Source organism: Shimia sp. R11_0, from assembly GCF_017744035.1.
GTDB lineage: Bacteria > Pseudomonadota > Alphaproteobacteria > Rhodobacterales > Rhodobacteraceae > Shimia > Shimia marina.
The window spans coordinates 346,029-403,056 of record NZ_JAGHQY010000001.1 but is presented as its reverse complement, the minus strand read 5'-3'; the positions used below and the strand labels follow the sequence as shown (position 1 = coordinate 403,056).

Below are 57,028 nucleotides of genomic sequence, written 5' to 3'. Positions count from 1 at the left end.
ATGGTGGTGATTCCCCTGAGCTTTAACTCACAGGACTTTTTCACCTTCACGAAAGAAATGCTGAGCTTCGATCCGGCAGGATATTCGCTCAAACATTATCGGGATTTCTTCGGCAATCCCGACTGGCAGGACGCCTTGTGGAACTCGGTAAAGATCGCCCCTGCCGCGACGCTTTTGTCGGTGTCGCTGGGCACATTGGCCGCCATCGGCCTCAGCCAGCCACATGTGCCTTTCCGCCGCGCCATCATGGCAACGCTGATTTCTCCGATGATCGTGCCTTTGATCATTTCTGCGGCGGGCATGTATTTCTTCTACTCCCGCATGGGCCTTGCTGGCACCTATTGGGGCGTGGTGCTGGCGCATGCCGCACTTGGCATCCCGTTTGTGATCATCACCGTTACGGCAACGCTTGTGGGCTTTGATCGCTCGCTGACCCGTGCGGCCGCCAGCATGGGCGCAGATCCGGTCACCACTTTCTTCCGGGTGCAGATGCCGCTCATCCTACCGGGGGTGATTTCCGGCGCGCTCTTTGCCTTCATCACCTCTTTTGACGAAGTTGTGGTGGTGATTTTTGTGGGTTCTGCCAAGCAACAGACCCTGCCTTGGCAGATGTTCACAGGCCTGCGAGAGCAGATCAGCCCAACGATTCTGGCGGTTGCCACAATCCTCGTGGCAATCTCTATCTTGCTGCTGGCAACCGTGGAAATGCTCCGCCGACGTTCGGAAAAGTTGAGAGGCATGTCCCCAACCTAACCTGCGTTAGGCATTTTACAGCACATTCTGATAAATATGGACAAAGTCGGGGTTTCCCGGCTTTGTCTGTTTTTGGCCCTGTGCCATGTGAAAAGAAAACGATGGAGGCACGATATGCAGCGACGTCACTTTCTAACTGGTACGGCCAGTCTTTTGGCCACACCACAGGTCCTGCGGGCCGCACAGAGCTCCCAAGCCCCCTTTGAACTGATGGAGCATCTGCGTCCCAAGGAGGTGCGGGTGAAGAAGAAATATGGCTTCCAACCCGGCCAGCTTGTGGTCGTGCTCGCCTCGTATCACCTTTACCACATGCAAGATGAGCGCAACGCTGTGCGCTATGGCGTGGCAATTGGTCAGGAAGGCCTGAACTTTGAAGGCAGGGCCACCATTGATCGCAAGGTGGAATGGCCAAGCTGGCGCCCCACGCAAGAGATGATCGAACGCAATCCTGCTTATGCAAAATACGCCGATGGCATGCCCGGCGGCCCCAACAACCCGCTTGGGTCCCGCGCCATGTATCTCTATCAGGACGGTCGCGACACGCTGTTCCGTATCCACGGCACCACCGCACCACAATCCATCGGCACGCCCAGTTCAAACGGCTGCATTCGCATGGTCAACGACCATATCGAAGCGCTCTATGAACAGGTTCCCCTCGGCACCGAAGTGATTGTGATGAGCGGGCGCGCCTAACGCGTTTCGGATTTTGCCTCATTCATCTCGCGACACGAATCTCCCGAGAATGCCTTAGGCATGACAGGGTATTCGTGTCTCAAGTGAAGCCCAAAACGCTATAAGCGGCGCGCCCGGCCTCGGGCAAAGCTAGCGCAGAGATTTCAGAAGCGTCAGAGACGCATAGCCATCTGGCGTGGCTCCCACAGACCTCTGATAGGCCCGCACCGCCTCGATGGTGATCGGGCCAATCTTGCCGTCAACACCCTGTGTGTCAAACCCAGCACGTGTCAGACGACGTTGCAGCTCTTTGCGCTCTTTGAATGTCAAAGCCCGATCGCCACGCGGCCATTTGCCCTGAAACTCGGACCCACCTTTGATGCGGTCGCTGAGATGACCCACACCAATCACATAGGCATCGGCCGCATTGTACCGTTCGATGGCGGCAAAGTTCTTAAAGATCATAAAGGCCACGCCCCGCCCGCCCGCTGGCAGCAGAATTGACGCCTTGCCATGATTGGGCACCTTGCGCCCCTGCATGTCTCGCACCCCAAGACGCGCCCACTCACTTGGGGACTTCTGGATTTTGCGACTGGCCAAAGCGTAATTGAAGCCTTTGGGAAGCTGGACCTCTACGCCCCAGGGCTGCCCTGTCACCCACCCAGAGCGCTTAAGATAAGCGGCTGTGGAGGCCAGCGCATCAGTGGGGTCGTCTGACCAGATGTCACGCTTTCCATCGCCGGTGAAATCCACCGCAAACGCCAGGTAAGACGTGGGAATAAACTGCGTATGTCCCATGGCACCGGCCCAGCTGCCGGTCATATTCTGTGGGCGCACATCCCCGCTTTGAATGATCTTCAGCGCCGCTGTCAGCTGCTGTTCAAAGAATTTACCCCGCCGCCCATCATATGACAGTGTTGCGAGCGCTTCGATGATAGGGGTGGTGCCTTTGTAAGTGCCATAGTTGCTCTCAAGCCCCCAGACAGCCACCACAACCTCTTTGTCCACACCATAATGCGCTTCGATCCGCTCCAGCGTCTTACGATGCTTTTTCAGTGCGGCCTTGCCGTTTTTCACCCGAGTGTCAGACGCAGCACTGTCCAGATACTCCCAGATGGTTTTGGTAAACTCGCTCTGATTGCGGTCTCTTTGAATCACATCGGTGTTGTACTCAACACCGCGAAACGCCCGATCAAAGACCGCCGCACTGATGCCAGCCTTCAGTGCGCGGCTGCGATAGCCATCAATCCAGCGCTGAAACCCTTTGTTTGCCGCCGCCACGGGCTGTGCTTCGGGGGCTTTGATCTCTGGATCTATTGGGCGCAACACGGGACGCTGCGAGGCAACCGGCGCCGCTGTTTTTTGAACATAGGGGATGGTGCCCCCTGATGAGACCACCGTGACGGTCGCCGGCCGCAAAACCGGCCGTAATGATTGCGCTGGTGCTGCCACCGCAGCCACCGCAGTGGTTCCTAAAACTAAACCTACCAAAATACCTTGTACCCACATGGCACTGCTCCTTGCCTGTTTCGGAAACTGTAGCCCGAAGCAAAGACCGGCAAAAGCACTCATCCACTCAGGCGCGGGGATTTGCCGACGTCTGACCTTCCTGCTTCAAACGCGCGCTATACTCCCGCAACATTGGGATCCGCCGGGGGCGGAAGAACTGATCTGTGAGGGTCAGATTGCGCATCCGGTCCAAGCGAAACGCGCGGTAATCCTGCCGCAAATGACAGAACGCCAGCAAGCAATGGGTGAACTGCAGAAAAACGATCGACAGCGGATCGACGGAGCGCGTCGTGCGCTTGCCCGCAGCATCCTCGTAATCAAACCCCACCCTGCGCTCCTCCCATGCCGCCTGTCGCAAGACACCCGCATCAATGGTGATCTCTGGCGGCTCATAAAACCGTTTGGCGCTGAGCACCGCATGTTTGAGACGATGTGCCTGCCCTTCTGGTAAACGCGATTTCAGCTTTGTTAGAGCCGATTTTGCCGCCTGCGCAAGCGATGGATCGCCAACTTCCATAACCTCTTTCAACCCCACCACAAGCGCCTCGATCTCTTCTGGACCAAAGCCAAGCGGCGGCAGTGTCGCGTCTTCAATCAACGTAAAGCCAAACCCGGCCTCGCCGTCAATCACCGCGCCAAGCGCGCGCAGGCTGTCGATATCGCGATAAATCGTGCGCTCTGACACGCCAGTTTCCCGCGCCAGAACCTGCGCCGTGGCAGGTGGCGGCAAATCGCGCAGGGCTTGCATCAACTGGAACAGGCGATCGGTACGGCTCATGATGTCAAGATAATGCACCATGCTGACAAAAACTGACAAGAGGACCGATTACTCCGTCACCATCATTTGACCAAGGAGAAACCCATGCATCTCGTAATGTTCCCCGGCGACGCCACCATGCCGACCTATTCCCCCTTCTGTCTGAAGGCGCTGTGTCTTCTGGAAATGGCGGGCGAAGACTGGCAGCCAGAATACACCACCGATGTTACCGTGGGGCCGCTGGGCAAACTGCCCTTTCTGCGGTTTGAAGACCGTCTGATCCCGGACAGTTCCAACATCGAAGACTTTCTCGCGGCGCGGGGTGCCGATTTCTATCCCGGCCTGTCAGAAGCTGACATCAATCACGCCCATGCGCTGAAAACCATGGTCGAAAACAGCCTTGTTCTGGGCATGGTGCATGACCGCTGGATGCATCCAGATGTCTGGGCCATCATGCGGGAAGCCTTTTTTGCCGAAGCGCCAAGTGAGCTGCGCGACACGCTCGCCGCTCAGGCCCAAGACAGCGTGCGCACCGCCCTCATGGCACAGGGGATCGCGCGTTTCTCGCCTCAAGATCGGCAGGCCCGTTTTGACAAGGATTTGGCTGCAATAGAGACACAATTGGGCGATCAAGAGTTTCTCTTTGGCCCGACACCCAGCGCGGCGGATGCCACAATTGCGCCTGTGCTGGACATGATCCAACGGCTGCCCGCCGAAACAGATCTGCGTCGCGCCGTGGCCGCCAAGCCCACATTCACACCCTATGTCGCACGGGTGCGGGCCGCGATCTACCCGGATATGACACGCCACATGGCGGCGCTCACTTCCGCCGCCGAGTGACTTTGCGTTTGGTCTTGGCCGCCTTGTGCTTTGCCTTGGCGGCCTTGCGCCGCACCGGGCCGCCACGCCCGCGCCCCTTACCGCCACGGCCCGCGCGTTTGACAAGCTCTCCATCCAGCGAGATCAGTTCCAGCGCAATGCCCCCTGTCACAGGCGCCGCTTCGGTCAGCCGCGCGGTCACGCGCTGCCCCAAACCGATGACAATCCCTGTATCAGAGCCTGTCAGCGTGTTGGTTTCCGCGTCAAAATGGAAATATTCCCGCCCCAGCTCACGCATGGGGATCAACCCGTCCGCACCGGTTTCATCCAGCTTCACAAAGACACCAAACCGGGCAATGCCGCTGACCCGTCCGGTAAACTCATTGCCGATGCGCTCTGACATATAGGCCGCCAGATAGCGATCGGTGGTATCGCGCTCTGCCAGCATGGAGCGCCGCTCCGTGTCTGAAATGTGCTGCGCGGTGTTTTCCAGCTTTTCAACCGTCTCCGGACTCAAGCCATCACTCCCCCAGCCATGGGCCGTGATCAGGGCGCGGTGTACAATCAGATCCGCATAGCGCCGGATTGGCGATGTGAAATGCGCATAGGCCCGCAGCGCCAGACCAAAATGGCCAAAGTTCTGCGGCGCATAGTAGGCCTGCGTCATGGAGCGCAGAGTGGACAGGTTGATCAGCTCCGCCTGTTCCGTGCCTGCGGCCGCATCCAGCAGCTGGTTGAGATGGCGGGTTTGCAGCACCTGCCCCTTGGCCAGGGTCAACCCCGCCGCCTGCGCCGTATCACGCAGGGCATTGAGCTTCTCCGGGCTGGGCTCTTCATGCACGCGGAACAGCAGTGGGGATTTCTTGGCAATCAATGTTTCTGCGGCACAGACATTGGCCAGCACCATAAACTCTTCGATTAGCTTATGGGCATCAAAGCGATCACGGAAATTGACCGACAGCACATCGCCCTTGTCGGACAGCTCAATCTTACGCTCTGGCAGGTCCAGCGCCAGCGGCTGACGTTCCGCCTTGGCCTTACTCAGCGCCGCATAGGCCGCATAAAGCGGCGTGATGATCTCTTCCATCAGAGGCGCACAGCGCGCGTTGGGCTGCCCATCCTGCGCCTGCTGCACTTCGCCGTAGTTGAGCGAGGCCACAGAGCGGATCATGGCACGTGTGAAACGGTGACCGATCTTCTTGCCATGGGCATCAATCTGAATGCGTAGGGCCAGCACAGCTCGTGGCACGCCTTCGTGCAAAGAGCAAAGATCGCCAGAGAGCCGATCTGGCAGCATGGGCACAACGCGATCCGGGAAATAGCTTGAGTTGCCCCGTTTGCGCGCCTCGCGATCCAGCGCAGTGTCCGGTGTCACATACTGTGCCACATCAGCAATCGCGACCCAGAGCACATGCCCATCCGGGTTTTTGGGATCATCATCCGCATGGGCCCAACAGGCATCATCGTGATCGCGCGCATCCGCGGGATCAATGGTGACAAACGGCATGTCACGGAGATCTTCCCGCGCGCCCAGAGGCGCAGGTTTGGCTTGATCAGACTCTGATACAACCTCATCGGGGAAAGTATCGGGGATGCCATGTTGGTGAATGGCGATCAGCGACACGGCCTTAGGCGCAGTCGGATCCCCAATACGCGCCACCACACGGGCGCGCGGCAAACCGAGCCGCCCCTTAGGCCCGGATTGCTCGGCCTCAACCAATTCGCCATCCTTGGCGCCTGCGCTCTGTTCAGAGGCCACAGACCATTCTTTACCATCGCCCTTATCAATGGGAAGAATACGCCCGCCTTCGGCCGTCTTGCGGAACAGGCCCAAAACGCGGCGGGGATTGGTGCCAATGCGCCGGATCAGACGCGCTTCATAAACGATCTCGCCCTCGTCCAGCTTTGTCAAACGTCCCAGAATGCGATCCCCGGCCCCCAAGGCCGGATCAGAGGCGCGGGGAAGGACAAGAATTTTGGGCTCTTCCCCCTCGCCATGCCACTCCAATGGGCGCGCAAAAAGATCGCCATCCGCATCCGGCGGCAGGATCTGCAACACGGTCACAGGCGGCAGGCTTTCCGGATCGCGGTAGGTTTTGCGGCGTTTCTGAAGATGTCCCTCCGCCTCCAGCTCTTTGAGCAGGCGTTTGAGATCAATCCGCGCAGCACCTTTAATGCCAAAAGCTTTGGCGATGTCACGTTTGGAAGTGAGGGTCGGGTTCTCGGAAATCCACTCAAGGACTTCTTCTTTGGAAGGCATGGGCATAATCCGGCCCTAACACGGGTTGTGCATAAGGTCACGCGGGAATGGAAGGGGCCAGCCCCTTCTTGGGCCGATAGCCCAATTCATCCCCGGGATATTTCTGGTCAAATGAAGATCAGAGCCGGGCAAGATCGGCGACAGTGTCCACATCTGCCAATGTGGCGATGGTGGCAATTTTCGCATCTTTCAGCGAAGCGCGGCTGTCTGCAAGCGCGTGTTCTGTGGACCAGCGCACATTTTCAAACAGGCCTGCCTTGGGCGCATGTTTCAGCCCCACAAGCCAATAGCCGCCATCCGGGGCCGGGCCAAAAACCGCATCATGGTCGCCCAGCGCGGAAAACGCCTGCGCAATATGAGGCGGCATGATGCCGGGGATATCCGCCCCGATCACACATGTCGGGCCCGACAAGGTTTTAAACTGGCGCGCCATGCGTACGCCCAGATCGCCCTGTCCCTGTGGCACACGCGGCAGATGCGCGGGCCATACCCGCGAGGTCAGCCCCTTGTGATCTGGTGCCACCGCCAGAATGAGCCGCCAGCGCGGATCCTCCAGACGCCGCAGAAGCTGCGCGGATTGATGGCGAAACCACCAGGCTGCTGCTGTCATACCGAGGTCACGCCCCAGGCGGGTTTTCACACGTCCGGGCCGGGGCTCTTTGATCATCACCACAAGATTGGGGCGTGTTTTAGCTGAAATAGTCACTGAGAATCCGGCTGTAGATGGCTTTGAGCTGATGAATTTGCTCCACAGGCACCTGTTCATCCACCTGATGCATGGTTTTGCCCACAAGGCCAAATTCCACCACTGGGCAGTGGTGCTGCACAAAACGAGCGTCTGACGTGCCCCCGGAGGTTGAGAGCTCTGGGCGGCGGCCGGTTTCGGCCTCAACCGCCCTGCCCACCAGATCAGACAGCGCGCCGGGTGGGGTAATGAAACTTTCCCCGGAAATCGTGACTTTCATATCCACCGAAACGCCAGTTTGGGCCGCAATAGTCTCTACTTTTTCTTGCATCCAAGCCGTCAGGGATGCCCCGGAATGGGCGTCATTGAAGCGAATGTTCAGCGTCGCGCGACACTCTGCGGGGATCACATTGGTGGCGGGGTTGCCGGTGTCCATTGTGACCACGGCCAATGTAGAGGCGTCAAAATGATCGGTGCCTGTGTCAAGCTCATGGCTGGCAAGCTGATCCATCAGGCGCGCCATCACCGGCACCGGGTTCTTGGCGCGATGTGGATAGGCCGAATGCCCCTGAACACCCGTAAAAGTGAAGTAGGCGGTCATGGAGCCGCGTCGCCCGATCTTCATCATCTCCCCCATCTCATTGGGGCAGGTTGGCTCCCCCACAAGACAGACCGACATCTGCTCCTGCGCGCCTTCCATATAATCGAGAAGCGCCGTGGTGCCATCAATGGCATCACCTTCTTCATCGCCGGTGATGGTGAGGATAATGGCACCGTCTGGCGGTGTGTTAGAGACAAAATCAATCGCTGCGGCCGCAAAAGCCGCCACGCCGGATTTCATATCCGTGGCCCCACGACCATACATGATACCGTCTTTGATTTCGGCCCCAAACGGGTCCACACTCCAGGCGGCCGCGTCTCCGACAGGCACCACATCGGTGTGTCCATTGAAGCCAAAAGACCGCGCATGCCCCTTATCGCCCCAACGGGCAAAAAGATTGGAGACCGCGCCCCGATCCACCCGTGTGCAATCAAACCCCGCCTCCGAGAGATACCTTTCAAGTAAGGTCAAAGCGCCGCCCTCTTCCGGCGTCACAGATGGGCATTGAATCAACTCTGCAGTCAATGAAGCGGCGTCTGTCTGGCGCATGGATATCCTCTGTCTCTCGCGGTGTTTGTTGTGGGTTGTGGCACAAGCCCGCTTGGCCCGAAAGCCACAATTCGGACACAAAGCGGTGCGCTGCCCTTAACAAATGCCAAAAACTGAGGTTTACTCAAGCCAATAACAAACGACCGAGGCAGGTCACCAGCAGTACGGCTTCTCAAAGCCAAGGATCCCCTCAAAGCGCAGCAGGACATGCGCGGGAATCTATAAGAACGCGCCCCTGTTTGGGCGTGGTCGGTTGCGTGGCGTGCCTCTGGCAGAGGGAGGCGCGCGACATGCCCAGATTGCCAGTGAACACAAACGCGTCCGCAATGCAGATGGCGGAAACGATTTTTGGGGATGACGTTACCATCCTGAATGCCAGTATCAATGTTCAGAACTCATCGTCAGGTATCTACACAAATGGCGATACAATTTCTCCGGGCGTCACCCCCAGCGACGAAGGCGTGATTCTGTCCACTGGTCGTGCCACAAATTTCACCAACAGCAGTGGGGCATTCAACCAGCGCACCAATCGGTCATCCAACACCAACGGTGAAGATGACAATCCGGAGTTCAATGCGCTGGCCGGTGCGCGCACCTTTGACGCCTCTTATCTGGATGTGTCTTTTGAGGCGTCTGAGGCCGGTCAGATGACCATGCAGTTTGTCTTTGCCTCTGAGGAATATCCAGAGTTCACAAACTCCGTCTATCAGGATTTTGTCGCAGTTTCGATCAACGGGAGCTATGTGCCGCTGGCGATTGGCGATGGCGATGTCGATCCGCGCAACATCAATGCGGGTACAAACGAGAGCCTCTTTGTCAACAATACCGGCGGCATCTACAACACCGAGATGGACGGTTTCACACAGACCATGACCCTGACCTTCAACATCAATGAAGGGGTCAATGATCTGAGGATCGTGATCGCGGATGTATCTGACAATCGCTATGACAGTTCCCTGCTGATTGCAGGCGGGTCCGTACAGACATCTCTGGTCGCCAATACAGATACCATAAATCTGGGCCTAAACGGCACACGCACGGTCAATATCTTGGCCAATGATGTGAATAACACCGGCAACAGCCTTACGATCACCCATATTCTGGGCCAACCCGTGAGCGCCGGGTCCACCGTGACCCTGCCCAGCGGCCAACAGATCACCGTGAATGGCAATGGCACCCTCACCTTGGTGGGGGACAATGATACAGAGGTGGTCAACTTCACCTATACGGTGGATGACGGCAACGGCACCACGGATGTGGGGTTTGTCACCGTCAATCAGGCCCCCTGCTTCACCGCAGGCACCTTTATTCGCACCCCCAATGGCGAAGTCCCGGTGGAGTGCCTTGAAATTGGCGATCTGGTAGAGACACTGGACAATGGTCCGCAGCCCATCCGCTGGATCGGCCGCCGTGAAGTGCCCGCAGAAGGCAAACTGGCGCCCATACATATTGCCGCCAATACCTTTGGAGAACATCGTGCGCTGGCGCTGTCGCCACTACACCGGGTGCTGGTACAAAATGCCTGGGCAGAGCTGTTGTTTGGCGAAGAGCAGGTGCTTGTGGCCGCCAGGGATTTGGTGAACGACACCACCGTCACCCGTGTTGCTGGCGGCACCGTGGAATACGTACATATTCTCTTTGACGAGCATCAGATCGTGTTCTCAGAGAAGCTGGCCACTGAGAGTTTCCTGCCCGGCCCTCAAACGAAAGCCAGCTTTGAACCTGAGATCGTAGAGGAAATCGCGTCCATTTTCCCGGAAATGGATATGCACACCGGCACCGGCTATGGGCCAATGGCCCGCCGTGGTCTGCGCGCCTATGAAGTGGCCGCCCTCAGCAACTGGGCCGCAGAATGAGTTGGATCGGATTGACAGATGGGCAAAACAGTTGGTTTGCCCCTGACGGTCTTGCGCAGCTGTGCAACGACCAGACCGCAGAACAGCTGCCTGCGCCCCACATGGCTTCCAATGTACCTCTGCCACAAGGCAGTCTCGTGGCGGAAACCCATGTGTCACCTTATGATCGGCCGCAGACCTTGCTGGGTGTCACCTCGCCCGATGGCACAGGTTTCCGGCTGACGTTGCAGGCGGTGCCGGGGGGTGGCGTTGTGCTGGTGATCCACAAGGATGACAAGACCTGCCACGCAGCCGTCAATCTGGATACAGGCGGGCGGGCGGATGTCCTGCGCGTGACCTATTCATGGGAAACCTCCCATGGGCTTGGTCGGTTGACGGTGGAACAACCCGGCACCTTCCGCGTCATACAGCGCACCCTTGAAGACCCTGTGGCCCTGAGCCTGCAAGACATGGAGATCTGCATTCAAACCGAGGGCGCGCGCGTCATGTCCAGTGACATGTCCTTTCTGGCCACCTCAAACCGCATCGAACCCATCGGGCCCATGCCAAGCCTTGCGGCAGACGTTCCCATCATGACCGCAGATGGCTATCGTCTGGCGGGGCGTTTGCAGCGCGGTGACGTGGTACAGACCGCCTCCGGGGCGCTGGTTCCGATCTTGGCAAAGGTCATCCGCACCGTGCCCGCTGCCGGTCAATTCACTCCCATCCGCCTGCGTGCGCCCTATTTCGGATTGTCACAGGATATTGTCACAAGCCCGGTACAGCGGCTGGTCATCGGCGGAAGTCGTGTAGAATATATGTTTGGCGCAGAGCATGTCTTGGTGCCCGCAGGCCATCTTTTGCATGGCAAGGCCGCCACCCGCGGCAGCCATTTGCCGCTCACCACCTATTGCCAGTTCTTACTGCCAGATCACGAAGCCATTCTGGCTGCCGGCACCTTTGTGGAAAGTCTCAACATAGGACGTCTGCGTCGACGGCGTGACATCCTGCGCGCCAGTATGATGTGGCAGTTTCCAAGCGCGCGTCTCCCTGAACATGCGCGCGCGGCCTATCCTGAATTGCGAGAATTTGACGCGCTCACCTTGGCGGCTCAACGCGCTGCATGATCAATGTTCGGTTTGTTCACTTTCGCTTTCTTCCCCATGGAAGAAAGGCGTCATCTGGGCGACAACCACAGAATTTTCATCCAACGCCCGCTGCATCAGCGCCCGTTCCTGACCATCAATTTCATGCCCCTGGGCTTCACGCTCTTCAATGGTACCATATCCGGTCACGTCCAGCGGGTTGAGGTCTGCCTGCTTGAGAATGGCCACGGTCTCGCGCACGGCTTCTGCTTCATCCACGCCACTGGCATAAATCATCAAAGCACCCCCCGTGGCCTCCTCCGGCAGACCATCGCCATCCTTGCGCCCAACCTGCACCAACAGCGTGTAGACCTGTTGGCGGTTCTTCTTTTTCTTCTCTGTGGTCATGTTCACGCCTTTCCTGATGACTCTGCCCTTAACGCGCGCCGGGGTTGCCGGTCAACTCCTGGCCCAATGCGGACCCTGAGCAAGCTCCATTCCATCAAGTTTTAAATACTATTCCGCCCTCCTCCAAAGCGGTCAGTCACCTTTTTGAAAGAGTTCCATCTCAATCTTTGCGAGTACATTGCGTCGCATTGCACGCTTTAAGAGTTGCACTTTCCCAAAAGCCAGCCGTCGGCTTGCTGAGCAGCGCTTAGAAAACAGATGAGGACGCAAGGCCCCAAAGTATCAGGGGCACCAACTATTTTATAGATCACCACGGAGAGCACTATGCCGACTGCGTCCGAACTCCCTATTGATACAAATGCAACCGATATGGAAATGGCCGAAGCAATTTTCGGCACTGGGATAGAAATCAAGTCTGCGAGTTACACTGGGCATAGCCAATCATCTGGCATTTACTCCGATGGCGATGATGTCGCATCCGCACTGACGCCGTCAGATACCGGCGTGATCCTGTCCACTGGACGCGCCGCATCTGTCACTAACAGCTCTGGTGACGCGAATATTTCTCACAGTACAACCGGGCGTATGTACACCAAAGGTGACAAAGACCTGAGCGAGCTCGGTGGTGGCAAAAGCTATGACGCCGCAGTTCTGGAAGCCAGCTTCGTACCCGAGGGCAACACGCTGACCATGCAGGTGGTGTTTTCTTCCGAAGAATATCTCGAATGGGTCGATACCGGGTTCAACGACGCGGTCGGCATTTGGGTCAACGGCGAACCCGCTACGCTCACTGTGGGTGACGGCGATATCACAATCGACAACATCAACACTGAGGACAACAGCAACCTCTATATCGACAACCCCGCTTCTGGCGAAGTGGCCAATACCGAAATGGATGGGTTGACCATCACGCTCACCCTCAAAGCACCGGTCAAGGCAGGAGAGGTGAACACGATCAAGATCGGCATTGCCGACATCGGCGACCGCAGCTACGATTCAAATCTGTTGATCGCCGGAAATTCGGTGCAATCCGCCTTGATTGCCACAGATGATGCCGTGGACATTGCCAGTGGTGCGACACGCACTGTGGATGTGCTCTCAAATGATTCGGGTCCAGACGGGGCCACCCTGACAATCACCCACATCAACGGTCAGGAAGTCAGCGCAGGCGACAGCGTCACACTGGCCACTGGCGAGGTGGTGACCCTCAATCCGGATGGCACGCTCTCCATCACCACCGACGACGATCTGGGCACCAACGTCTTCACCTATCAAGTTGAAGATTCAGAGGGCAACACCGACACCGGCTTTGTAAAAGTAACGACCACAACGGCGCCCTGCTTTGTGGCTGGCACAAAAATTGTCACCCAATCGGGGCTCGTGCAGGTCGAAGAACTCAAACCGGGTATGAAAGTGCTGACTCGTGACAACGGGTTTCAATCCTTGGTATGGCTCGGAACCAGTACGCGCATAGCAATGGGCAAAGACGCGCCCATTCACTTCGCCAAGGGCGCACTTGGCACACATGACGCAGTTGAATTTTCTCCCAATCACCGCATTCTTTTGAAATCTTCACGCGCTGCGATGCTATTTGGCGAGTCCGAAGTGCTGGTGAAGGCGAAGGACCTGGTGAACGGCGCTTCCATCACTATTCGCGAGGATTGCGCGCCAGTGACCTATGTGCACCTGCTGTTTGAACGCCATGAAATCGTGCGCGCCAATGGTTTGGACAGCGAAAGCTATCATCCGGGGCAGGAAACTCTGGACAGTTTTGATCTCGAAACCCGCGATGAAATCCTGCGATTGATGCCAAACACCGACGCGCTCATGGGATACGGCTATGGTCCGTCTGCCCGTATTTCGCTGCGCGCTTTTGAGGCACAAGCGCTCATAACCGCCGCATAGCATCAAAGTGGGGGGGATTGCGTGGCTTTTGCGCCATGCACCTGAAAGTCTGGCATTCCGGCGGTTGACCCAATGCAAAAAGGCGCGCAAGGGAAAGCCGGAACAATCCCGGTACTGTCCATGCGCTTCCTTGCCGCCGCTTTTTTCACGCTTCTGACATGTTTCCAACTGACGGTGCCCGCCTGGGCGCAATCAGGCGAAACACTTGTCTTTGCGACAGTGGATCGTCCCCCCTTCGCAATTCTCGAAGAGTCAGGACCAGCCGGTTTCAGCATCGACCTCATGCGCGCCATCGGAGACGATCTGGGCATGAACATCCGTTTTGCCACCCAAGACAGTTTCGCCGATATGCTGGAGGTGGTGCAAAGCGGGACGGTCGATGGGGCGATTGCCAATATCTCCATCACCGCCTCTCGCGAAACCATCATGGATTTCAGCCAGCCGATCTTTGAAAGCGGTATTCAGATCCTGATGCCCGCCGAAGCAGGCACGCTGGCCCGTGTTGGCGGCCTGCTCACGCGGGAAATCCTCACCGCCATCTTGGTGGCCATGGGGCTGCTGTTTGGTGGCGGTATGATCATGTGGGTCTTTGAAAGACACCATCAGACCTATTTTGACCGCCCCGCCAAAGACGCGCTTTTTCCCTCGTTCTGGTGGGCCCTCAATCTGGTGGTGAACGGCGGCTTTGAAGAGCGCATGCCACAATCCCGTCCGGGGCGGTTTTTCGCGGTGCTTCTGGTGATTTCAAGCCTCTTTGTGGTATCGGTCTTTGTGGCCACCATCACCGCAGCCGTGACCGTCGAAGTGCTGCATGACTCCGTCGATTCCATCAATGATTTGGATGGGCGCAATGTCGGCTCTGTCGAAGGCTCAACCAGTGCGCGCTTCCTTGACACCCGTGACATTCGGTTCCGCGCCTACACCACACCGCAAGACATGCTCGCAGCCTTTCAAGAGGGCACCATCGACTCTGCCGTGTTTGACGGCCCCATCCTCGCCTATTTTGTGCGCAACGAAGCGCGCAATTCTGCCCGGCTGATTGAGCGCGTCTATCGCCCGGAAAACTACGGCATCGCCCTCCCCACCGGCAGCGCCCTACGTGAAGCGATTGATCAATCGCTGCTCAAACTGCGCGAAGATGGCACCTATGATACCCTGTTGGAAAAGTGGTTTGGGGCCACCTTCCGCCGATAGCCGCCCACCACATAGCAAAAGCCCGCCTGACACAGCAGACGGGCTTTCACTTTCATTCCTCACGCCGAGGTTTAGTCGCGCAGCAACTCGTTGATGCCTGTCTTGGAGCGGGTTTTCTCGTCCACGCGCTTCACAATCACCGCGCAATAGAGGCTGACACCGTTCTTGGACGGCATGGAACCCGCAACAACCACCGAGTACGGCGGCACTTCGCCATACATCACTTCACCGGTTTCCCGATCCACAATCTTGGTGGACTGACCGATGAATACGCCCATGCCCAGTACGGAGCCTTCACGCACGATACAGCCTTCCACGACCTCAGAACGCGCGCCAATGAAACAGTTGTCTTCAATGATGGTTGGTCCAGCCTGCATCGGCTCCAGCACGCCACCAATGCCAACGCCGCCGGACAGGTGCACGTTTTTGCCGATCTGCGCACAAGAGCCAACTGTGGCCCATGTGTCGACCATAGTGCCTTCAGCAACATAGGCCCCCAGGTTTACAAAAGACGGCATCAGCACCACACCCGGCGCGATAAAGGCGGATTTGCGCACAACACAGTTCGGCACGGCACGGAAACCCGCCGCCTGCCACTGGTTTTCACCCCAGCCTTTGAACTTGCTGTCCACCTTGTCCCACCAGCCGGAGCCCTGTGGGCCACCGTCCTGCAGCTCCATATCCTTGATGCGGAAGCCGAGCAGAACCGCTTTCTTGGCCCATTGGTTCACATGCCAGTCGCCGCTTTCCAGCTTTTCCGCTACGCGCAGGCTGCCGCTGTCTAGAGCGTTCAGCGTGTCTTCAATTGCTTCGCGGGTTTCGCCGGTGGTGGCAGATGTGATCGTATCGCGCGCATCCCATGCGGCTTCGATGGCTTGTTCCAGTTGGGCATTCGACATGTTGGTAAGGCTCCGGATGACTTGGATTTGAGCTGTTCTAACGAGATCAGGCGCAGGCGTCACGCCTTCTTTGCGACGCTTATTGGAAAGGGTCCGGCGCAATATTGGCGCCACAGACCAAGACAGCCACTTTTTCGCCCGGCGCAGGCACATAGGCGCCCGACATCAAGGCCGCAAGCGCCGTCGCCCCTGCGGGCTCCACCAACTGGCGGTGACCACGCCAAAGCGCCTCTTGGGCGCGGGTGATCGCCGCATCTGTCACCAAAACAGACTCCGCACCAGAGGACACGGCAAGGTCAAAACAGATCTGTCCAATCTTGCGCGCACCAAGCGCATTGGCGGCCACACCAGAGACGTCCACATCCACAGGCGCGCCCGCAGACAAGGCCGCATTCAGCGCACAGGAGGTTTCCGGCTCTACCGCCACAATGCGGCGACGGCCATCAAACCAGGCCATCGCCCCGCCAATCAGCCCGCCGCCACCCACGGCAATCAGCACCGTATCTGCATCCAAGCCCTGCGCGTCCCATTCCAGCGCAACGGTGCCCTGTCCTGCAACCGTGCCCAAAGCATCATAGGCGTGGATCTGCATCGCACCGGTGTCTTGCTCATAGGCCAAAGCCTGCTCCAGAGCCTCCGCATAGGCCCCCGGCACCACCACCAGATCCGCCCCGGCATCACGGATCAGCGCTACTTTGGCAGGTCCCGCCATCTCCGGCACATAAATCCGCGCCTTGTGTCCCAGCTTATGCGCCGCATAGGCCACCGCCGCACCATGATTGCCGCCAGAGGCCGCCACCAGTCCGGCTTCCGGAACCTTGGATGACAACAGCGTATTAAACGCACCACGGGCCTTGAACGTGCCGGTGTGCTGCATCTGCTCCAGCTTCATTTGCACCGGATAAGACAGGGCAAATCCCTCTGTGATGGTCACAACAGGCGTGCGCAACACATGCCCTTTGATGCGCTCAGCAGCCGCTGTAATTTCCGCGCTCCAATCCATTTTCACATCCCTGTCACTGGTTTTGTCCGCGCGAACCCTATAGGCCTGAGACACACGCGCAAGAAGGATCACACCATGAAAGACGATCGCCGTCATCCGCTCTCTGATGCGCATTCAGACCGCGAATCCGCCGCCCATGTCCCCGACACTCCGCAAACCCGTGCGCCCTCCTACCGGCTGGCCTTTGCGGATGAGGATTTTCTCTGTCGTCCGGAGCTGCGCCCTGTGCGCCTGCAACTGGAGCTCCTGAAACCGGAGCTGGCGCTGGATGCCCACGGCATTGAAAGCACCGTTGTGCTGTTTGGGGGCGCCCGCATCCCCGAGCCGGCCAAGAAAGACAGCGCCCGCACGCAGACCCTGGCCGAGCTGTCGCGCTTTTATGACGAAGCCCGCAAATTTGCCAAGATCATGACCGAAACCGGCGATGGCAATGAGAATGTGATCGTCACCGGGGGTGGCCCCGGCGTGATGGAAGCAGGCAACCGTGGCGCGGTTGAAGCCGGGGGGCGCTCCATTGGCCTCAACATCGTTCTGCCCCATGAGCAGGCCCCAAATGAATATGTCACGCCGGATCTCTGCTTCAATTTCCACTATTTCGCCATTCGGAAAATGCACTTCCTGATGCGCGCCAATGCGATCTGCGTATTCCCCGGTGGCTTTGGCACATTGGATGAACTGTTTGAAGCGCTGACGCTCATTCAGACCGGGCGCATGCAACGCGTGCCCTTCCTGCTGTTTGGGCGCGCCTTCTGGGAAAAGATCATCAACTGGGACGCTCTGTCTGATGCCGGCACCATTTCCGAAGATGATCTGGAACTGTTCCGCTTCGTGGAAACCGCCGAAGAGGCCGTGGACGCGCTCAACAACTGGCAGGATTTTTCCCGCCGTGAGGCCCTGCCGGGGCGCTGATCCCCAAAAATCATAGCCTATAGACTGGCAAAACGCCCCGCAGAAATCCGGGGCGTTTTTCGTTGGGCGCCATGCGCCTTATGTCTTAGGTGTTTTCGGCTTTATGCCTTGGGCTTTGCCACCGCCAGAGAGGGGAAGAGATACTTGGGAAGCAAAACCCCCGCAATCAGCGCCCCAAGCCAGACAATCAGCGTCGCCGCCAAAAGGTTGGCAATACCACCAATGGCAAAATCACTCACCAGCAGCTCCGTGATCAAAAGACCCGCAAAGGTCACAACCAAAGAAATCCCACCCAGCAATTCCGGGATCTTCTTTTCGGACAATTTGCGGATGATCGGCAAGAGAACAACCGACACCACCGTGAACACCAAGACAACAATGACGCCGCCCAGCAACCCGATGGAAAATCCGGGCAAGAGCAGGCTGGCAAGAACCAAGCCAACAGCATTGGCAATCAAATGGGCGGCGGCAGACAAAACAAACTTGGGCATGGGGTGCCTCTCCTCATGGAAATCCCCCCAATCCTACCGAGTTTCTTTTATGGGTCCAAGCCGTTACGCAGTCAGCCCTGCGTCATACCCGCTTCGGCCTCAATCTGTTTGCGTGATTTACGGGCTCGTTCCGTTGCGGATTTGAGCTGACCACAGGCCGCCATGATATCTTCACCGCGGGTTTTGCGGATCGGGGAGGCATAGCCCGCCTGATAGATGATGTTGGCAAATGCACGAATACGGTTGTTGGAGCTGCGCTTATAGGGCGCGCCGGGCCATTCATTGAACGGAATAAGATTGATCTTGGCCGGGATGTTGTAGCGTTTGATGTGATCAATCAGACGATGCGCATCCTCATCACTGTCATTCACCCCATCCAGCATCACATACTCAAATGTAATGCGCTCAGAATTGGACACTTTGGGATAATCCGCCAGCGCTTGCAGCAGCTCATCAATTTTCCAACGTTTGTTGATCGGCACCAGCACGTCACGCACATCATCCGTGGTGGCATGGAACGAGATCGCCAAGAGGCATCCGATTTCTTCGGCTGTGCGCGCGATTTCCGGCACCACACCCGATGTGGACAGCGTGATGCGGCGACGGGACAGCGAAATACCTTCCGGGTCCATCGCAATCTTCATCGCATCGCGCACATTGTCGAAGTTATAAAGCGGCTCTCCCATGCCCATCAGCACGATATTGGACAGCAGACGCGTTTCATCTTTGGGCGCGCCCGGCACAGGCCACTCTTCCAGATCGTCGCGCGCCATCATCAGCTGGCCGATGATCTCCGCTGAGGTCAGATTGCGCACCAGTTTCTGTGTCCCGGTGTGACAGAAAGAACAGGTCAGCGTGCAGCCCACTTGGGAAGAGATACACAGCGTGCCGCGATCATCCTCGGGGATGTAGACCACCTCAACCTCATGCCCACCGGCAATGCGCACCAGATATTTGCGCGTGCCATCCTCAGACACCTGTTTGGTGATCACCTCAGGAATAGCAATCTCAAAGGTTTCATCCAGCTCGGCGCGATAGGCTTTGGACAGGTTGGTCATCGCATGAAAATCACGCACGCCCCACTGGTAGATCCACTGCCAGATCTGGCCCACCCGCATCTTGGCCTGCTTTTCTTTGGTGCCATTCGCAATCAGCGTTTCGCGCATCTGCTCACGCGTCAACCCAACGAGGTTGATCTTGCCACCTTCCGGCAGCTTGCGGGGAATGGTCATCACGTCCTGCGTGATTGGCGCGGAGGTACTCATGGCTCTGGGACTCATCTGGGAATTCAAGCGCTGCAGATACACCATTTAAGGGCTTTTGCAAATATTGCCAGAAAACACCCTTAACATCGTGATCAACTGACAGACCCTGTCAGTTGGCATGTGCGACAGACAACGCATCACATGACACAGAAAAGGAGCACCCCATGTCCGTGATTGAAATCGTGCGCTTTCGCCTGAACGCTGGCGTCACCTCGACACAGGCCACAGCTGCTTGGGAAAAGTCCCAGAGCTTTGTCCAAAGCCAGCCCGGCTTTCTGCGCCGCCGCCTTGCCACAACCTCAGACGGGGAATGGCTCGACGAAGTGGAATGGGAAAGCCTTGATCACGCCCATGCCGCAAGCGCGGCGTTTGATCCGGAGGCCCATCCGGAATTGATGGACCTCGTGGCCATTCTGGATCAGACTTCCATGACCATGACCCATTACACCATCCAAGGCAGATCGTCTTAAAATGCGGCGGACCGATCGACTGTTTGAACTGATCCAATGCCTTCGGGATGGGCGGCTGCACACGGCCTCCGCTCTGGCAGAACAAATGGAAGTGTCGGTCCGCACCATTTACCGCGATATGGACACGCTGGTGGCCTCTGGCATTCCCGTGGAGGGAGAACGCGGGGTCGGCTATATTTTGCGCGCGCCCGTGTTCATGACTCCGATGTCACTGACCCAAGTGGAACTGGAAGCCCTGCATCTCGGCGCGGCGCTGGTGCGTCAGACCGCAGATGCCGAACTGCAGCAGGCGGCCGCGCGAGTGCTCACCAAAGTAGACCAAGCCATGCCAGAGCCCATGTCAGGCACGCAAGATGGGTTTGGCAAAGAGATTTTTGCCGCGCCTGCCGTGGCCGCAAGTTTTGCCAATATGCCCATATTGCGCCAAGCCATTCGGGAACAGGAAGTTTTGCTGATCGCCTACGACACCCTCGACGGGCGGCACAGCCGCAGGCATATACGCCCCTTGCAAATGGAATATTGGGGACGCGCTTGGACCTGCACGGCCTGGTGTGAATTGCGCGCCGATTTTCGCGTCTTCCGCATCGACAACATTCAAACAATTCTGCGCACCAATAGGCGTTTTGAGATCACAGCAGAGACCTCCTTGTCACGCTATATGGAACGTTTTGCGTCTGAGTAGTCTCTTTTTATTGCAACCTACGCCCGGTTTCTGACAGCCACCACACGCGCCGCTTCCTGCCGGTCAAGCCGACGGCGCCATTTGTCAGACCGCGCTTCCAGTGCGAGAAGCTCAGGGAACAGACGCGCCATGTCATCTGCCTGAACTGTCTCAAACAGATGGATGCTGTCCTGCACATGCCGCATGTCCACCTGTAGCCCATCCACCGTCAAAATCTGCGGCGTATCACAAAGCACCAGATAATATTCGTGAAGATCGCCCCCAACGTCGCCACCGGTCTGATCCTCTGTGATGCCGCGCCACCCGATCAGATCCCGCACCGGCACCAGCACTTCATGCGCGCCAAACACCGCATCAAACTCTGCGCCACGCATCCAAATCCGGGCTTCTGGCGACAAATAACAGTTGCGCACAGGCACATTGCGCCCCAGGGCCCCAGCCGGCACCATCACAGAGGGTGTATCCGCACGAAGCCGCCCCAACCAGCGCAGCGGCATCAGCCCCTTATCACGACTGACCAGATCATCACCAATTTGCAGGGTTTCCACAGCCTTTTCACCATGGCGCGTGGCGATCTTTGCCCCCCGGCGCACAAGACTGAGGCCGGTCCCCGCGATGTCGATCCCCTGTGATGTGGCCTCCGCTGCGGTCTGTCCCGAATATGCCTGTGCCATTGCCTGCTCTCCCATGATCCATAGCATCACCCTGTGTTTCAGGCTGACCCTCCCCCATGGTGGCAATATGAGTTTAAAGAAAACCTTGGCAGAGGTTTACAAATCGTCAGTTACAGCGTTTTTCCGCATCTTCCACAGCGGCGGTAAAGCCGCGCAGCGAGAATGTGTCAGCCGTCTGTGTGCCGCGCGAGGACCGCGCTTTAAAAGTGGCATCTGCCCCACGCTTCATCGCCGTGACAAGCTTGGCATCATCACCAGCAGAGGCCGGCCAGGCCCATTCGCCATCCGTGATCATGACAAATTTCTGATCCCCAATGGTCACATCAACGGTGGAGCCACCGGCAAAAGGGTAGCCTCCGGTGAAACCCACCTGACCCTTCGCATCTTCCACATGTGGGACATAGGACACCATAAGCAGGATATCGCTGCGGCGCACCGCAACCACCTGACCACCACGGGTGTTGATGCTTTCTTTGGCTGTGCTCACCGCCCAGCATTCTTTTTTGCCGCTTTCTTTATGTTCAAAGACGCTCCAATCGGTGATCGCATTCACCTGATTTTCGCTGGACGCCTGTGCCTGCGCGCCCGCTGCCCAAAACAGACCTGCACCGATTGCAAGGGCTTTCACCACATGTGATGTCATTTGCTCTACAGCCTCCCAGCTGTGATTTGCCTCATGGTTCCGCCCCTTGGCTTTTGCCATTTGTCACGGGCTGGAGTTTGTTTTACTCGATAGAGACAGTCTAGCCCAGTTTTGCCAAAAGACAAAAGTCCCGAAGGCATAAAATTGCCCATGAAAGTGAGCCCACGATGACCCAAGCTGTCCCAATGACCGAAATCTGGCGCGGAGATATTCTGGAAAGCGTGCACAGCGGCCACGCTGTGGTCTGTCGGCCAGACGGCGAGATCGTTCACGCCTGGGGCGATCCGGAAGCCGTGGTGCTGCCGCGCAGCTCTTCGAAAATGATTCAGGCCCTGCCTTTGGTGGAAAGCGGCGCGGCAGATGCGGCAGGTTTGACCACACAGCATCTGGCCCTGGCCTGTGCGTCGCACAATGCTTCAAAGATTCACAATGACATGGTGCGCGACTGGCTGTCTCATCTGGGCTATGCGGACGAGGATCTGATCTGCGGCCCACAGGAGCCGCGCGACATTGCCGTGCGCGATGATCTGATCCGCTGCAACGATCCGGTCTGTCGTGTGCACAACAACTGCTCTGGCAAACACAGCGGCTTTCTGACCCTGACCAAACATCTGGGGGCTGACAAAAACTATGTGTCCATGGATCACCCGGTACAGAAAGCGGTGCTCGCCGCACATGAGGAGCTGACCGGAGAAACCAGCCCCGGCTATGGCATTGACGGCTGCTCCGCCCCCAACCACGCCAGCACACTCAAAGGCATGGCCCGCGCCATGGCCTTCTTTGCTGCCGCACGCGAGGGACAAGGGCCCCGTGAAACCGCCGCTGCGCGTTTGCGGGATGCCATGGCCACCCATCCTGAATATGTTGCGGGAGAAGGTCGGGCCTGCACCAATCTGATGCGCGCCATGGGACACAAAGTGGCGATCAAAACCGGTGCGGAAGCCTATTTCATTGCCATTCTTCCAGAACAGGAACTGGGCGTCGCGCTGAAGATCATCGACGGCGGCACCCGCGCTGCGGAAAACGCAATTGCCGCCATTTTGGCCAAACTGGGCGTGCTGGATCCCGCCCATCCCGAAGCGGCCAAATATCTCGATACACCGATCCGCAACTGGGACGGGCTGCAAACCGGCCGCATGTGCGCCACCTCTGCGCTGCGCTAATCCGGCGGCCCTCCCGCCCACGGACAGGCACCAAAGGTGCCGCCCGCGGTTGGGCCCGGCTCAGCCAAGGCTGAGCCTGACCGCGTGATACGCGGCCCCACCACCTCAATCAGAACAGATCCCACAACAGTTTGAGCGCCAGCGCAACGGAGGTCACCACAAGCAGGGGGCGGATCAAGCGCGCCCCTTTGGCCATGGCCATTTTTGCGCCCAGCCGTGCGCCCAGCACCTGCATCACACCCATCGCAAGCCCAATTGCCCACAACGGATTGGCCACCAACAGAAACCCCACCAGCCCCCCGACATTGGAAGCAAAATTCAAAAGCTTCGTATGCGCGGTGGCTTTGAGAATGCCGTAGCCGCCCAGCGCCACAAAGGCGATCATGTAAAAACTGCCCGCGCCGGGGCCAAGAATACCGTCATAAAACGCCACCACCGGCACGGCCGTCAGGGAAAACAGCACCGGCTTGAGCCGCGCTGTGCGATCCATATCACTGGGGCCTTTGCGAAAGGCAAAAAACAGCGCGATGCCAATCAGAAGCAGCGGCAGGATCAGACGGATCCAATCGGTTGGCAGAACCGACACCGCCAGCGCCCCCAGAAGCGACGCGCAAAACGCCAGCAGCGCGGGCCCAATCTGCGCCTTCAGATCCACCAAGCCACTGTGCGCATAAGAAAACGCCGCTGTGCCAGAGCCAAACATGCCCTGAATCTTATTGGTGGCCAGCGCCTGCACCGGAGGTACGCCCGCGATCAGCAGCGACGGCACGGTGATCAACCCACCGCCGCCCGCAATGGCATCCACAAACCCCGCAAAAAACCCTGCCGCCAGCAGAAGCAGCAGCGCCTCAAGTCCAATGTCGAGCATGGTTTATTCCGTTACAAAGTCACTCTGGGCATAGCCTTGAATATAAAGCAGCGCGGTGAGATCGCCGTGATTGATGCGGATGTCACATTCCGCCGCAACAGAGGGCTTCGCATGCAAGGCCACACCGGCGCCGGCAAGCCCCAGCATGCCCAGATCATTGGCCCCATCGCCCACCGCCATCACATCTCCCTGTGTCAGCCCCAGACGCGCGGTGATCTCCTTGAGCGCCTGCACTTTGGCCTCACGCCCCAAGATCGGACGCCCCACATCCCCGGTCAGCTTGCCCGCCTCCGTCAGCAAGGTGTTGGCGCGATTTTCATCAAAGCCAAGCGTGGCGGCCACCTTCTCAGTGAAGGCGGTAAAGCCACCAGACACCAGCGCGGCATAGGCCCCCTGGGCCTTCATCGTCGCCAAAAGCGCCTTGCCGCCGGGCATAAAGCTGATGCGCTCGACCAGCACTTTGGCAATCACCGCCTCATCCAGACCCTTCAAAAGCCCCACGCGCTCAATCAAAGCGCCTTCAAAATCCAGCTCGCCATTCATGGCCCGCGCGGTGATCTCCTTCACATGCGCGCCAACACCGGCCTCATCAGCCAGCTCATCAATGCATTCCTGCTCAATCATGGTGCTGTCCATATCGGCCAGCAGCATCTTCTTGCGCCGCCCTTCCTCTGGCAACACCACAAGATCCACACCCATCTTCTGCAGATCCGCCCAGACATCCCATCGGTTGTCGGGCAGCGCAGTCAGAGAAAACTCCGCCGCTTCCCCCGGTGCCAGCCACTGTGCCTCTCCGCCCCCCCAGGCATTGCGCAGGTTCTCCACCAGCTCCGCAGAAAGAGTGGGCGCACTCGGCGCAGTCAAAAGCGTTGCGATATACATCAGGGGCCTCAAGCGACAGATTTAGCAGGGTCGCTTTGCATAGAGCATGGCACCACGGTCATGACCAGACCCCAATCCATCCACGGCCCCTAAGCATCCAGATTTGCTATGCGGCCCCCAGCCAACCAAGAACGGAAGTTTCCGATAGTGGTCAAAATGCGTCGCTTTTGATCTGCAAACAGTCGGGATCGTGAATTTTCCCTGTTGTACATCCGCCGCGCGCCTTCTATCTCGGTCCGTGGGACACCTCTCCCCAACGAGAGGCATATATCTGTAAGGATAGCAGCAATGGCTACTCAGCAACCGGCAACGCGGCCGGCCAACCCGCGTTTTTCTTCTGGCCCCTGTGCCAAACCCCCCACATTTGATGTCACCAAACTTGCGAATGCCGCTCTGGGTCGCAGCCACCGTGCCGCTGTTGGCAAGGACAAGCTGAAATCCGCGATTGAAGGCACCCGCGAGATTCTGGGCATCCCCGCAGACTATCGCATCGGCATCGTCCCCGCATCTGACACCGGCGCAGTGGAAATGGCGCTCTGGTCGCTTCTGGGCGCGCGCAAAGTTGAAATGCTCGCATGGGAAAGCTTTGGCGCAGGCTGGGTCACCGACGTTGTGAAACAGCTGAAAATCGACGCAGAAGTGAAAACCGCCGAGTATGGCCAGATCGTAGATCTCGCCACCGTGGACACGAAAAACAACGATGTTGTCTTCACATGGAACGGCACCACCGCCGGTGTGCGCGTGCCCAATGCCGATTGGATTGCCGACGACCGAGAAGGGCTGACCATCTGTGATGCAACCAGCGCGGCCTTTGCAATGGATCTGCCGTGGGACAAGCTCGATGTGACCACTTTCTCTTGGCAGAAAGTATTGGGCGGCGAAGCGGCCCATGGCGTGATCGTGCTCTCCCCGCGTGCTGTGGAACGGCTGGAAAGCTACACGCCCCCTTGGCCGCTGCCAAAGATCTTCCGCATGACCAAAGGCGGCAAGCTGATCGAAGGCATCTTTACCGGTGCGACCATCAACACGCCCTCCATGCTGGCCGTCGAAGACTATCTCTTCGCGCTGGATTGGGCCCGGTCTGAGGGTGGGCTGAAAGGCCTGATCGCCCGTGCAGACGCCAATGCGCAGGCCATCTTTGAGTTCTGCGACGCCAATGACTGGATTGCCAATCTGGCCGAGGATGACGCGACCCGCTCCAACACCTCCGTGTGTCTGAAGTTCACTGATGCCCGCATTCAGGATGGTGCGACCTTTGCGAAAGCCGTGGCCAAACGTCTGGAGGCGGAAAACATCGCGCTGGACATCGGCGCTTATCGCGACGCGCCAGCCGGATTGCGCATCTGGTGTGGTGGCACAGTTGAGACCGCCGATCTTGAGGCGATGCTGCCTTGGCTGACATGGGCCTTTGAGGCCGAGATCGCTGCACAATCACAAGCTGCCTAAGCGGTGCGCCCAGAGGGCACACTCTACGTAGGGTGCGCATTCACTGCGCACCTCACCTGACACAGATTTCTCAAAGGACGCTCATCATGGCTCCCAAAGTACTCGTTTCTGACAAACTCAGCGAAACCGCCGTTCAGATCTTCCGCGATCGCGGCATTGATGTGGATTTCATGCCAGACCTCGGCAAGGACAAAGACAAACTGGCCGAAGTGATTGGCCAGTATGACGGCCTTGCAATCCGCTCCGCCACCAAGGCAACGGCCAAGCTGCTGGAGAAAGCCGACAACCTCAAAGTCATCGGTCGCGCAGGCATCGGCACAGATAACGTCGACAAAGAAGCCGCCTCCAAGAAAGGCGTGATCGTGATGAACACGCCCTTTGGCAATATGATCACCACCGCCGAGCACGCCATCGCAATGATGTTTGCCGTGGCGCGTCAGATCCCGGAGGCCAGCGAATCCACCCACGCCGGAAAATGGGAAAAGTCCAAATTCATGGGTGTGGAACTGACCAACAAGACCCTTGGTGTGATTGGCGCAGGCAACATCGGCGGCATCGTGTGTGACCGCGCCCGTGGCCTGAAAATGAAAGTTGTGGCCTATGATCCCTTCTTGTCGGAAGAGAAAGCCGACAAAATGGGCGTCGAAAAAGTGGAGCTGGACACGCTGCTGGCCCGCGCCGACTTCATCACGCTGCACGTGCCCTTCACCGATGCCACGGCCAACATCCTGTCCAAGGAAAACCTCGCCAAAACCAAGAAGGGCGTGCGCATCATCAACTGCGCCCGCGGCGGCCTGGTAGACGAAGAGGCGCTGGCAGACCTGCTGAAATCGGGCCATGTCGCGGGCGCTGCCTTTGATGTGTTCTCCGAAGAACCCGCCAAAGAAAACGCGCTGTTCAACCTGCCCAACGTGGTCTGCACACCGCACCTTGGCGCCGCCACCACCGAAGCGCAGGAAAACGTCGCGCTGCAGGTGGCGGAGCAGATGTCCAACTACCTGTTGACCGGTGCCGTCGAAAACGCGCTGAACATGCCCTCCGTGACCGCAGAGGAAGCCAAGGTCATGGGGCCATGGATCAAACTCGCCGATCACCTCGGTGCTTTCTCCGGTCAGATGACAGATGAGCCGATCAAAGCCATCAACATCCTCTATGATGGGGTTGTGGCCGATATGAACCTGGCCGCGCTGAACTGTGCGGTTGTGGCGGGCATCATGAAGAAGGCCAATCCTGACGTGAACATGGTCTCCGCCCCTGTGGTAGCCAAGGAGCGTGGCATTCAAATCTCCACCACCAATCAGGACAAATCCGGCACCTTTGATGGCTATATCAAAGTGACGGTGGTGACCGACAAACGGGAACGCTCCATCGCGGGCACGGTCTTCTCTGATGGCAAGCCGCGCTTCATTCAGATCAAAGGCATCAACATTGACGCCGAAATTGGCGCCAACATGCTCTACACCACCAACGAAGACGTGCCCGGCATCATCGGGACCCTGGGTCAGACTCTGGGCGACAATGGGGTGAACATCGCGAACTTTACGCTTGGTCGTGCAGATGTGGGTGGCGAGGCAATTGCGCTGCTCTATGTGGATGAGCCCGTACCCGCAGAGGCCCGTGCCAAACTCGCGGAGACAGACATGTTCCGTCAGATCAAACCATTGGCCTTTGACGTTGCTTAATCCGCAACGGTCATAAAAGCTTCATCTGCGCCGCCCTGTTCCGGGCGGCGCTTTTTGTTTAAGCCTCTCCTGAACGCGAGGAAGACAGACATGCCAACGCCCATTTATGCCATCGGGGACATCCACGGACATCTGGACAAACTGCAAGAGGTTCTCGCCCGCATCGACGCAGATGGCGGCAAGGATGCACGGGTGATTTTCTTGGGCGATCTGGTGGATCGCGGCCCGGACAGCTGCGGCGTGATTGATCTTGTGATGTCTGGCATGCAGGAGGGCCGCAACTGGACCGCCTTGATGGGCAATCACGATCGCATGTTCACCTATTTTATGGAGCCTGTACCCCGCCCCGAGCTGCGCCTGCGCGCCGATCTGCACTGGCTGCACAAACGTCTGGGTGGCACCGAAACGCTGGCCTCCTATGGGGTGACCTTCCCCGAAGATGAGCGCCTCGGCAACATTCACCGCGCGGCACGTGCCAAAGTGCCAGAGCGGCACATCAGCTTTCTGCGCGCCCTGCCCTACTATGTTCAGGAAGATGCGCTGCTGTTTGTGCATGCGGGCATTCAACCCGGTGTCGCACTTGGCATGCAATCTCCCGATGATCTCTGCTGGCTGCGCGAGCCATTTCTGCTCCATCAGGATCCGCACCCATGGCTGGTGGTACACGGCCACACGCCTGTGCAAACGCCGACGCATTTTGGCAACCGCGTCGCGCTGGACACTGGCGCAGGCTATGGGCAGCCGATTTCTGTTGGTGTGTTTGAGGAGCAGGACTGCTGGGTCTTGACAGAAAACGGTCGTGAACCGCTGGTGCCACCCTCAAAAGCGCGGGCCTAAGCCATCACCTCAGCCTGCCGCGCCTGTTGTAGAAGATGCTGCGTATGTGCATGTGCGGGTTCCCACATGACACGGTGGGCGGGCCCGGCTTCAACCACCTCGCCATCCTGCAAGATCACCAGATCATCACAGAAACTGCCAGCAATGCTGAGGTTGGCGCTGCTGACCATTAATGTCAGCTCCAGAATATCTTGCAACTCAAGCAACAGTTTGAGCATGCCTGCCTGAACCGAAAGATCCATGCCCTGCGCCAACTCATCCACCATGATCAGATGGGGGCGGCAAGCGATTGCCACCGCAATCACAAGACGCTGCCTTTGATATTGAGACAAAGCACTCACTGGTTTCTGGCCGTCCGCAAAACTGAATTCCAGCAACCGGAGCGCCTCTTCCCCCCGTGCTTTGCGCACCTGTGTGTTGGTCAACCCATGCGCCTTCAACGCGCGCGCCACAAGCTCGAAGGCCGTTCTGTTCAAAGGCAACGCATCAACAGTTTCACAGGACAGATACTGAAAACCCCTCCGAAGCCTGCGCAACTGCGCATGTTTTAAGCTGTGGAGATCCTTGCCCATAAGCCGGACATGCCCGCTCTCGGGTCTCTCCAGTCCCCGCAGAATGCGCAACAAGGTAGATTTGCCCGCCCCACTATTGCCGATGATCCCAAGGATGCGCCCCGCGCGCACTGTAAAAGACACATCGCGCAACGGGCGCAACTCGGGCCTGACAGTCAGCCATCCACGATGCTCTGGACGGTAGCTGTGCCCCAGCTCATCCACTTGCAACACGATGTCTTGGCCACTGCCCATTCTGCGCCCTTCTTACCCACTGGCCCGAGAGCGCCGCCCGGTCTTCGCATCGAAAATTGGACTTGATCGCGCCACCTCAGGCGTCCCTCTGCTGTAGATGAACAGGGCTTAAAGCTTCCTTTAAAGTTCAAAAATCATGCCGTCCGAGCGCAAAAGCCCTGCATTTTATGGCGTTTTCCTACGGCTTTCCTTACCTCTCAAGAATGGGCCAACAGAGGAGATTCGTGGAGGTTTATGCGTCTGAATTTTACTTGCCATGCCAAAGTCATGCGCCTATACACCGCGTCGGCGCCGCTGTAGCTCAGCTGGTAGAGCACGTCATTCGTAATGATGGGGTCGTAGGTTCGAGTCCTATCAGCGGCACCATTTCTCTTCAAATCGCGATCAAAACCAGCATCCAAAGGGTGCGCAAGTAGCGACATAAACGATACCGGCTAGCCTATTTTCACCGGTGTTCAGGCATCTATCCCGCCCCCACACCATCGCGTAACGCAACTCGCAGCGCAGCATTTTCTGCCTCAAGTTCAGCAATGCGATCCACCGCCTCACCTTCGGTGAACCTGCGCGGAATATGCTGCGGACAGTTCCAGTCAAAAGCCGCCACATGGATTTTAATCAACCGCTCTGCGCGCGGCGGCAAAAGCGAAGCAGGCAAGGCATTGAACAGAGGCGAGTCCCGGTCCACGATCTCCACCCGCCCCCAGATCTTGAGTCGCCGCGCGTTGACATAATCCATCAAAATCAACGAAATCCGATCATTGCCTTGAAGGTTTCCAAGGCTGATATACTGGCGATTGCCCCGCAGATCGGCATAGGCAATTGTCTTGTCATCCAGCACCTTCAAAAACCCAGCAGGCCCACCACGAAACTGGACATAGGGCCATCCGGTCTCCGAGACGCTTGCCTGATAAAACCCCTCCTGTGCCTGAATGAAGGTGGCTTCGGTCAAAGACAAACGGTCACCGCCTGCGCTTTCGGCGGACAAAAACCTGCCATAGCTGGTGGCGCCAAACTTCTCCTGCTGACGCTGCACCTCAGGCGTGAATGCAATTTCTGCAAAGGCAATCGCCATGCCAGACCTCCTTACAGGTTCAGGTCTTCGAGACCGGGGTGACCCTCTGGCCGGCGCCCCAAGGCCCAATGGAACAGACGCTCTTTCTCTGCGATCTCCAAATCATTGATAGAGGCTATCCGGCGCTCCATGCGCCCATCTGCATCAAACTGCCAATTCTCATTGCCATAAGAGCGATGCCATTGCCCCGCTGCATCATGCCACTCATAGGCAAAGCGCACAGCAATCCGGTTTTCCGCAAAGGTCCATAAGCCTTTGATCAGCCGATACTCCTGTTCTCGCTGCCATTTGGCGGTCAGGAACGCATGGATGTCCGCGTGGCCTTTCAGAAAGGTCGCCCGATTGCGCCACTCACTGTGGTCGGAATAGGCCGGGGTCACAATGTCGGGATTGCGACTGTTCCAGGCATCTTCTGCGCGGCGTACTTTTTCTGTGGCGGTTTCAAAAGTGAAAGGAGGCAGAGGAGGGCGTTGTACTGACATGGATATCGGTCCTTTTGGGTGTGTTTTTTTAAGGTTCCGGCCAGCGGAGTCTTGGGACGGATCTGGCCACCGACCGGAACCACGCAAGACGATGGGCTCAATCGTCTTTGCGCGTGAGAGGCAGAGAAAACGCAGGCGGAGCCTGAACCTGCTCTAACTTGGGCAAGGCAGCTTGTGTTGGCACCGGACCCACAGCGTAAGAGATCAGAGCCAAGGCCAGCACAAACAACAGATTGGCTGGCGTAGCGGTCAGAGGGTATCGCGGCATTGAGTTGGCATCCTTCAACATGAACTGATCGGTTAACCTATGCTTGAATACATGCACCGATCTGTTCACCTTTGCAAAACGCAAAATCGTGATCACGCCCTTCGAAAACTGTGACCTAACTTCTTAAAGCCCTGTAAAATCTAGAAAACATCCCTGTGAATTGACCCAAGTTCACAGGTGTTTTATGCACAATGCAGTCAAGCAAGAGGCCACGATGAGCCACAATAAGCGCGCAGAGCTGATTCAAAACGCCCTGCCACTCTTCTATCGGAACGGGTTTCATGCGACCGGAATGGATCTGGTCGCCAAAGAAACCGGGGTATCCAAAACCTCAATCTACAAACACTTCCGCACCAAAGAGGAGTTGATCCGCGCGGTGCTACAGCTGCGGGATGAGAACTTTCGAACTTGGCTTTTTGGCCGCATGGAAGCCCTATCTGACACCCCCAAAGGGCAGCTTCTCGCGATGTTTGATGCGCTGGAAGAGTGGTTTTTTGAAGACAAATTTCAGGGCTGCATGTTCATCAAGGCCAGCGCAGAATTTCAATCCAAAGAAGACGCCATCAATCTGCAGTCCTTTGACCACAAACGCCTGCTTGAAGATCATTTTCACAACCTTGCCGCAGAGGCTGGCTATGCACAGGCCACGCGGCTTGCACGAGAGCTGCTCCTGCTGAAAGAGGGGGCCATTGTGCTTGCAGCCATGTCCCATAGCCATGCCCCCGCCATGCAAGCCAAACGCATGGCAGCGGTTTTATTGTCCGAAACAAAATGACCTTTCAGCGCAAAATCCCTTCGCTGTTCCAGATCTGCGCCCCCAAAGCCTCCTGATACACGCGGGCCAACTGAATCAACCCGCTGTCTGACAAACCCTCTGTCTGCCAGGCTTTCACACTCACCCCCAACATGCGCGGCATAAGCATGGGCCAGATTTGTGCATCCTGCGTGGTAAACTCTGACCAGAACGTCCCCTGCACCCCCAAAATCCGCTCTACCAGTTCAGAATCCGGCACAGGCTCCCAGGCAATTGTATCCGTGAGAGACACATAGGCGGCCCAATTTGCACCCCAATCGTCGGGGTCATCGCTATGCGCCATATCCAGGTAAACATGCTGCGCAGGGCTCATCACCACATCATAGCCACGCCGCGCCGCCTCGATCCCCGGTCCTTGCCCGGTCCAGCTGAAAAGGACGGCGCCATTGCCAATCCCGCCATTGCTGCCCTTTGCGGCCTCTTCCCACGCGCAGGGTCGCTGACCATTGGCCACAACTTCTGCGGCGAGCCGTGCCATGGTCCAGCCTTGCAGGTCTTCTGTTGTGCCCAGGGCTTCACGGGCCATCAAATCCCGCGCCAGAGGGCTGCCCATCCATGTCCCTTCCGGCAATTCATCACAGCCCAGATGTAAATGACCAAAAGGAAAAAGCGCCCCCACTTCGGCGGCAAGCTCTGACAATACTTCCCATGTACGCTCCAGCGCCGGGTTCACCGCATTGCCCTGGTAGCCCTGCACGCTCACCTCCGCCCCATTGTCGCCCGGGTCCCGTAGATCAGGATAGACATGGGTCAGGGCGATCGCATGTGCAGGCACTTCAATTTCCGGCATCACCTCAATATTGAGCGCCTTGGCATGGACGATGATCGCTTGCACCGTCTCCTTGGAGTAACTGCCACCCGCTTCCACACCACCGCCAAAAAACCCTGGCAGCAAATGCCCCTCTCCCCGCAAGGCTGTCTTCTGCCAGAGTTCCGGCAGACAATCGACCTCAAGCCGAAACGCCTCATCATCGGCAAAATGCCAATGAAAGCGGTTGAGCTTCAAAAGCGCCATAAGATCCAGCAGTTCAAAGATGGTTTCAGGTGCATAGTAATGGCGCGCCGTGTCCAGATGCTGCCCCCGCCAAGCAAACCGTGGTGCATCAATAATCCGACCACAGGGCACCGGGCCCTGCTGCATCAAAGTGAGCAAAGTGATGCCCGCATAAAAGACCCCACCATACCCACCCGCACGCACATGCACGCTGTCTTGAGAAATCTTCAGGTCATACGCGTCTTCATCGAGATGATCATCCACCGTAATGACAGTCTCTGTTTCACCGAAAAACTGCCATTTCTTTCGATCGGCCAAAGCCGAAACAGCTGCAAACGCGGGGTGATCACACACCACACCCTGCACCAGTGGTGCCTCATGGCTCGCGATCCACTGTTGCGGCTGTGGCACCAAAGGCAAACCGTCAAATGGGCCCAAATCTGGCAACACATGCGCCCGACGCCCCGCAGGGCCATCCGGCAAGGTAATGATCTCCTTTCCAACCCGCAGATAGGCGCCCATGGGCAACCAAGCCCGATTGGCTGGCCGATATCCCCCTGCATATTTCAGCCGCAGCTCAAATACCTCGCCAGCGCGCAGATCAGGCAATTTTACCTCTAGATAACTGCCCAGCTCTTTTGCGACTGTACCCCCTGAAACCACGGAAATCGGCGCCATCGCTGAGCAACAGAACACCGGTGCCTCTAGCATGCGATCCGGTATCAATCGGCACCGAATTTCGCCGTCTTCAATCAAGCTTTCATACTGCATGTCAGTCCAATCTAAGCTCTGAAACAAAATCGTAAATGTCGGACCGATACAGCCCACGCGTCAGCTCTATCGGTCGTCCCGACGCGAGGTAGCCTGTGCGCACAATCTGCAGCACCGCACTCCCCTCAGGCAGCTTCATCTTCTCTGCATCCGGTGCGGTGAGGCTGAGCGCCGTCACCCTTTGAATGGCGCGGGTTGGTGCGCTGCCATCACGGCGCAATACCTCATAAAGAGACGCCCCCACCTGCCCCGGATCTCTCAGAATATCACGCGGCAAAGAGGAGTATTCGAGCGCCACAGGCGTGCCGCCCGCACTGCGCAAACGATTGATGCGCGCCACTTTATCATGAGCTGCCAACCCCAATGTCACCATTTCATCTGGGTTGGGTGCAAACAGGCCCTGCGCAAGCACCACGCCAGTGGCCTCCATCCCCCGCGCCTTCATCGTTTCCGTAAAAGACACCAGAGATGACAGCGATTGTTCCAACCGCGGCGACGCCGCCGCCACAAAGGATCCAGCCCCGCGGCGCTGCTCAATCAGCCCCTCCTCCACCAATTGAGAAACCGCTTTGCGCACGGTCACGCGGCTGATGTCAGCAGTCTCTGCCAATTCCCGTTCCGGCGGCAACTGATCACCGGGTTGCAGCACCCCCGCGCGGATCTCCGAAACAATGTGGCGATAGAGCTGCTGATAGCGCGGCCCACGTCCGGGCCGATACCAGGTCTCCGGCTGGAAAAGCGTGTCGGTGATGGTCATGCTGCGTCCTATCGTGGTCTAGAAAATAATACCAATTCTGCGGATTTGCGCAATAGGCTGTAACAAATCAAACACCAATATATTGTTTTTTCAAGGTAAATAACACTACACCTCCATTGGTATTATATTGGTAGTGTTTTGGTTTTTTTGAGGTAACATATTTGTAACGCAGTGATTCGGCCCCGCGCCGAAACCAAAGATCGACCAAGGGGGATATCAATGGCCGAACTTTCCGCACAGGCGTCTCAACACGCTGCGGGGCCACGCAGCCGCTCATTGTCTGAAGGGCTTTTTGGCTGGTTGCTCGTTGGCCCTGCCATGCTCTTCATTGCGGTCATTGTGGCTTGGCCGCTGGCCGAAACCATCCGCTTGTCGTTCATGGATGCTGGGCTGGGCGGCGAGAAATACGTTGGTCTGGAAAACTATCAGGATCTCGCAGACAGCCGCCGTTTCCACCAGACCATCGTGCGCACCTTCTATTGGATGTTTCTCAGCGTTGCCCTGAAACTTGTGCTTGGCCTGATTGGCGCCACCCTACTCAATGCTGCCGTGCCGGGGCGCGCGCTCTTTCGCGTACTGGTCATGCCGCCTTGGGTGATCCCGATTGCCATTGGCTGTATCGGCTGGCTCTGGCTCTACAATGGCTACTTCGGCGTGCTTTCCGGCGTTCTAATGAAGCTTGGCATCACGGACGGTCCATTTGAATTCCTCGCATATAAGACCTCAGCCTTCTATTCGGCGATCGTCACGGACGTCTGGGTGGGCACACCGATGGTCACCCTGTTTTTCCTCGCAGCCATGCAAGGCGTTTCCCGTGATCTCTATGAGGCCGCATGGGTGGATGGCGCAGGCCGCTGGTACCGCTTCCGCCGCATCACCATTCCACAAATCATGCCCGTCATCGTCTCTATGGCGCTGCTGTCGGCAATCTTCACCTTCAACAGCTTCGAAATCATCTGGATCTTGACAGAAGGCGGCCCGCGCGGTGCCACCACCACGATGATCATCGACACCTACAAAGTGGCCATCGGCAACTACAAATTTGGCGAAGGCGCTGCACGCGCCGTCATCATCGTGCTTTTGCTCGCCGCTTTCTCACTGGTCTACCTGTTCTTCTTGAACAAGGTGAACAAACGCTACGGGGCCAAATGACATGATGGACCGCTACACAAAACTGCAACTGGTCGGGATCTATGCCGCCGTCGCCGTCTTCCTGATTTTCATGCTGCTACCTTTCTTTGAGATGTTCATGGCCTCACTGCGCCCGCTCGAACATCTGTTCCGCAGCCCCTATCAGTTCTGGTCTGATGATTTCAGCTTTCAGGCCTATAAGGACATGTGGATCACAGTGCCGCTTCTGGGGCGCTACATCTTCAATTCGATCTTCATTGCCAGCGCAGTGACCGGCATCACAATGGTTTTTGTTGTACCGGCGGCCTATGCCTATGCTCGCTTGGAATTTCCTTTCAAAAACATCAGCCTGGGGATTTTTCTCGGCGTGAATATGTTCACAGGCGCAGTGCTTTTGATCCCGCTCTATCGCGTTCTGCGCACGATGGGGTTGCTCAACACCTACTGGGCCATGATCATCCCCGGTGTTGCCTTCCTCATTCCCACCGGCATCTGGCTGTTGCGCTCCTATCTGGAGAAGATTCCGCGCGAGCTGGAAGAAGCGGCTTTTGTGGATGGTGCCTCGCGCCTGTACACCCTGCGTCGTGTGGTGCTACCGCTCGCTGTGCCCGGCTTGATCGTGGTCAGTGTCGCCGTCTTCATCGGCGCCTACGCACAACAATTTCTCTTCGCAATCACATTCAACCAGACCCGCGAGCTGCAACCGCTGCCTGCCGGTCTCTACGAATTCATCGGCTATCAGTCGGTGACCTGGAATGAGATGATGGCCGCTGCCTTGGTGGGCGTCCTGCCTGTCATGGTCATCTTCCTGTTCCTGCAAAAATATCTCGTCGCCGGCCTCACCGCAGGCGCCGTGAAAGAATAATCAAACCAAGGGAGACTACAATGAAACTTACCAAACTCACATTGGGCGCCGCCCTTCTGTCGGGTGTGGCCAGTGGCGCACTGGCCGCGGATGACGAGCTGCATTTCATCATGTGCGGCGGCGAAGTGCGTGCCGCAGATCAAGCCGTCGTGGATCAGTTCGAAGCCGACCACCCAGGCGTCTCTGTAAATCTCGAGGCTGTGCCATGGGGCACCTGCCAGGACAAATCCCTGACCCTCGCCGCCGCCGGGGATCCGCCCTCCATCGCCTATATGGGCTCCCGCACCCTGCGCCAGCTGGCCAACAATGATCTGATCGTGCCAGCCCAGATCGACAAAGAAGCCCCCTATCAGCCAGGCGTTCTGAACACTGTGACCATCGAGGGCACAGCCTGGGGCTATCCGCACGCCTTCTCCACCAAGGGCCTCTACATCAACTGTGATATCGTGGAAGCCTCCGGTCAGGAATGTGTGGCGCCCAAAACATGGGATGAGATGTACACGCTGGCCAAAGGTGTGGTCGACAACACCGATTCCGCCGGTGTCGGCCTTGCTGGCAAAGACTTCGACAACACCATGCATCAGTTCCTGAACTACCTCTATTCCAACGGTGGTTCCGTGATTGACAGCGCCTCGGGCAAAAACATGCTCGACAGCCAGCAGACCCGCGAAACCTTGGAATTCTACGGCAAACTGGTGGATGTGGCACAGGATGGCCCAACCGCGTGGGAACGTGACCAGTTGCGTGATCTGTTCAACGACGGCCAGATCGCCATGTATGTCTCCGGTCCTTGGGGCTATGGCCAGCACAACGAAGACATCAACCAGATCGTGGCCCCCGTTCCGGCAGGCCCATCCGGTGAAAGCGGATCCATCCTGATCACAGATTCCATCGTGGTCTTCAAAGGCTCCGGCCACGAAGATCTGGCACAGGAACTGGCACAGCGCATCACCTCCGGCGACAGCCAGTATGATCTGGACAGCAGCTGGGGCCTGACCCCGATCCTCGACTATTCCAAGCTTGGCAAAGATGATCTCTACTACGCGGATGGCATCTGGCCAACCTTCACCGCGTCGATCTCTACCGGCGGTCCAGAGCCGCTCGTGGAAGACTTCAAATCACTGCAGTCTGTCTTCACCAACATGGTGCAGGGCATCATCCTTCAGGATGACACCGTCGACAATCTGGTGACCATCGCCGCCGAAGAGCTCGACGACGCACTCTAAACCTCTCTCCCTGCTCCGGGCGTGTGGGTTACCCTGCATGCCCGGAGCGCCACCACTCACGCAATTTTCTCATCAACGGACACATCCATGGCGACGCTCAACCTGAATGCAATCAAGAAGTCCTTTGGCACAGCAGACGTATTGCATGACATCAGCCTCGCAATCGAGGACAAAGAATTTGTGGTCTTCGTCGGCCCGTCGGGCTGCGGCAAATCCACTTTGCTGCGCATCATTGCCGGCCTCGAAGAAGCCAGCTCAGGTTCTATTGTCATCGGCGGCGAAGATGTCAGCCACGCCGCACCAGTGGACCGCGGCATCTCCATGGTGTTCCAATCCTATGCGCTCTATCCGCACCTGAGCGTCTATGAAAACATCGCCTTTCCACTGCGCGTTCAGAAGATGCCCAAAGAAGAGCTGGACGCCCGCGTCAAGCGCGCCGCTGACATTCTCCAACTCACGGAAAAACTGCAGCTCAAGCCGGGACAGCTATCCGGAGGTCAGCGCCAGCGTGTCGCCATTGGCCGCTCCATCGTGCGCGAACCCAAAGTGTTCCTGTTTGACGAACCCCTCTCCAACCTGGACGCCGCGCTGCGTGGGGATATGCGCGTCGAACTGAGCCAGCTGCACCGCGAACTGGATGCCACGATGGTCTATGTGACCCATGATCAGGTGGAAGCCATGACCATGGCGGATCGCATTGTTGTTCTGAACGCCGGCAAAGTGGAACAATTCGGCACACCCATGGAGCTCTACCACCACCCGGCGACGAAATTTGTCGCGAGCTTCATTGGCCAGCCCAATATGAATTTTGTCCCCGCCAAAGTGCGTGACATCGTCGGCGGGCTGACCGTCGATCTGGAAGGCGGCCATCAAATGACGCTGCCTGTAGAGACCGAAGGCGTGCAAATCGGCGACACCGTCGACGTCGGCATCCGCCCCGAACATGTCACCCTCGGCGACGACGGCCTTGAGATTTCCGTCAATGTGCTGGAACGGCTTGGCGGGGTGTCCATCAGCTACGGCACCATTGGCAAAACCACCCGCTTCTGCGCCTCTCTGCCCGGCGATGCCCCCATCAGCGAGGGCACAACCATACGCCTCACCGTGGCAGCCGAAGACTGCCACGTCTTCCAATCCAACGGGCAGGTGCTGCGCCGCAAATCTGCGCCAGCTCTGGTGGCATAAGGACAGGCTCATGCGTGTTGTAACTGCTGGTATTGGCCTTCGCACCGGGCACGTGCTCTCCATTCTGAAGGAGGCCATGCCAGAGGTGGAATTTGTCGGGTTTTATGATCCACAGCCCACCCATCTGGAGATGATTGGCACAGAGGTGCCACAATATGACGACGTTGACTCCATGCTGGCGCAGGCCGCACCGGATCTCTTCTTTGTGGGCTCCCCCAACAGCTTCCATCTGGAACACATCAAGGCAGGTTTGGCCGCAGGCGTACGCATCTTCACCGAAAAACCCGTCGTCACCACCAAAGCGCAGACCATGGAACTGGCCGCGCTTCTGGCAGAGCATGGCACAGACAGCGTGATGGTTGGGCTGGTGCTGCGCTATTCTCAGCATATGGTCGACCTGCGCCGTGTGCTCGACCAACTTGGTCCCATAACCTCCATGGATGCCAGCGAACACATCGGCCCCTACCACGGAGCCTTCTTCATGCGGGATTGGCGCCGCATGGTGCACTGGTCTGGCGGCTTCATGCTCGAAAAATGCTGCCATGACATCGACATTTACAACATGGTCACCAACTCACGGCCCAACCGCGTCGCAAGCTTTGGCAACCGGCGGTCATTCCTGCCCGAATTTGCACCAAGTTCGAACACGGAAAACGAAATCATGCACCGCAAGAAAAGCGTCTGGCAAAGCATTGATGACCCCTTCCGCTCTGATGGCGACATCATCGACAATCAGACAGCCATTCTACACTATGAAAGCGGTGCCTCTCTGGCCTTCCACACCAACCTCAACGTGCCAGATGAACATCGCCGTTTCTGTGTGATCGGCGCGCTTGGCATGGCCGAAGGCGACTTCATGCGCGGCTATCTGAAAGCCACAGCGCGCGATGGTTCGGTGATCGCCGAACACGACTACACCCAGATGGACAGCGCCCGCGCCTCTGCACACTACGGCGCAGATCACATGATGGTGGACGACATCGTTGCCTTCCTCAAAGGCGATACTGACAGCCTCCCGGTGGGCGTGGTCGATGCTCTCGAAGCCGGGCTCGTCGCCATGGCGCTGGATGAGGCACGCATCACAGGAACGATGATCAACATGGCCCCCATTTGGGCCGAATTCGACAAGTTTGGATTGCGAGAATGACAATGAAAATGGACGTGCCTGGCGCACTGATGGCCAAGGAAAGCGCAGAGGCAATCACCGTCTTTGTGCGCACGGCAACCCAATCCGTAGATCTTCCCGATATGCGCAAGATCACGGCGCTCTACACCATTGCACGCGGCTCCTCGGACGCCGTGGCCAACATCCTGTCTTATGAGTTTATGCGCGAACTTGGGCTGCCTGTTACTTCGCTGCCCCCGTCTGTTTTCTCCATCGGTCAAGGCGTTGCCATGGATCAGGCGGCCGCATTGGTGGTCAGCCAGTCCGGCGCCTCCGAAGATCTGGTCCGCAGTGCCAAAGGTGCCGCCGCACGTGGTGCCAAAGTGCTCGCAATCACCAACCAGCCTGACAGCCCTGTCGAGGCTGCCGCAGAGGCCACTATTCCAGTGGCTGCGGGGCCGGAAAACGCCGTCCCGGCAACCAAAACCGTGGTGGGTTCAATTGCAGCAGGCATGGCTGTTTTGGCCGGTTTAGGGACTGATTATGATGCTCTGTCGTCCGCCAAGGCCTTGGCAAGCGCACCAGCAGCATTGCCAAATGCCAACGCCCTGCGCGCGGCCTTCTTACGCGCCCGCAGCGTTTACGTCATCGGACGTGACACCGGATTTGGCGCCGCCCATGAGGTGGCTCTCAAGCTTAAGGAGTGCTGTGCGCTGCACGCCGAAGCCTATTCTGCATCCGAAGTGCTGCACGGCCCGTTACAACTCGCAACCAACCCTTTGATGGTCCTGCTTCTGGACACCGGGCAGCCTGATATTCAGGACAGTCTGGATCAAGCGGAGGCCCGGTTTGGCGCCGTGGGCTGTGATGTCCATCGCCTGCGCGTGTCAGATCATATCGACACTCCCATCACCCCTGCCGCTGCGGCAGCCTATCTTCTGGCGCTGATTTACCCGGTGATCCTTGAAACTGCTCTGGCATTGGGCTTGAACCCCGATGCCCCGGAAACCCTCTCGAAAGTGACCCAGACCACATGACCGACACTCTTTCCAACTGGGCCACTTGGCGCGAAATTCATCAACAGCCCACCGTCTGGCGTGACTGGGGGCAAAAGCTGGATGTGACAGGCCTGCGCGCATGGATCGCTGCACAAAATGCAGATGAAATCTGGTTCTGCGGTGCCGGCACCAGTGCTTATATTGGAGATATTATTGCCGCCGCCGTGCCCGGCACACGATCAGTGCCTTCCACCGATCTGGTGGCCAATCCGCGCGCCTTTCTGACCGGAAACCGCCCGCTGGTGGTCAGCTTTGGCCGCTCCGGCAATTCCACCGAGAGCCTCGGCACGCTGGACGCTCTGGATGCGCTTGCACCAGACGCCCCCCGGCTACACATCACCTGCAACCCGGAAGGTGCGCTGGCCACACGCCCCGCGCCGGGCCCACAAATGGTGATAAACCTGCCCGAAGTCACCCATGACGCCGGTTTTGCCATGACCAGCAGCTTCTCCACCATGCTGCTCACGGCTCTGGCCCTTTTTGATACCCCCTGTGACGTGCCCGCTCGCTTTGCTGCGCTGGCCGATCAGTTGGAGGCGCTCCTGCCAAAACTGGGCACGCCCCGCCCTGATCGTGCGGTCTATGTTGGCTCCGGGCCGCTGGCCTTTGCCGCCCGCGAGGCCGCGCTGAAGGTCATGGAGCTTACCGCAGGCCAAACCCCGGCACTCTGGGACAGCACGCTGGGCTTCCGCCACGGCCCCAAATCCTTTGTGCGCGACACCACGGCCATCACTGTCTTTGCGAGCCCACAAGCCCCCACAAATGCCTATGATGCGGATCTGGTCGCCGAGCTGCGCGCCCAGTTTCCTGAGGCACGTGTGACAGAGATCGGCCCCAGGGGCGACATCACCATCGATATGCCCTTCGGAGCCGCATGGGCTGCCCCCCTCTGCATTGCCTCTGCACAGATTGACGGCGTGACATGGGCCTCAGAGCTGGGCCTGAATGTTGATGATCCCTTCACCGGTCAGGGCACCCTGAGCCGAGTGGTGTGTGGCGTGACTTTACATGGTGTCGGCGCATGACCGTGGCAGGCATTGATCTGGGCGGCACCAAATGTGAGGTGCGCCTGTTTGATGAGGCGTGGGTCGAGGTGGCCCGCCACCGCACATCCACGCCCAAAACCTATGACGCTCTGGTACAGACCGTGGCAGATCAGGTTGCCTGGGCCGAAGCCCAAAGTGGCAGCAAACTGCCTGTGGGCATTGGCGCGGCCGGGCTGATCAACCCACAAACTGGCACCGCTCTCACCGCAAATCTGCCCGCAACAGGCAAAGCCTTTCCAACCGACATCAATTCTGCCTGTGGTCGCCCAATCACCTATGTGAATGACTGTCGCGCCATGGCCCTTTCAGAGGCAGTTTTTGGCGCAGGCGAAGGCCATGACACGGTCATGTCTCTCATCCTTGGCACCGGTATTGGTGGCGGTATTGTGGTAAAACAGTCTCTACTTAAGGGACCAACTGTCACCGGCGGTGAATTTGGCCATACCGCAGCACCCGCCCATCTTGTCAGCCAACACAATCTGCCTGTGCATGCCTGCGGCTGTGGCCGCCAGGGCTGTATTGAAACCTACATTGCAGGTCCCGGTCTGTCGCGTCTGGCCAAGACCCTCACAGGTCAGGATGTCACGCCCCCTGAGATCGCCGCCCGCCGCCGGGGCGATATGGCTGAGGTCTGGTCGCTCTGGTGTGCCCTCACCGCTGAATTACTCCACAGCCTGACCCTCACGGTTGATCCCGATGTGATCGTTTTGGGCGGCGGTCTGAGCCAGATTGAAGGGGTCATCCCCGCCCTCTCCGAAGCCGCGAAGGCGGCGCAAATCGGAGATTTTTCCGCCACCCGCCTGGTTTTGGCACAGGGGGGTGACAGCAGCGGCGCCAGAGGTGCCGCCTATGCCGCTTGGCAGGAGACCAACACATGACAGAGGCACTTCGCTCCATCATCACGAAGAACCGCGCAGGCGCACGCGTGGCCATTCCTTCGGTCTGCTCCGCACATCCTGATGTGCTGCGCGCTTCGCTGAGCCTTGCTCAGCGACTGGATCGTCAGGTCGTGATCGAATCCACCTCCAATCAGGTCAATCAGGACGGCGGCTATACCGGGATCACACCGGCAGGCTTCATCACCTATGTCCATGACATCGCAGATCGCGCCAATGTGGATCGCGGCCGCATCATCTTTGGCGGCGACCACCTCGGACCACAGGCGTGGCGGTCTTTGCCAGCGGAGGCCGCCATGGAAAAGGCCCGCGTGCTTGTCCGCGACTACGTCAAAGCCGGATTTGGCAAGATCCACCTGGACTGTTCCGAAGGCTGCGCCGGCGAGTCCCCTCAGCTTTCCGATGACCAGACCGCAGCACGCTCTGCCGAGCTGGCCCGTGTCTGTGCGAAAGAAAACGACGATCTGCTCTTTGTGGTCGGCACCGAAGTGCCCCCACCCGGTGGGGCCCGCTCTCACGAAGACGAAGATATTCCGCCCACCGATGCGCAGGCAGCAGCCGACACCCTAAGGGCACATGTCGCCACTTTTGGGGATCTAGCGCACTGTATTGGTGGGCTCGTGGTGCAACCCGGTGTAGAATTTGGCCCAACCAACGTCCACCATTTGCCGCTTCTGCAGGACCCGGGCTTTCTGGCAGCTCTGAAAGATCATCCAAATGTGTGTCTGGAAGCTCATTCCACCGATTATCAACGCCCCCGTGCGTTCGAACGCCTTGCAGACTTGGGTTTTGCGTTCCAGAAGGTGGGACCAGCGCTGACATTTGCCTATCGACAGGCGGTCTATGCGCTTGATGCCCTGCGCAACCCCAAAGGGGTTCTGCGCGCCACGATGGAAGAACTCATGCTGAACGACCCCAAATACTGGCAAGGGCACTATCAGGGCGACACCAAAGATCTCTATCGCCAGCGCCATTTTGGCTTGGCAGATCGCATCCGCTACTACTGGCCACAGCCCAAGGCACAGAAAGCCGTGTCACAATTGCTCAGCGACACCCCTGATGTTCTCAACGAAGCCTCCGTGCGCGCAGTCTTTGGCACCACCGTTCTGGAGCGCGCTGAAGAGCTCTCTGGATCTCACGCTCAGCGCCTGATCGATGCGCAGATCGAGCTGGCACTGGAGCCCTATTTCTTTGAGGTAGCCTCATGAGCGACCAATGGATCGCCCCAGACCTTCTGTTTGACGGTGCCACACTCCGCACGGGGCAAGCGCTGCGCATCACAAACGGCGTGGTTCAGGGCATCGCGCCGGCCCCACAGGGCGCACAGCCGATCCCCGGTATTCTGACGCCAGGCTATGTGGATCTTCAGGTCAACGGCGGTGGCGGTGCCCTCCTGAATGGCACCCCAACCCGTGCCACCATTGCCACCATGGCTCATGCCCACCGTCGCCATGGAACCGTTGCTATTTTGCCCACCGTGATCACCGATCGCGCCGAAGTGCTCGAAGATGCCGCCAATGCGCTGATCGCGGCGAAAGGCATTGATGGGGTTATTGGCCTGCACATCGAAGGCCCGCATATTTCCGAGCCGCGCAAAGGCACTCATGACGCCCGCTTCATCCGTCCGCTGGATGATCGCACCATGGCAGTGGTCACTCATCTGCGCGACATCGATATTCCGGTGATGATCACGCTTGCCCCAGAGAGCGCGACACTGGATCAGATCTCCGCTCTGGCCAAAACCGGTGCTGTGGTGTCTCTCGGGCACACAGATGCCACCGCCGCGCAGGTCAATGCCGCCATCGCCGCAGGGGCCTCCTGCGCCACCCATCTTTTCAACGCCATGTCCCCCATGACCAGCCGTGCGCCCGGCGCGGTGGGGGCCATCATCAACTCAACCGTTTTTGCGGGCATCATCGCCGATGGCTATCATGTCGATGACAGCATGGTCGGGCTGGCTATTCGCGCCCGCCCAGAGCCAGACCGCATGATGCTGGTGTCAGACTCCATGCCCACCATTGGTGGCCCAGACCAGTTTACGCTCTACGGTCATGATGTGACGCTGCGCGAAGGGCGTCTCATCAACCGCGAGGGCACGCTCGCAGGCGCCCATATCACACAGGCGCGCGGGGTGCAGCGCCTGATCCACAACATTGGCCTGCCCGCTGAGGCTGCGCTGCGCATGGCCATCACCACACCGGCCACCTGCATCGGCCGCCCGGATCTTGCAACACCGGTCGGGCGCCCCCTGGCTGACCTCCTTGTGCTCGACACAGACTACGGTCTGCGCCACACGCTGGCAGAGGCGCTGAGCGCCGAAAACAGCCCCAATGCCGCCGAATAAATACAGCTTGGAAGTTTGCATCGACACGGCCGCGGGCCTGTCTGCCTGCACCGGTCTCGTGGATCGTGTCGAGCTCTGCAGCGCACTCGATCTGGGAGGTCTGACACCCTGCACAGGCCTGATGCGCGCCGCGCGCCAAAGCAGCCTGTGCACCCACGTCATGATCCGACCCCGTGCAGGGGACTTCTGTTATGACAGTGATGACCTGCAAGTGATGCAAGACTGTATTCATAGCGTACGAGAGATCGGATTGGCAGGCGTGGTTCTTGGCGCGTCCAAAGGCGATGGTCTGGATCTGGAGGCGCTACAGGGATTGGCCGCTGCGGCAGACGGGCTGGATCTGACCCTGCACCGTGTCATTGATTTGCTCCCTGATCCCCTGCGCGCCATGGAACAGGCCATCGATCTCGGCTTTCACCGCATCCTGACATCTGGCGGTGCGCCCAAAGCGCAAGGCGGTCTGACGCAGATCACCGCTCTACAGAAAGCGGCGAATGGCCGAATTGAGATCATGGCAGGCAGCGGTATATCAGTCTCTAATATAGCTCAAATAGCGCAGAAAACGGGTGTGAAAGCCTTTCACAGCTCCTGTAGCCTACGCCACCCCGTCCCAGAGCCTTTACACCGCTTCGGCTTTGCCCAGACGAGTGCCGTCACTGATCGGGCAACTGTCGCAGCCCTGCGGGAACGTTTGGATACCCTTCCAAGCTGATCAACTTCGCAGCGCTTGCGCCAAAGCATGATAAGAGCCCTTGGGCGTGCGCGTGAAATTGTCAAAATCCACATGCACCAGTCCAAAGCGCTTCTCATAGCCCAGCGCCCATTCGTAATTGTCCAGCAAAGACCAGATGTAATATCCCTTCACTGGCACCCCCGCCGCCAGCGCATTTTGCACTGCCTCCAAATGCCCGTTCAGATACGCCGTCCGATGTCCGTCCGCCACCGCACCATCCGTCAGTCTATCCTCCGCTGACATGCCATTTTCGGTCACATAAATTGGCAGATCACCGGTATATTCCTCAGCCATTCGGATGAGAAAATCCTGTAGACCCTGCGGATAGATCTCCCAGCCCATCGAGGTCAGCGGAAGGCCCCCAATGTGCTCTGCGTAGTGCGGCCAGGAACCTTCTGCTGGGCCAATAAGCTTGCGCGTGTAGTAGTTCAGCCCACTCCAGTCCACAGGTGTTGTGATGACCCCAAAATCATCTTCCCAGCCTTTAGGCAAATGCGCTTCCAGTCCCTCAAGGGCCAAGGCGGGATAGGCTCCCTTGAACAAGCCCCCCAGAAAGAACCGGTTGTAAATGGCATCATACCGCGCTGCTGCCAGCGTGGCCTCCGGGCTGTCATCCAGCGGCGTGGCCCATTCGAAATTGCACACCGCTCCCAGATTACGCATGCCCAGCGCGCGCATCCGTGCAATCGCCGTCCCATGTGCCAGCAATACATGGTGCATGGCCCGCGCGGTCGCACGGATATCACGCAGCCCCGGCGCATGGGCGCCAACAAAATGGCTCAACCAGCCCACACACCAGGGCTCATTGATCGGCGCAACAGACCAGACACGATCCCCGATCCGACGCATCAGCACCTCGGTGTAGTCACCAAACCATTGCGCAATATCTCGATTGCGCCAACCGCCCAGATCCGCCAGCGCCGATGGCAACTCCCAGTGATAGAGCGTCACGGCTGGATGCACACCACGCTCCAACAGTCCGTCCACCAGCCGGTCGTAAAAATCCAAACCCATCTGATTGACTTCACCACCCCCCTCCGGCAGCACCCGTGCCCAGCTTGTGGAAAACCGATAGGTGTCCACGCCAAGGGCCTGTATCAGATCCAGATCCTCATCCATCCGATGATAGTGATCACACCCCACCGCACCATGTTCCGCCCGCACCACATTGCCCGGTGTGGCAGCGAAATCATCCCAGTGAGTCCGCCCCGCTCCGCCAAAACCATGGCCCTCGATCTGATAGCTGGAGGTTGCCACGCCAAACTGGAACCCCTCCGGGAAATCACTGCGCCTATGCCTGAGCATTTCACCCCTCCTGTTGCAGAACCTCTCGCAAAGCTGGCGCCGGCCCGGTGGATTGCCCAACCGTCAGCGCCGCCTCAAGCATCTCCTGATGCACACCATCCCCCGCGCCTTGGATCATGGAAATCAGCCCTTGCGCCACGCGCCGACCAGCCTCCCGTACCGAAGACCGGACCGCAGTGAAGGCGGGCACATCGCCGTCATTGCTGAAATAACTCAGCGCATCATCATGGATCACAACAGAGACATCCCGCCCCATCTGCAACCCGGCCTCCGCAATGGCACGTCGAATACCAATCGCCGGAATGATGGAGGACACCACAAAAGCGGTGGGGGGCATCGCCATCGCCAATGCAGCTTTACAGGTTTCATACCCATAGTGCTCGGTCATCTCCTCGTGGAACATAAGCTCCGGGGTCACCGGCACCCCCCGCGACTCAAGCGCCGCGACATAGCCCGCTCCCCGGCGGGTGGCAAAATCCATATCTGCCAAACCATTCAAAAGTGCGATCCGGCGATGTCCGAGATCAAGCAAAAACGTCGTGGCCCGCTCAAAAGCCCGCGTGTTGTTCACATCCACCCAGCTGTAGTCCGCAGCCACATCTGAAGAGCGGCCATGGACAACAAAGGGAACCCCAAGCTCCTGTAACAGCGCGATCCTGCGATCATTCACCTTGGGACCATGGACAATCACGCCATCCACCGCCCCGCGTGACACCAGCTTTCGATAGCTGGCTTCTTCCTTCTCATCATCCACCACCGACAACAGGAGATCATAGCCATTGTCCGAGTAGATCTCGCCCGCACCGGCGATGAAATCCGCAAAAATCGGATTGACCATCTCATGCTTTTTGCTGACCGGAAGCACATGGCCAATTGTCATGGCCCGCCCGGTGGCAAGCGTCTTGGCGCGGGTGTTGGGCGCATAATTATGGGCTTTTGCCGCCTCCAGCACCTTCTGCCGCGTGGCCTCCCGCACCTCCGGATAGCCATTCAACGCGCGGCTCACGGTGGTTTGAGACAAGCCTAACTTTTCGGACAGCTCTTTTAAGTTCATCGTTTTTCGCTCTCAAAGCGCTTTGATTCTATATCACCTCACCCTAACTGGATGTGGGTTTCTCACAAAGCAAGTATTCCGAATACCCTAATAAATCATATGTAATATTGACACAAGGCAACCAGAATTCTCCAAGATTGCAAAATCCAAAGCGCTTTGGTAACTTATCCACAGTTCATGAAATCGGGAGGATATCCATGAAACTGACTCTTTACGCTGGCACGGCGTCTCTTGCGCTGACCGCAAGTGCCGCCCTGGCCGATGGCCACCTCAAATTCACGCCGGGCGAAGGTGCCTTCAGCTGGGACAGCTACAGCGCCTGGGCGGAAAACGCACCGGATCTCAGCGGACAAACCGTGACGGTCTCCGGTCCATGGCTGCAGCCTGAGGATGATGTCTTCCGCTCCGTCCTGGCCTATTTCTCCAAAGCCACCGGCGCAGAGGCCATCTATACAGGCTCTGACAGCTTTGAGCAGCAGATCGTGATCGATGCCGAAGCGGGCTCCGCCCCAAACATCGCTGTCTTCCCGCAACCGGGGCTGGCCGCCGACATGGCAGCGCGCGGCCTGCTGCACCCGCTGCCCGCCACCATGGGGCCGTGGACCGTTGAAAACTATGGCGCAGGTCAAAGCTGGGTCGATCTGGGCACCTATGCCGACCAATCTGGCGCGGATCAGCACTATGGCTTCTTCTACAATGTGAATGTGAAGTCTCTGGTGTGGTATGTGCCGGAAAATTTTGAGGATGCGGGCTATGACGTGCCCGAAACCATGGAAGATCTGCGCGCCCTCACCGAAGAGATTGTGGCAGATGGCGACGTGCCATGGTGCATAGGTCTGGGATCCGGAGCGGCCACCGGCTGGCCGGCGACTGACTGGGTAGAAGACATCATGCTGCGCACCCAGCCCGCCGAGGTCTATGACGCATGGACAACAAACGAGATTCCCTTCAACGACGCACGTGTGGTGGACGCGATTGAAGAGTTCGGCTGGTTTGTCGGAGATGACGCCAAAGTCTCCGGCGGCGCGGGGGCGGTGGCCACCACTGATTTCCGTGACAGCCCCAAAGGCATGTTTGCCGCTCCGGCAGAGTGCTACATGCACCGTCAGGCCTCTTTTGTACCGGCTTTCTTCCCAGAGGGTATCGCCTTTGGCGAAGATGTCGATTTCTTCTATTTCCCTTCCTATGAAAGCAAAGACCTGGGCAATCCGGTTCTGGGCGGCGGCACGCTGATGGCAATCACTGACCCATCTGATGCCACCACCGCTTTGATGGAGTTCTTCCAACTGCCTCTGGCACATGAGGTCTTTGGCGCACAGTCAGGCTTCCTGACTCCCCTGAAAACTGTGAACCCAGAGACTTACCTCAACGACGCTCTGCGCGGTCAGGCCGATATTCTGGTGAATGCCACAACCTTCCGTTTTGACGGTTCTGATCTGATGCCCGGTGCCGTCGGCGCAGGATCTTTCTGGACCGGCATGGTGGATTTCGCAGGTGGCAAAGACGCCTCAACCGTGGCCGATGAGATCCAGCAAAGCTGGGACGCTCTGAAATAAGCCACGCACCAACCGACTTCGCCTCGCGCGTCTGACGCGGGGCGGATATACCTCAACAAGGTGGGGAAGCACCATGTCACCAGCGCTACTGGGTCTTGTGACCATCGCGATCGGTGTGGGCGGATGTCTCGGGTACTTCTATCTGTCCAATCTGCTGCTGGATAAAGTTCTGTTTCCGGCCAAAGGGCCAAATGCCGGGCGCAACATCAACCGCGCCAATATGATCCGGCCATGGCTGTTCCTCGGCCCAGCCCTTTGTGCGCTTGGCCTCTATCTCGGCTACCCCGTGATCGAGACCCTTCGCCTGTCGCTCACGGATCGCAGTCAGGAGGGGGCTTTTGTCGGGCTCGCCAATTATCAGCAGATGTTTGCAGAGCCCAAATTCTGGGAAGCCATGCGCAACAACATGCTCTGGCTCATTGTCGTGCCCGCCGCCTCCACCGCTTTTGGGTTACTCGCCGCCCAACTGACCGACCGCATCAAATGGGGGGCCTTTGCGAAATCCCTGATCTTCATGCCCATGGCGATCTCATTTGTGGGCGCGTCGGTGATTTTCAAATTGGTCTATGATGCCCGCCCGGCGGGCAATGAACAGATCGGCATACTCAACGCTGTATGGATGCAATTTGACGGCGGATGGGGCGCCCTCCTCACCATGCATGTATTGCCCGCGCTTCTGCTCCTGAGCTTCGCAGCGCTTGTCCTCTATATCTGCTGGGGCCTTTTGCGACCAATCTTGCAAAAAACCTGCACCCCTGTGCAAAAACTGCTGCGCCTTTTGGGGGCCTTGATCGGCCTGTGGTTTGCAAGCCTTGCTCTGAGAAACATCTTTCCCGTGATCACCGCAGACCTGCCCTACGGCACGCCTCAAACCTGGCTGACCCTACCGTTTTACAACAACTTCTTCCTGATGATTGTGCTGATCTGGATTCAGACCGGCTTTGCCATGGTGATCCTCTCCGCTGCACTGCGAGGCATTCCTGAAGAAACAGTAGAAGCCGCCATTGTCGACGGGGCAAACCCGTTTCAGATCTTCTTCAAAATCAAAGTGCCGCAGATCATGCCAACAATCGTTGTGGTCTGGACCACGATCACCCTTGTCGTGCTCAAGGTCTTTGACATCGTCTTTGCCATGACCAACGGCCAGTGGGAAACGCAGGTCCTCGCCAATTACATGTATGACAAACTCTTCCGCGCCAATGACTGGGGCGTCGGATCAGCCAGCGCCATCATCATCATGCTGCTCGTCTCCCCGATCCTGATCTGGAACGTGGTGCAGGCCCGCAAAGAACTGCGCTGAGGAGAGACGGCATGAACCCTCTAACAGGACGCAAATCCACACTGTCATGGGCCGTAAACCTCTCCGTCATCGCACTTGTGACGCTCTGGCTTTTCCCCACCATTGGCCTCTTGGTCTCTTCCTTTCGCACCGCAGATCAGATCTCCGCCTCCGGCTGGTGGAAGGCGCTTTTCCCGTCTGAACAGATCATTCAGCTGCGCACAGCGGGCGCTGACTCAGCCAACAAAGAGGGCGACCTATGGGTGGTGGAAGGCAACATTCTGCGCAGTGGCAGCGCGCAGGCAACCGCAGTGCCAGACACTACCATTTCCCGTTTCGGCGTCTCCTCCAAAGCGGTGAATGCCTATTCCGTCGGCGACACAGCGTCGTTCGCCAAAGACAGCAAAACCTTCACGCTCAAGGCGGATGGCACCTATCGCCTCACCTCCACCAAGGCGCTGAAATCGCGCGGTCAGCGGGTGTTCATCACCGCAACCCTGCCGCCGGACTTCACATTGGACAACTACGATCAGGTGCTCTTCTCCGGCAGTACAAATGACAGCATGACAAAGGCGTTTTTCAATACGCTCACCGTCACCATTCCGGCCACAATCATTCCCATTCTGATAGCTGCTTTTGCCGCCTATGCTCTGGCATGGATGGAGTTTCCCGGTCGCATCCTGCTGATCGCTGCCATTGTCGGCTTGCTGGTGGTGCCACTCCAACTGGCCTTGATCCCGCTCCTGAAGCTGCATCTCAATATCGGTATCGGCAAAGGCTACCTGGGCGTCTGGCTGGCACACACTGGTTTTGGACTGCCCCTCGCGATCTACCTTCTGCGCAACTACATGGCCGGACTGCCGCGCGATATCATCGAAAATGCCAAAGTAGACGGCGCCACAGATTTTCAGATCTTCACCAAGATCATCCTGCCCCTGTCCTTCCCCGCTCTGGCCTCCTTTGCCATTCTGCAATTCCTTTGGACATGGAATGACCTGCTCGTGGCCAAAGTCTTCCTGATCGACAGCACCGGTAACACCACCGTGATGACCAATCAGATCGTCGAATTGCTTGGCACCCGTGGCGGCAATTGGGAGATACTCGCAACAGCCGCTTTTGTTTCCATCATCACCCCGCTCTGCGTGTTCTTCGCCATGCAGCGCTACCTCGTGCGCGGCCTTCTGGCTGGCTCCGTAAAATAGTCTCTAAACCTGCCTAAAGCCTCACTCACTGGACACATCCATGACCTATCAGGATCCGAACATGACCCAAGCAACCCCACATATCACAGACCCTGATTGGTGGCGCGGCGCGGTGATCTATCAGATCTACCCGCGCTCCTATCAAGACAGCAACGGCGACGGGATCGGCGATCTTGCTGGCATCATTGAGCGTCTGCCCCATGTGGCCAGCCTCGGAGTTGATGCCATCTGGCTCTCCCCCTTCTTCACATCTCCCATGCTGGATTTCGGCTATGACGTTTCCGATTACCGAGACGTCGATCCGATGTTTGGCACCCTATCAGATTTTGACGCCCTGATCAGTCGTGCCCACGCGCTTGGCATCAAAATCATCATTGATCTCGTTCTGAGCCATACCTCTGATCAGCATCCATGGTTTGTCGAAAGCCGCACAGATCGCAACAACGCAAAATCCGATTGGTATGTCTGGGCCGATCCCAAAATGGATGGCACGCCGCCCAACAACTGGCTCTCGATTTTCGGCGGTCCCGCTTGGCAATGGGACACCTCCCGCCAGCAATACTACCTGCACAATTTCCTTGCCGAACAACCAGACCTGAACTTCCACAATGCAGAGGTGCGCCGCGAACTGCTTGATGTGGCCCGTTTCTGGCTGGACCGAGGGGTGGATGGCTTCCGTCTGGACACCGTGAATTTCTACTACTGTGATGCCCGGCTGCGCGACAATCCCGCCCTGCCTATGGAGGAGCGCAACGACAACATCGCTCCAGCGGTGAACCCCTACAATCATCAGGAACACCTCTTTGACAAGAACCAACCGGAGAACCTCGACTTCCTGAAAGACCTGCGCAGTCTGCTGGATGAATATGAGGCCATCACCACCGTCGGGGAAGTTGGCGACAGCCAACGTGGCAGCGAAATTCAGGCCACTTACACCGGCGGCGGTGACAAACTGCATATGGCTTATGATTTTGCTCTGCTCTGTCAGGCCTACCCAACCGGCACGCGGGTGGCCGATATCATGCAAACCGCACAAAGCTTTGGCAACGACAGCTGGGGCTGCTGGGCCTATTCCAACCATGATGTGGAGCGTCACGGCTCTCGCTGGTCCCTATCGGACGCCGCCCAGCGCACTTATGCGGCCCTGCTGATGTCCCTGCGCGGCTCGGTCTGCATCTATCAGGGGGAAGAGCTTGGGCTGTCAGAAGTCGAGGTGGATTTTGAGGATCTACAGGATCCCTATGGCATCCGTTTCTGGCCCAAGTTCAAAGGTCGTGACGGATGTCGCACCCCCATGGTCTGGAAATCTGACAATCAGAATGGCGGCTTCTCAGAAAGTAAGCCATGGTTACCCGTCGCTTCAGATCATCTGGCCAAGGCGGTCGCAGCTCAGGAAACAGCGCCCAACTCTATGCTGAATTTCTATCGCCGCCTGATTGCGTTCCGCAAGACACACCCCGCCTTGCTGAAGGGAGACTTCACGCTACTGCACGCCGACGATACATCCATCCGCTTCCTCCGCAGCCATGCGGGTACCACCACCCTTTGCGCCTTCAACCTCTCAGACACGGAACAGAGTTTCGATCTGCCGGCGGGTGCCTGGACCACCGATCCAAAGGCCCCCTTCACCATCCAACGCGATGGCAATCAGATCACGCTCCCCCCCTGGCAGGCGGCCTTTGCCTACAAAAAAGGCTCTAACACAGGGGAAAACAGCCATGGCTGATCTGGTCCTCAAGGATGTTGCCAAATCATATGGTCAGGTGACCGTGCTTGAACATATTGATCTGGAAATCGAGAAAGGCGAACTGGTGGTTTTTGTCGGCCCCTCTGGCTGTGGGAAATCCACCTTGCTGCGCATGATTGCCGGGTTGGAACACATCACCTCAGGCACATTGGACATCGATGGGGTACGCGTAAACGATGTGCCTCCCAGCGAGCGCGGCATCGCCATGGTGTTTCAGTCTTACGCGCTCTATCCGCATTTGACAGTGCGGGAGAATATGTCTTTTGCGCTGAAAATCGCCAAGATGAGCGCCGCTGAAATCGACACCCGTGTCGAGAAAGCCGCCAAGACCCTTCAGTTGCACAATCTATTGGATCGCCTGCCCAAAGAGCTTTCAGGAGGACAACGCCAACGTGTCGCCATCGGGCGCGCCATTGTGCGTGATCCAAAGGTCTATCTGTTTGATGAGCCGCTGTCCAATCTGGATGCCGCCCTGCGTGTGGCCACAAGGATCGAGATCGCTCAATTGAAAGAGAGCATGCCTGACAGCACCATGGTCTATGTCACCCATGATCAGGTCGAGGCCATGACCCTCGCATCCCGCATCGTTGTCTTGGCCGGGGGCGGTATCGCGCAGATTGGCACGCCGCTGGAGTTGTATGAACGTCCTGAGAATGAGTTTGTCGCCCAGTTCATCGGCTCCCCTGCAATGAACCTGTTGCCCGGCCAGATCACCGGCACAGGTGCAGTGACCACCATCGCGCTCACTGGTGGCGGAAGCGCGACTTCCCATGTGCCAACCCTGCCTGAAGACATGGGACGACAAGTGAACATCGGCATTCGTCCCGAAGATCTGATCACCACAGATGGCGCTGCAATTTTCACGGGCATCGTTAACATCACCGAAGCCCTCGGCGAGGTGACACTGCTCTACTTCGAAAGCCAGGGCGCTGCGGATCCAGTAATTGGCAAACTTCAAGGCATCCATCGTGATCTGAAAGGGCAGAGTGTATCACTCACTGCAGACCCGTCAAAAGTGCACATATTCGCAGACACGCAATCCCTGCTTTATCGCGACGCTCCCATCAGGCGCATTGCCAAGAAAGCCCATTAATTTGAGATAATTCCGTTGCGCCACTTTGTTTTTGGCAGGCTTACGATCTGGTGCGTGCTGCCAAATCAATGCAAAGTCGCGCCATGTATCAAGTACGTCACGAATCATGTCACGATTTTCTCTGTTGTTTTGAGAACACGCCGTGGGTCACAGTCCGCCAATCGATAAAATTTTATGTAAATTTACATAATTCGAATAACTTTTGGCGCGCGTTAACAGGTGGTCAAGATTTTCTCTCTAGGGCCTTAAAGAACGGCATGGGGATATAAAAAATGTTGTGCGTGAAACGAGTCTGCGCTGCTCTGATCTGTTGCCTGATCAGTTTCGCGTCGCTGTCGGCGACAGCGGAAACACTCACGATCGGAACTCTCAACGAAGGGGTCCGCGCACAGATGCGCGCCTATGAAAGTCTGGTCAGCTACCTGCAAACCCATCTGGAAGGCTCCAAGGTCACGCGCGTGCGTGTCTTGATGCTCCCCACATCAGACCGCATGTCTCATGCGATGATGAATGGCGAAGTGGATGTCTTCATGGACAGCCCGCTTGTTGCCGCGAAAGTGGCGCGGGTATCTGGTGCAAAACCCACCATGCGACACTGGAAGAAGGGTGAAAGCAGCTACTACGCAGTGCTGGTCACCAATGTCGACAGTGGCATCACATCTGTTTCAGACCTTAAAGGTAAGAAGATGGCATTTGAGGAAAAGGACTCCACTTCCGGGTTCCTCCTACCAGCTCAGATGCTGCTCAAATCGGGATTAAAACTGCACGAGTTGCACAACATCAGCGCTGATCCCAAAGCAGACGAAGTGGGATATGTTTTCTCCGCCCACGACAAAAATTCAATCTACCTACTCGCCAGTGGCCGCGTTGACGCAATTGCCACCAACCCAGAAAGCCTGCGCCTCCTTCAAGAGGTCCGCCCGGACACATTTGTCTCCTTCGCAAAATCGCCAACCGTGCCACGCCAGGTGCTGTTGCACCGCGCGGGCATGGACCCTGACATTCTGCACGACTTACGCACAGAACTTGCCAACCTCTACCGCACGCCAGATGGGCGCGAGGTGCTCAAGAAATTTCAGAATTCTTCAGGCTTTGATGATTTTCCCGAAGGAGCAGAGGCTGCCTTTGTGCCAATCTATGAAATCCTTGATGATCTAGAGGGGGCAGGGCTCTACTGACCATGTCCGGCGCAGAAACCCATACGACAGGACGTATCCTGAAAGCGCATCGCTCACTGACCTATGGTCTCGGGCGGCGCATGACCATGTATTTTGGTCTGATGATCGGCGCCTT

54 protein-coding genes, 1 tRNA gene and 1 pseudogene (2 of these 56 only partly in view) are annotated in these 57,028 nt (G+C 57.8%); 34 read left to right on the top strand and 22 right to left on the bottom strand.

The annotated features are described in order from the left end of the window. Both J7382_RS01775 and J7382_RS01770 read left to right on the top strand, forming a co-directional pair. Positions 1-753: pseudogene (locus J7382_RS01775) on the top strand (ABC transporter permease); its annotated part reaches 93 nt to the left of the window's first position; the annotation flags it as partial. 210 nt (positions 754-963) lie between these two features. Beyond that, positions 964-1,446, top strand: a complete 483-nt coding sequence (locus J7382_RS01770; protein WP_247744816.1) for a L,D-transpeptidase — start codon at positions 964-966, stop codon at positions 1,444-1,446. Positions 1,447-1,575: 129 nt separating this feature from the next. On the opposite strand, the gene J7382_RS01765 is transcribed toward J7382_RS01770, so the two are convergent. Continuing rightward, a complete protein-coding gene (locus J7382_RS01765) occupies positions 1,576-2,934 on the bottom strand; it encodes a lytic murein transglycosylase (RefSeq protein ID WP_209066709.1) in 1,359 nt (452 codons plus the stop codon). Between the two features lie 67 nt (positions 2,935-3,001). Beyond that, complete coding sequence (locus J7382_RS01760) at positions 3,002-3,712, bottom strand: YafY family protein (RefSeq protein ID WP_209066708.1); 711 nt, start codon at positions 3,710-3,712, stop codon at positions 3,002-3,004. An 84-nt stretch (positions 3,713-3,796) separates the two neighbouring features. Between J7382_RS01760 and J7382_RS01755 the strand changes: the two genes are divergently transcribed. Further along, complete coding sequence (locus tag J7382_RS01755; RefSeq protein WP_209066706.1) at positions 3,797-4,531, top strand: glutathione S-transferase family protein; 735 nt, start codon at positions 3,797-3,799, stop codon at positions 4,529-4,531. Here the strand turns inward: J7382_RS01755 and rnr are convergent. The 3 genes from rnr to dapE form a co-directional block, all read right to left on the bottom strand. Continuing rightward, positions 4,512-6,779: a ribonuclease R gene (rnr, locus tag J7382_RS01750; RefSeq protein WP_209067553.1), complete on the bottom strand. Its 2,268-nt coding sequence runs from the start codon at positions 6,777-6,779 to the stop codon at positions 4,512-4,514. The genes J7382_RS01755 and rnr overlap by 20 nt on opposite strands. Before the next feature lie 109 nt (positions 6,780-6,888). Further along, a complete protein-coding gene (locus J7382_RS01745; protein ID WP_247744815.1) occupies positions 6,889-7,437 on the bottom strand; it encodes a TIGR04282 family arsenosugar biosynthesis glycosyltransferase in 549 nt (182 codons plus the stop codon). Positions 7,438-7,459: 22 nt separating this feature from the next. Continuing rightward, positions 7,460-8,605 carry a succinyl-diaminopimelate desuccinylase gene (gene dapE, locus J7382_RS01740; protein ID WP_209066702.1) on the bottom strand — a complete coding sequence of 382 codons (1,146 nt, stop codon included), beginning with the start codon at positions 8,603-8,605 and terminating at the stop codon, positions 7,460-7,462. Between the two features lie 290 nt (positions 8,606-8,895). Here dapE and J7382_RS01735 point away from each other — a divergent pair, with 290 nt between their 5' ends. Both J7382_RS01735 and J7382_RS01730 read left to right on the top strand, forming a co-directional pair. After that, complete coding sequence (locus J7382_RS01735) at positions 8,896-10,461, top strand: Hint domain-containing protein (protein WP_247744776.1); 1,566 nt, start codon at positions 8,896-8,898, stop codon at positions 10,459-10,461. Further along, complete coding sequence (locus tag J7382_RS01730) at positions 10,458-11,567, top strand: Hint domain-containing protein (protein WP_209066700.1); 1,110 nt, start codon at positions 10,458-10,460, stop codon at positions 11,565-11,567. The genes J7382_RS01735 and J7382_RS01730 overlap by 4 nt, the downstream gene beginning before the upstream one ends. Here the strand turns inward: J7382_RS01730 and J7382_RS01725 are convergent, their stop codons facing one another. Next, entirely contained in the window at positions 11,568-11,933 is a 366-nt protein-coding gene (locus tag J7382_RS01725; RefSeq protein WP_209066699.1) for a hypothetical protein, read from the bottom strand. Between the two features lie 324 nt (positions 11,934-12,257). Here J7382_RS01725 and J7382_RS01720 point away from each other — a divergent pair, with 324 nt between their 5' ends. Together J7382_RS01720 and J7382_RS01715 are read left to right on the top strand one after the other, a co-directional pair. Continuing rightward, a complete protein-coding gene (locus J7382_RS01720) occupies positions 12,258-13,838 on the top strand; it encodes a choice-of-anchor L domain-containing protein (RefSeq protein ID WP_209066698.1) in 1,581 nt (526 codons plus the stop codon). A gap of 120 nt (positions 13,839-13,958) precedes the next feature. Next, a complete protein-coding gene (locus J7382_RS01715) occupies positions 13,959-15,032 on the top strand; it encodes a transporter substrate-binding domain-containing protein (protein WP_209066697.1) in 1,074 nt (357 codons plus the stop codon). 71 nt (positions 15,033-15,103) lie between these two features. On the opposite strand, the gene dapD is transcribed toward J7382_RS01715, so the two are convergent. Continuing rightward, positions 15,104-15,931, bottom strand: coding sequence for a 2,3,4,5-tetrahydropyridine-2,6-dicarboxylate N-succinyltransferase (gene dapD / locus J7382_RS01710; RefSeq protein WP_209066696.1), 828 nt, complete (start codon positions 15,929-15,931; stop codon positions 15,104-15,106). A gap of 79 nt (positions 15,932-16,010) precedes the next feature. Continuing rightward, positions 16,011-16,934 (bottom strand): threonine/serine dehydratase, encoded by a 924-nt coding sequence (locus J7382_RS01705; protein ID WP_209067547.1) that lies wholly within the window; start codon positions 16,932-16,934, stop codon positions 16,011-16,013. A gap of 75 nt (positions 16,935-17,009) precedes the next feature. Here J7382_RS01705 and J7382_RS01700 point away from each other — a divergent pair, with 75 nt between their 5' ends. Beyond that, the gene (locus tag J7382_RS01700) at positions 17,010-17,843 is read left to right on the top strand and encodes a TIGR00730 family Rossman fold protein (protein ID WP_209066695.1); all 834 of its coding nucleotides are present in this window, start codon (positions 17,010-17,012) and stop codon (positions 17,841-17,843) included. A 101-nt stretch (positions 17,844-17,944) separates the two neighbouring features. Here J7382_RS01700 and J7382_RS01695 read toward each other — a convergent pair whose 3' ends face one another. Next, positions 17,945-18,334, bottom strand: a complete 390-nt coding sequence (locus tag J7382_RS01695; RefSeq protein ID WP_209066694.1) for a phage holin family protein — start codon at positions 18,332-18,334, stop codon at positions 17,945-17,947. Between the two features lie 71 nt (positions 18,335-18,405). Continuing rightward, positions 18,406-19,599: a 23S rRNA (adenine(2503)-C(2))-methyltransferase RlmN gene (gene rlmN, locus J7382_RS01690; protein WP_209066692.1), complete on the bottom strand. Its 1,194-nt coding sequence runs from the start codon at positions 19,597-19,599 to the stop codon at positions 18,406-18,408. Positions 19,600-19,763: 164 nt separating this feature from the next. On the opposite strand from rlmN, the gene J7382_RS01685 reads away from it, so the two are divergent. Together J7382_RS01685 and J7382_RS01680 are read left to right on the top strand one after the other, a co-directional pair. Then, the gene (locus tag J7382_RS01685) at positions 19,764-20,069 is read left to right on the top strand and encodes a hypothetical protein (protein WP_209066690.1); all 306 of its coding nucleotides are present in this window, start codon (positions 19,764-19,766) and stop codon (positions 20,067-20,069) included. A 1-nt stretch (position 20,070) separates the two neighbouring features. Beyond that, positions 20,071-20,751: a YafY family protein gene (locus J7382_RS01680; protein ID WP_209066687.1), complete on the top strand. Its 681-nt coding sequence runs from the start codon at positions 20,071-20,073 to the stop codon at positions 20,749-20,751. Between the two features lie 17 nt (positions 20,752-20,768). Here the strand turns inward: J7382_RS01680 and J7382_RS01675 are convergent, their stop codons facing one another. After that, positions 20,769-21,425, bottom strand: a complete 657-nt coding sequence (locus J7382_RS01675; protein WP_209066686.1) for a Hint domain-containing protein — start codon at positions 21,423-21,425, stop codon at positions 20,769-20,771. A 106-nt stretch (positions 21,426-21,531) separates the two neighbouring features. Then, a complete protein-coding gene (locus J7382_RS01670) occupies positions 21,532-22,068 on the bottom strand; it encodes an invasion associated locus B family protein (protein WP_209066685.1) in 537 nt (178 codons plus the stop codon). A 167-nt stretch (positions 22,069-22,235) separates the two neighbouring features. Between J7382_RS01670 and J7382_RS01665 the strand changes: the two genes are divergently transcribed. After that, on the top strand, positions 22,236-23,231 hold the full coding sequence (locus tag J7382_RS01665; RefSeq protein WP_209066684.1) for an asparaginase: 996 nt from the start codon (positions 22,236-22,238) through the stop codon (positions 23,229-23,231). A 109-nt stretch (positions 23,232-23,340) separates the two neighbouring features. Here the strand turns inward: J7382_RS01665 and J7382_RS01660 are convergent, their stop codons facing one another. After that, entirely contained in the window at positions 23,341-24,099 is a 759-nt protein-coding gene (locus J7382_RS01660; protein ID WP_058238718.1) for a TSUP family transporter, read from the bottom strand. A gap of 3 nt (positions 24,100-24,102) precedes the next feature. Next, the gene (gene serB, locus J7382_RS01655; protein WP_209066683.1) at positions 24,103-24,981 is read right to left on the bottom strand and encodes a phosphoserine phosphatase SerB; all 879 of its coding nucleotides are present in this window, start codon (positions 24,979-24,981) and stop codon (positions 24,103-24,105) included. 288 nt (positions 24,982-25,269) lie between these two features. On the opposite strand from serB, the gene J7382_RS01650 reads away from it, so the two are divergent. The 3 genes from J7382_RS01650 to J7382_RS01640 all read left to right on the top strand — a co-directional run bounded on the left by J7382_RS01650 (position 25,270) and on the right by J7382_RS01640 (position 28,946). Next, on the top strand, positions 25,270-26,427 hold the full coding sequence (locus J7382_RS01650; protein ID WP_209066682.1) for a phosphoserine transaminase: 1,158 nt from the start codon (positions 25,270-25,272) through the stop codon (positions 26,425-26,427). An 86-nt stretch (positions 26,428-26,513) separates the two neighbouring features. Continuing rightward, positions 26,514-28,109, top strand: a complete 1,596-nt coding sequence (serA, locus tag J7382_RS01645) for a phosphoglycerate dehydrogenase (protein WP_209066681.1) — start codon at positions 26,514-26,516, stop codon at positions 28,107-28,109. Positions 28,110-28,199: 90 nt separating this feature from the next. Then, positions 28,200-28,946 (top strand): metallophosphoesterase family protein, encoded by a 747-nt coding sequence (locus J7382_RS01640; RefSeq protein WP_209066679.1) that lies wholly within the window; start codon positions 28,200-28,202, stop codon positions 28,944-28,946. Here the strand turns inward: J7382_RS01640 and J7382_RS01635 are convergent. After that, positions 28,943-29,752, bottom strand: a complete 810-nt coding sequence (locus J7382_RS01635) for an ATP-binding cassette domain-containing protein (RefSeq protein WP_209066677.1) — start codon at positions 29,750-29,752, stop codon at positions 28,943-28,945. The two genes, J7382_RS01640 and J7382_RS01635, sit on opposite strands and share 4 nt — an antisense overlap. Positions 29,753-30,042: 290 nt before the next feature. Between J7382_RS01635 and J7382_RS01630 the strand changes: the two genes are divergently transcribed. Then, a tRNA-Thr gene (locus J7382_RS01630) sits at positions 30,043-30,118 on the top strand. 97 nt (positions 30,119-30,215) lie between these two features. Here J7382_RS01630 and J7382_RS01625 read toward each other — a convergent pair. The 3 genes from J7382_RS01625 to J7382_RS01615 form a co-directional block, all read right to left on the bottom strand. Next, a complete protein-coding gene (locus tag J7382_RS01625) occupies positions 30,216-30,824 on the bottom strand; it encodes a pyridoxamine 5'-phosphate oxidase family protein (RefSeq protein WP_209066675.1) in 609 nt (202 codons plus the stop codon). Positions 30,825-30,835: 11 nt separating this feature from the next. Further along, positions 30,836-31,306 (bottom strand): nuclear transport factor 2 family protein, encoded by a 471-nt coding sequence (locus J7382_RS01620; RefSeq protein WP_209066673.1) that lies wholly within the window; start codon positions 31,304-31,306, stop codon positions 30,836-30,838. A 97-nt stretch (positions 31,307-31,403) separates the two neighbouring features. Beyond that, positions 31,404-31,574, bottom strand: coding sequence for a hypothetical protein (locus J7382_RS01615; protein WP_209066671.1), 171 nt, complete (start codon positions 31,572-31,574; stop codon positions 31,404-31,406). Positions 31,575-31,788: 214 nt separating this feature from the next. Between J7382_RS01615 and J7382_RS01610 the strand changes: the two genes are divergently transcribed. Next, positions 31,789-32,349: a TetR/AcrR family transcriptional regulator gene (locus J7382_RS01610; protein WP_209066669.1), complete on the top strand. Its 561-nt coding sequence runs from the start codon at positions 31,789-31,791 to the stop codon at positions 32,347-32,349. A 4-nt stretch (positions 32,350-32,353) separates the two neighbouring features. On the opposite strand, the gene J7382_RS01605 is transcribed toward J7382_RS01610, so the two are convergent. Further along, complete coding sequence (locus tag J7382_RS01605; protein WP_209066668.1) at positions 32,354-34,153, bottom strand: family 20 glycosylhydrolase; 1,800 nt, start codon at positions 34,151-34,153, stop codon at positions 32,354-32,356. A gap of 1 nt (position 34,154) precedes the next feature. Continuing rightward, complete coding sequence (locus J7382_RS01600) at positions 34,155-34,910, bottom strand: GntR family transcriptional regulator (protein ID WP_209066667.1); 756 nt, start codon at positions 34,908-34,910, stop codon at positions 34,155-34,157. A 219-nt stretch (positions 34,911-35,129) separates the two neighbouring features. Between J7382_RS01600 and J7382_RS01595 the strand changes: the two genes are divergently transcribed. The 11 genes from J7382_RS01595 to J7382_RS01545 all read left to right on the top strand — a co-directional run bounded on the left by J7382_RS01595 (position 35,130) and on the right by J7382_RS01545 (position 46,478). Further along, positions 35,130-36,062, top strand: coding sequence for a sugar ABC transporter permease (locus tag J7382_RS01595; protein WP_209066666.1), 933 nt, complete (start codon positions 35,130-35,132; stop codon positions 36,060-36,062). A gap of 1 nt (position 36,063) precedes the next feature. Beyond that, positions 36,064-36,906 (top strand): carbohydrate ABC transporter permease, encoded by an 843-nt coding sequence (locus J7382_RS01590; RefSeq protein WP_209066665.1) that lies wholly within the window; start codon positions 36,064-36,066, stop codon positions 36,904-36,906. Positions 36,907-36,926: 20 nt separating this feature from the next. Then, positions 36,927-38,132 (top strand): sugar ABC transporter substrate-binding protein, encoded by a 1,206-nt coding sequence (locus J7382_RS01585; protein ID WP_209066664.1) that lies wholly within the window; start codon positions 36,927-36,929, stop codon positions 38,130-38,132. Positions 38,133-38,219: 87 nt separating this feature from the next. Next, the gene (gene ugpC / locus J7382_RS01580) at positions 38,220-39,317 is read left to right on the top strand and encodes a sn-glycerol-3-phosphate ABC transporter ATP-binding protein UgpC (RefSeq protein ID WP_209066663.1); all 1,098 of its coding nucleotides are present in this window, start codon (positions 38,220-38,222) and stop codon (positions 39,315-39,317) included. Positions 39,318-39,327: 10 nt separating this feature from the next. Continuing rightward, positions 39,328-40,464 (top strand): Gfo/Idh/MocA family oxidoreductase, encoded by a 1,137-nt coding sequence (locus J7382_RS01575; RefSeq protein WP_209066661.1) that lies wholly within the window; start codon positions 39,328-39,330, stop codon positions 40,462-40,464. Continuing rightward, positions 40,461-41,459: an SIS domain-containing protein gene (locus J7382_RS01570; protein WP_209066658.1), complete on the top strand. Its 999-nt coding sequence runs from the start codon at positions 40,461-40,463 to the stop codon at positions 41,457-41,459. Before J7382_RS01575 ends, J7382_RS01570 begins: the two co-directional genes overlap by 4 nt. Continuing rightward, positions 41,456-42,505, top strand: a complete 1,050-nt coding sequence (locus J7382_RS01565; RefSeq protein WP_209066656.1) for an SIS domain-containing protein — start codon at positions 41,456-41,458, stop codon at positions 42,503-42,505. Before J7382_RS01570 ends, J7382_RS01565 begins: the two co-directional genes overlap by 4 nt. After that, on the top strand, positions 42,502-43,404 hold the full coding sequence (locus J7382_RS01560) for an ROK family protein (RefSeq protein ID WP_209066654.1): 903 nt from the start codon (positions 42,502-42,504) through the stop codon (positions 43,402-43,404). The genes J7382_RS01565 and J7382_RS01560 overlap by 4 nt, the downstream gene beginning before the upstream one ends. Further along, entirely contained in the window at positions 43,401-44,630 is a 1,230-nt protein-coding gene (locus J7382_RS01555; RefSeq protein ID WP_209066652.1) for a class II D-tagatose-bisphosphate aldolase, non-catalytic subunit, read from the top strand. Before J7382_RS01560 ends, J7382_RS01555 begins: the two co-directional genes overlap by 4 nt. Next, positions 44,627-45,766 (top strand): N-acetylglucosamine-6-phosphate deacetylase, encoded by a 1,140-nt coding sequence (gene nagA, locus J7382_RS01550; RefSeq protein WP_209066650.1) that lies wholly within the window; start codon positions 44,627-44,629, stop codon positions 45,764-45,766. Before J7382_RS01555 ends, nagA begins: the two co-directional genes overlap by 4 nt. Continuing rightward, positions 45,753-46,478, top strand: a complete 726-nt coding sequence (locus tag J7382_RS01545; RefSeq protein ID WP_209066649.1) for a copper homeostasis protein CutC — start codon at positions 45,753-45,755, stop codon at positions 46,476-46,478. The genes nagA and J7382_RS01545 overlap by 14 nt, the downstream gene beginning before the upstream one ends. On the opposite strand, the gene J7382_RS01540 is transcribed toward J7382_RS01545, so the two are convergent. Then, positions 46,479-47,804 (bottom strand): GH1 family beta-glucosidase, encoded by a 1,326-nt coding sequence (locus tag J7382_RS01540; RefSeq protein ID WP_209066648.1) that lies wholly within the window; start codon positions 47,802-47,804, stop codon positions 46,479-46,481. Between the two features lies 1 nt (position 47,805). Next, positions 47,806-48,858, bottom strand: coding sequence for a substrate-binding domain-containing protein (locus J7382_RS01535; RefSeq protein WP_209066647.1), 1,053 nt, complete (start codon positions 48,856-48,858; stop codon positions 47,806-47,808). Between the two features lie 197 nt (positions 48,859-49,055). Here J7382_RS01535 and J7382_RS01530 point away from each other — a divergent pair, with 197 nt between their 5' ends. The 7 genes from J7382_RS01530 to J7382_RS01500 form a co-directional block, all read left to right on the top strand. After that, entirely contained in the window at positions 49,056-50,414 is a 1,359-nt protein-coding gene (locus tag J7382_RS01530) for an ABC transporter substrate-binding protein (protein ID WP_209066646.1), read from the top strand. A 73-nt stretch (positions 50,415-50,487) separates the two neighbouring features. After that, positions 50,488-51,714: a sugar ABC transporter permease gene (locus J7382_RS01525; protein WP_209066644.1), complete on the top strand. Its 1,227-nt coding sequence runs from the start codon at positions 50,488-50,490 to the stop codon at positions 51,712-51,714. Between the two features lie 11 nt (positions 51,715-51,725). Continuing rightward, complete coding sequence (locus J7382_RS01520; protein WP_209066643.1) at positions 51,726-52,895, top strand: carbohydrate ABC transporter permease; 1,170 nt, start codon at positions 51,726-51,728, stop codon at positions 52,893-52,895. Between the two features lie 61 nt (positions 52,896-52,956). Beyond that, a complete protein-coding gene (locus tag J7382_RS01515; RefSeq protein WP_209066641.1) occupies positions 52,957-54,621 on the top strand; it encodes an alpha-amylase family glycosyl hydrolase in 1,665 nt (554 codons plus the stop codon). After that, positions 54,614-55,735 (top strand): sn-glycerol-3-phosphate ABC transporter ATP-binding protein UgpC, encoded by a 1,122-nt coding sequence (ugpC, locus tag J7382_RS01510; protein WP_209066639.1) that lies wholly within the window; start codon positions 54,614-54,616, stop codon positions 55,733-55,735. Before J7382_RS01515 ends, ugpC (J7382_RS01510) begins: the two co-directional genes overlap by 8 nt. Positions 55,736-56,007: 272 nt before the next feature. Next, positions 56,008-56,913, top strand: a complete 906-nt coding sequence (locus J7382_RS01505) for a PhnD/SsuA/transferrin family substrate-binding protein (RefSeq protein ID WP_209066636.1) — start codon at positions 56,008-56,010, stop codon at positions 56,911-56,913. Positions 56,914-56,915: 2 nt separating this feature from the next. Further along, on the top strand, positions 56,916-57,028 hold the start of the coding sequence (locus J7382_RS01500; RefSeq protein ID WP_209066634.1) for a response regulator. Its footprint extends 2,338 nt past the window's final position; the window shows 113 of its 2,451 coding nt (coding positions 1-113); the start codon lies at positions 56,916-56,918; the stop codon falls past the right edge of the window.

Bases quoted from the DNA above. Each gene is read 5' to 3' on its own strand.
- J7382_RS01770 (WP_247744816.1), top strand. From the start codon at position 964: ATGGAGCATCTGCGTCCCAAGGAGGTGCGGGTGAAGAAGAAATATGGC.
- J7382_RS01765 (WP_209066709.1), bottom strand. From the start codon at position 2,934: ATGTGGGTACAAGGTATTTTGGTAGGTTTAGTTTTAGGAACCACTGCG.
- J7382_RS01760 (WP_209066708.1), bottom strand. From the start codon at position 3,712: ATGAGCCGTACCGATCGCCTGTTCCAGTTGATGCAAGCCCTGCGCGAT.
- J7382_RS01755 (WP_209066706.1), top strand. From the start codon at position 3,797: ATGCATCTCGTAATGTTCCCCGGCGACGCCACCATGCCGACCTATTCC.
- J7382_RS01745 (WP_247744815.1), bottom strand. From the start codon at position 7,437: ATGATCAAAGAGCCCCGGCCCGGACGTGTGAAAACCCGCCTGGGGCGT.
- dapE (WP_209066702.1), bottom strand. From the start codon at position 8,605: ATGCGCCAGACAGACGCCGCTTCATTGACTGCAGAGTTGATTCAATGC.
- J7382_RS01735 (WP_247744776.1), top strand. From the start codon at position 8,896: ATGCCCAGATTGCCAGTGAACACAAACGCGTCCGCAATGCAGATGGCG.
- J7382_RS01730 (WP_209066700.1), top strand. From the start codon at position 10,458: ATGAGTTGGATCGGATTGACAGATGGGCAAAACAGTTGGTTTGCCCCT.
- J7382_RS01725 (WP_209066699.1), bottom strand. From the start codon at position 11,933: ATGACCACAGAGAAGAAAAAGAAGAACCGCCAACAGGTCTACACGCTG.
- J7382_RS01720 (WP_209066698.1), top strand. From the start codon at position 12,258: ATGCCGACTGCGTCCGAACTCCCTATTGATACAAATGCAACCGATATG.
- J7382_RS01715 (WP_209066697.1), top strand. From the start codon at position 13,959: ATGCGCTTCCTTGCCGCCGCTTTTTTCACGCTTCTGACATGTTTCCAA.
- dapD (WP_209066696.1), bottom strand. From the start codon at position 15,931: ATGTCGAATGCCCAACTGGAACAAGCCATCGAAGCCGCATGGGATGCG.
- J7382_RS01705 (WP_209067547.1), bottom strand. From the start codon at position 16,934: ATGGATTGGAGCGCGGAAATTACAGCGGCTGCTGAGCGCATCAAAGGG.
- J7382_RS01700 (WP_209066695.1), top strand. From the start codon at position 17,010: ATGAAAGACGATCGCCGTCATCCGCTCTCTGATGCGCATTCAGACCGC.
- J7382_RS01695 (WP_209066694.1), bottom strand. From the start codon at position 18,334: ATGCCCAAGTTTGTTTTGTCTGCCGCCGCCCATTTGATTGCCAATGCT.
- rlmN (WP_209066692.1), bottom strand. From the start codon at position 19,599: ATGAGTACCTCCGCGCCAATCACGCAGGACGTGATGACCATTCCCCGC.
- J7382_RS01685 (WP_209066690.1), top strand. From the start codon at position 19,764: ATGTCCGTGATTGAAATCGTGCGCTTTCGCCTGAACGCTGGCGTCACC.
- J7382_RS01680 (WP_209066687.1), top strand. From the start codon at position 20,071: ATGCGGCGGACCGATCGACTGTTTGAACTGATCCAATGCCTTCGGGAT.
- J7382_RS01675 (WP_209066686.1), bottom strand. From the start codon at position 21,425: ATGGCACAGGCATATTCGGGACAGACCGCAGCGGAGGCCACATCACAG.
- J7382_RS01670 (WP_209066685.1), bottom strand. From the start codon at position 22,068: ATGACATCACATGTGGTGAAAGCCCTTGCAATCGGTGCAGGTCTGTTT.
- J7382_RS01665 (WP_209066684.1), top strand. From the start codon at position 22,236: ATGACCCAAGCTGTCCCAATGACCGAAATCTGGCGCGGAGATATTCTG.
- J7382_RS01660 (WP_058238718.1), bottom strand. From the start codon at position 24,099: ATGCTCGACATTGGACTTGAGGCGCTGCTGCTTCTGCTGGCGGCAGGG.
- serB (WP_209066683.1), bottom strand. From the start codon at position 24,981: ATGTATATCGCAACGCTTTTGACTGCGCCGAGTGCGCCCACTCTTTCT.
- J7382_RS01650 (WP_209066682.1), top strand. From the start codon at position 25,270: ATGGCTACTCAGCAACCGGCAACGCGGCCGGCCAACCCGCGTTTTTCT.
- serA (WP_209066681.1), top strand. From the start codon at position 26,514: ATGGCTCCCAAAGTACTCGTTTCTGACAAACTCAGCGAAACCGCCGTT.
- J7382_RS01640 (WP_209066679.1), top strand. From the start codon at position 28,200: ATGCCAACGCCCATTTATGCCATCGGGGACATCCACGGACATCTGGAC.
- J7382_RS01635 (WP_209066677.1), bottom strand. From the start codon at position 29,752: ATGGGCAGTGGCCAAGACATCGTGTTGCAAGTGGATGAGCTGGGGCAC.
- J7382_RS01625 (WP_209066675.1), bottom strand. From the start codon at position 30,824: ATGGCGATTGCCTTTGCAGAAATTGCATTCACGCCTGAGGTGCAGCGT.
- J7382_RS01620 (WP_209066673.1), bottom strand. From the start codon at position 31,306: ATGTCAGTACAACGCCCTCCTCTGCCTCCTTTCACTTTTGAAACCGCC.
- J7382_RS01615 (WP_209066671.1), bottom strand. From the start codon at position 31,574: ATGCCGCGATACCCTCTGACCGCTACGCCAGCCAATCTGTTGTTTGTG.
- J7382_RS01610 (WP_209066669.1), top strand. From the start codon at position 31,789: ATGAGCCACAATAAGCGCGCAGAGCTGATTCAAAACGCCCTGCCACTC.
- J7382_RS01605 (WP_209066668.1), bottom strand. From the start codon at position 34,153: ATGCAGTATGAAAGCTTGATTGAAGACGGCGAAATTCGGTGCCGATTG.
- J7382_RS01600 (WP_209066667.1), bottom strand. From the start codon at position 34,910: ATGACCATCACCGACACGCTTTTCCAGCCGGAGACCTGGTATCGGCCC.
- J7382_RS01595 (WP_209066666.1), top strand. From the start codon at position 35,130: ATGGCCGAACTTTCCGCACAGGCGTCTCAACACGCTGCGGGGCCACGC.
- J7382_RS01590 (WP_209066665.1), top strand. From the start codon at position 36,064: ATGATGGACCGCTACACAAAACTGCAACTGGTCGGGATCTATGCCGCC.
- J7382_RS01585 (WP_209066664.1), top strand. From the start codon at position 36,927: ATGAAACTTACCAAACTCACATTGGGCGCCGCCCTTCTGTCGGGTGTG.
- ugpC (WP_209066663.1), top strand. From the start codon at position 38,220: ATGGCGACGCTCAACCTGAATGCAATCAAGAAGTCCTTTGGCACAGCA.
- J7382_RS01575 (WP_209066661.1), top strand. From the start codon at position 39,328: ATGCGTGTTGTAACTGCTGGTATTGGCCTTCGCACCGGGCACGTGCTC.
- J7382_RS01570 (WP_209066658.1), top strand. From the start codon at position 40,461: ATGACAATGAAAATGGACGTGCCTGGCGCACTGATGGCCAAGGAAAGC.
- J7382_RS01565 (WP_209066656.1), top strand. From the start codon at position 41,456: ATGACCGACACTCTTTCCAACTGGGCCACTTGGCGCGAAATTCATCAA.
- J7382_RS01560 (WP_209066654.1), top strand. From the start codon at position 42,502: ATGACCGTGGCAGGCATTGATCTGGGCGGCACCAAATGTGAGGTGCGC.
- J7382_RS01555 (WP_209066652.1), top strand. From the start codon at position 43,401: ATGACAGAGGCACTTCGCTCCATCATCACGAAGAACCGCGCAGGCGCA.
- nagA (WP_209066650.1), top strand. From the start codon at position 44,627: ATGAGCGACCAATGGATCGCCCCAGACCTTCTGTTTGACGGTGCCACA.
- J7382_RS01545 (WP_209066649.1), top strand. From the start codon at position 45,753: ATGCCGCCGAATAAATACAGCTTGGAAGTTTGCATCGACACGGCCGCG.
- J7382_RS01540 (WP_209066648.1), bottom strand. From the start codon at position 47,804: ATGCTCAGGCATAGGCGCAGTGATTTCCCGGAGGGGTTCCAGTTTGGC.
- J7382_RS01535 (WP_209066647.1), bottom strand. From the start codon at position 48,858: ATGAACTTAAAAGAGCTGTCCGAAAAGTTAGGCTTGTCTCAAACCACC.
- J7382_RS01530 (WP_209066646.1), top strand. From the start codon at position 49,056: ATGAAACTGACTCTTTACGCTGGCACGGCGTCTCTTGCGCTGACCGCA.
- J7382_RS01525 (WP_209066644.1), top strand. From the start codon at position 50,488: ATGTCACCAGCGCTACTGGGTCTTGTGACCATCGCGATCGGTGTGGGC.
- J7382_RS01520 (WP_209066643.1), top strand. From the start codon at position 51,726: ATGAACCCTCTAACAGGACGCAAATCCACACTGTCATGGGCCGTAAAC.
- J7382_RS01515 (WP_209066641.1), top strand. From the start codon at position 52,957: ATGACCCAAGCAACCCCACATATCACAGACCCTGATTGGTGGCGCGGC.
- ugpC (WP_209066639.1), top strand. From the start codon at position 54,614: ATGGCTGATCTGGTCCTCAAGGATGTTGCCAAATCATATGGTCAGGTG.
- J7382_RS01505 (WP_209066636.1), top strand. From the start codon at position 56,008: ATGTTGTGCGTGAAACGAGTCTGCGCTGCTCTGATCTGTTGCCTGATC.